The sequence below is a fragment of the Psychrobacter sp. bablab_jr014 genome (genome assembly GCF_016464015.1).
GTDB lineage: Bacteria > Pseudomonadota > Gammaproteobacteria > Pseudomonadales > Moraxellaceae > Psychrobacter.
Map to the genome: position 1 here is coordinate 57,672 of NZ_JACDXT010000049.1, position 57,671 is coordinate 115,342.

The following is a 57,671-nucleotide window of genomic DNA, read 5'->3' on the forward strand; positions in this document are numbered from 1 at the left end:
TCGATATGGCGCGACCAATCCAGCGGAGTTTTTTGCGGTGCTGAGCGAGGTGTTTTTTGAAACCCCGCACAAGCTTATTGATGCGTATCCTGATATTTATGACATTATGGTTAAGTTTTTTCGCCAGACGCCGCTATAGATTAGGCAAGGTTAGGTCGTCCAGCGGTCGTTAACGATAGCGACCAGATAGCGCTGTCCTTGATAGGTCTTAAATACCAAAAACACATCATACCAGTCGAGTCCGCCATATTTTTCGCTGCCAGCGGTGTAAAACTGCACGATATCCGCATCAGGATAGGTGTCTTTAATATTAATCAGCGTATTGCCATGCGAGGTAATGGTGTTGATGCTTGGCGTTGCTTTAGAAAAATTACCAGCCGCCACCCAATTTTGTAAATAATTCGGTAACGAGACGACATACGGATTGCCCGAACCATCAAGCGCACCCCAAGCAAAGCGAATGTTCGGCTCATCGCGGACATACTGTACAAACTGCGCGCGTGAAAAGATTTTGTCGGTTGGCTGCACATGCGCGTACATCGAAAAGCGCAATCCCAACACTGGATGAATGTCATCAGCGATGGCTAAAAAGTCTGAGCGCTCAAGTGCAGTCATAATCTGTGTGGCTTGTTGATTGATATTTTGTGGGGCTGGCGTCTCGGTTGTCGGCTTGTTATTCAAAGGTGCAGCTTGGCAACCCGTCAGCGCGGCGCTCATTGCGAGCATTATGCCGTAGAGATATGTTTTCATGGTTATCATCCTTATTTGAGCATGGCTTTAGCATAGCAAGATTGGTGCGCGCTGCGAATGATTTTATGATTGGGTTTTTGAATAAGTTGCAGTGAGATTTTTTGTGCCAAGTTAATTAATTGGCAGCATAAATCTGTTAATAATAAGCGCTATAAACGATGGCATGCTTCCCTTTAAAGCCATTGGTATGTTTTCGCATAATGTATATTATGTTAAATAAGGTCTGTTTAAGGGTAACGTTTATAGCATCAGATATTCTTCTGCGCATCCACGTCATATCTCATGGATGCGCAGAAACTTTTATACGCTTACGCTAAGTTGAGCTGCTCTATGTTTTCTACTCTAGCGTTACGTATCTATTAGACCCAGCCATCTTCCAAAAGATGCGCTGTATTACTGATTTTGAAATCATAATAGAGATCATAAAATTCACCGGGATCTTCTACGGTATCAAGCAACTCTCGTTTGCTAGGCGCCACAAACATAGCGAGCGCATACGCAGCACTATGAATCGATTTTTTGGGATTGAACGTAAGATCCGTAAAGGCTTGGTATTGCATCACCTGTTCGTGCAGCGCTTCATTTTGTTTGAGCGCAGTGATATATAGCCAGTCATAAAACGCGGTCAGTGGCTCTACGCTCCACTCCATACCAAAATAATCATAACCAAACAGCGCGCCAGACTGGCTGAGTCGCTCATCTTTCTTCGCCTGTCGTGGTGCTGAGGTCAGCAAATCTGTATAAGGGCCGCCGTGCTTAAACACTTTACTGGCATAAAAGGCATTTTCGACGCTGTATGTCTGGTTGCCATCATCACTAGCCAGCTGTAAGCTCGATGGATTCAGCAAAAAGCTCAACTTCTCGCCCGATTTACTAGACAGTTCCAACACATGCTTAAAGCCGTACTTTTTACGAATGACCTGATGCATATCGTTGATGGATTTTTTCTTTTGTCTGGTTGCAAAGCCCACATGACGCTCGAATCGAACCATGTCTGTTTTTACCAGATTGTCGCTGTTGACTCTAGGCATAAAAACAGGCTTATGCTCTACCCCATTTTGTCTGTGCGCCATAGGGTGCTTTTTTTGTTCCATGATAGGATGCCTTATATCAATCGTCTTTTATAAATTTCGGTTGTCGCTACTTGGTCGATAGACGCTCCGAGCAGCGCCCGCGAGGCAGTGTATCTTATTATTTATGATTTATTTGCCTTATTTTCTGTTGCTACCTATGTCATAAGTAGATTCTACTCTATAGCCATACTTGCCAGCCCATTTTCGGGACAATGACATTCAATCCATCTTCTTAAAAATATGATTTTATCTATTTAATAATGACCGCTTAACATCAGTGTTGCCTTTTTTAGAACATAAAAGGTGGTTTGTTGTCATTCTTCTTCATGGTTTATTGGTCATAATAAAACGGACTGACAATACAAGACTAATGGAATAGTTATGACTCAAAAAACCGTAGGTATCGTCGGATTGGGCCGTATGGGTAATGGCATGGCGCAGTCTTTGCTTCGTGAAGGTTTTAAGGTGTTTGGCACGGACGTCGGCGTTACCCAGTGCCAAGCCGCTACAGAAATCGGCGTCCATGTAGTCCCTGACATCAAAACGCTGTGTGCTGAATCTGGCGTCATCCTCCTATCCCTGCCCATGGCAAAACACGTGCAAGCCGTCATCGAAGGCAAAGATGGTCTTATCGACCATGCACAGCCGAACACCCTCATCATTGACACCTCTACCTCAGAACCTGACGTCACGCGTGCGCTGTCTGCAGCACTAACCCCACTCGGTCATGGGCTGCTCGACTGCCCTGTCAGCGGCGGCCCAGCGGGCGCTAAGGCGGGTACGATGGTCATGCTCGTAGGCGGTGAACCCAATGCTTTAGAGCGCGCTCAGGTGTATCTAGACGCTTTAAGCGCGAAAGTGGTCTATATGGGCGCGTCTGGCAATGGTCATGCTGCCAAGCTGATTAACAATCTACTGTGCGCCGCGCATCTAGTCACCACTGCCGAAGCCATCGCACTGGGCACCAAGGCAGGACTGAATCCTGAAAGCCTGATTGCCGGTTTGAATGCAGGCTCAGGTCGTAGCGCTGTCAGCGAAGTCAATTTTCCGCGCTGGATTTTAAGCGATAGCTTTGATTCAGGATTTACCATGGGGCTGATGCGTAAAGACGTGTGTTTGGCTAAGGATATGATACGTGATATGGGATTGGCGCTGCCTATAGCTGAGAAAATTGCTGATATTTGGGCGCAAAGTGCGACCACTATCGCTGATGACAAGGACTTTAACTGCATGGTTAAAAATGCAGGCTTGGGAGAGTAAATCATGAGTTTTATCGTAGAAAACGATGGGGAACAGCAAGTTGCCGCCTTATTGCAGGAGCTGTTGGGTACTGCTGACTTTGGCAGCTTTGTGAATGGCGAGGTAGTAACAGGTCAAGGCGACGAGATTAATCTGATTAACCCAGCAACGGGGCAAGCCTTTCTCACCTATCGCGATGCGGGTAAAGCTATTGTGGCAGATGCTGCTGATGCCGCCATAAGTGCGCAAAAAGTATGGTGGGCAATGACGACCAGCGCACGCGGTCAGCTCATGTGGCAGTGCGGCGTAAACATACGTGCGGCGGCAGAGTCTTTGGCGCGCCTAGAATGTATCTCTGCGGGCAAGCCGATTCGTGATTGCCGCGTTGAGGTCGCAAAAGTCGCCGATATGTTTGATTACTATGCGGGCTGGTGTGACAAGATTATGGGGCAAGTGATTCCCGTGCCGACCAGCCATTTAAACTACACGCGCCATGAGCCTTATGGCGTCGTTACGCAAATCACCCCTTGGAACGCGCCGATATTCACGGGTGGCTGGCAAATCGCGCCAGCCATCTGCGCGGGCAATGCCGTGCTGCTCAAGCCATCGGAACTCACACCACTCAGCACAACCGTACTCGCGAAAATCCTTGAGCAAGCAGGTATTCCGCGTGGCTTAGTTAATGTCATCAATGGTTTGGGACAAACAACAGGTTCTGCAGCGATTAATAGTCCCGCCACCAAAAAAGTCGTCTTTGTCGGCTCGCCCAAAACAGGCGCACAGATTGCCTCAGCGGCGGCGGCGCGCGTCATTCCTTGCGTATTGGAGCTGGGCGGCAAATCGGCCAATATCGTCTTTCCAGATGCCGATTTAGATCGTGCCGTTGTGGGCGCACAAGCCGCCGTATTCTCCGCCGCTGGACAAAGCTGCGTATCGGGGTCGCGATTATTGGTGCACCAAAGCGTTTATGACGAAGTTGTTGAGCGCGTGGCCTCAGCCACCCGCAAATTGGCAGTCGGCTTGCCATGGCATGAGGATACGATGGTCGGGCCCATCAACAATCATAAGCAGTTCAACCACATCCACTCATTAGTATCGGACGGTGTCGCTGACGGCGCAACCGTTGCCGCAGGTGGCAAGGCAGGCGCTATTACTGGCGGTGAAAACGGTTATTTTTATCAGCCAACCGTACTCGCGAATGTGAAGAACGACATGCGTGTTGCGCAAGAAGAAATCTTTGGGCCTGTGGTATCGGTCATTTCATTTAATGACGAAGAAGAAGCCATCGCCTTAGCAAACGACAGTCGTTTTGGTTTGGCGGGTGCGGTATGGACGGCCGATATCGGTCGCGGACATCGTATGGCGGCTGAGGTCAATGCAGGCACGTTCTGGGTCAATGGCTACAAGTCGATTAACGTCATGTCGCCGTTTGGCGGCTTTGGTGAAAGCGGCTATGGTCGCTCAAGCGGCTATGAAGGCTTGCTTGAATACACACAAACCAAAAGCGTTTGGGTCGAGACCGCAAAAGATGCCGCCATCCAATTTGGTTATTCTATTCAATAAGCGATAAGGAAAAATAAAATGCAAATCAACGACACCTTACTCGATGACGTCAAACAATGGCGCCAGCACATACACAGCCAGCCTGAACTTGGCTTTAAAGAGTTTAAAACGGCGGCATTTATTGTCGATAAACTACAGTCGTTTGGCATTGACGTGCATCAAGGATTGGGCGGCACTGGCATTGTCGGTACGCTCAAAAATGGCGAAGGCCCGACCATCGGGATACGCGCAGATATTGATGCGCTGCCCATCAAAGAACAAAACGACATTGCGCACAAATCAACGCATGACAACTGTATGCACGCCTGCGGTCATGACGGTCACACCTCTGTACTGCTGGGGGCGGCAAAATATTTAAGCGCGCATAAAAACTTTAACGGCACCATTCATTTTATCTTTCAGCCTGCCGAAGAGGTTTTGGGCGGCGCAAAAGCCATGATTGACGATGGCTTGTTTGATATTTTTCCTATGGACGCCGTCTACGGTCTGCATAATTGGCCAGGTTTGCCTGTGGGTGAGATTGCGGTCAATGATGGGCCGATGATGGCTTCTTTTGATACTTTTGAGATTACCTTAACGGGTAAAGGTACGCATGCTGCCATGCCACATTTGGGCGCTGACCCCATAGCAGCGGGCGCGGCATTGATTACCAATATTCAATCTATTGTCTCTCGGCGCATATCGCCATTGCAGTCAGGCGTCATCAGCGTCACGCAAATGAACAGTGGCGATACGACCAATGTCATCCCCGACTGTGCCATTTTAAAAGGTACAGTACGCAGTTTTAATATGGACGTGCGTCAGTCTATGCAGGATATGCTCACAGACATGGTTAAGACCTTGCCGCCTTTATATGGCGTTACTGGCGAGATGGATTATCACATTCGCTATCCTGTCACCACCAACGACAGCGCTGCTTATTTTAATATCAAAACAGCGGCGACTGACGCGCTGGGTGCGGATAAGGTGAATACCGACGTTGAGCCGTCTATGGCGTCCGAGGATTTTTCGTTTATGAGTCAAGTTGTCAAAGGTGCTTATTTTTGGTTGGGCGTTGATGGCAGCAGCCCTTCTAAACCGCTGCACAATGCGGCTTACGACTTTAATGACGATGCCATCGAGACAGGGATTAAGGTGTGGGTGTCGTTGGTGGAATCACAACTGCCCGTAAAGGAGGAAGCGGCCTCATAACAACCCATAAAAAGCGAAAAACAAGCGATCGTCATGACATCAAACCCTAACCATACATAATAGGCAATAGGCAAAAGGAGTTGCTATGAACCCTACCAACGTCAACGTACTGCCCAGTACCATGACAAAGCACTTGTTTGATTGGAAGCTGCACTTACTGGTGATTTTGGCCTCACTGCTGGCAGAGTGGATAGGCATTATCAAGATACCTATCGGTATTGGCACATTGGTGTTATTGCCGTTACTCTACGCGTTTATCTTTACCATACTGCTTAACCCCAACGTCATTCCTTCGATGGCAGCGGTCATTTCTAAGGATAAGACAAAATTTGCCAGCTACGCAGTACTGCTGAGCATCATGCCGTTTATTGCCAAGTTTGGTGTGGGTGTTGGACCAAAAGTCGAAGAAATCATCGCCGCAGGCCCCGCCCTGTTGCTACAAGAGTTGGGCAACATCACCACAGCGTTGATTGCTTTGCCTGTGGCGGTGTTGGTCTTTGGTATGGGCAGAGAGGCCGTCGGCGCGACGCACTCCATTGCGCGCGAGCCGAATATCGCGCTGATTGCAGATAAGTACGGCTTGCAAAGCCCTGAGGGCATCGGCGTCATGGGTGTGTATGTGATGGGTACCTTGTTTGGCGCGATTTATTTTTCGTTAATGGCAGGTATTATTGCCTCGATGAATATTATGGACATTCGCGCCTTGGCGATGGCCTGCGGTATTGGTAGCGGCAGCATGATGGGCGCATGTTCTGCGGCGCTCGCAGAAACCGTACCCGCGCAAGAAGAAACCATCACCGCTTTTGCCGCGACTTCCAACCTGCTGACGTATGCGACAGGCTTGTTCGTAAGCTTGTTCATTGCGCTGCCGTTCACTGAGTTTTTGTATAAAGTCACCAGCAAGTTTAAGAAGAAAAACAGCAACGCTGCTACCGCACTTTCTGACCCTGATTTAAAAGTACCTGAGCAATCGGTATTATCGGTAAAGCAGTCTTTGTCGCTATTGGCCGTTATCTGTGTGGTGCTATTGCTAAGCAACTGGGTAGGACAAGGCGTTGATCCTATATCGGCCTTACCTGCCATGCTGATTTTATTTGCGTGTTGTATCATTGGCATCTTAATAAAAGAAATCATTCCGCTAAAGATACCCGCCATTGCTTGGATATCGGTTGTGGCGATTGTGATATCGCTGCCGCAGTTCCCGATGAGCGCGTATGTGCTGGCAGAAACGGACAAACTTGGCGTCTTGCAGCTTATTACGCCTGTACTTGCTTATGCAGGTTTTGCCATCTCTCAGATGGAAGTCAATTTGTTCAAAAAGTCTGGGTTTAAAATTGCCGTAGTCGCCCTACTCACCTTTACGGGTACGTTTTTGGGTTCTGCCATCGTGGCACAGGCGTTGTTGTAATTGATAAAAGGTAAGTGATAAGACGCAGGCTCAATTGAACACTATTTTTCGTAGCATCGAAAGACGAAGTCACAGCAAGCAAGAAAAATACAGTTTAATCTTGCTGTACCATTTTTGAATGAACTTAACGATAGACTAAACCCGCCAGCAAACGTGTGTTGCTGGCGGGTTTTCTTATAAGGTTTTCATCCACACTTTCATATAATGCAATAGTTCGTTGGCGCCTTGTGAGAGTTGCCGCCCAAGCCGTGTAATCAGATGCGCTTCGCCACTTGCCAGCAGCGGGTTGTCTATCGGTATCGCGATCAGCTGCCCGTCTTTGACTTCTTGGGACACCACAAAATAAGGCAAGAAGGTAAAGCCCATGTTTGAGAGCGCAAAATTTTTGAGGACATTAAAGGAGTCGGTAGTGAGGACGGGGTTAAAGCGGATTTTTTGTTGAAATTCCGCCATAGCGAGTAGTTGGCGCACCCCAAAACGACTCTCAGCAAGCCCAACAGGATACTCTAAAAGCGCCTCTAGCTGCATGGGTTTGGTCTGATGCGCTAAGGGATGCTTTGGTGAGACAATAATATACATCGGCTGACAACTCACCACCTGCGAGCGAATGCGCGGATGGCTGCTGGTATGAAAGACCAGCCCAATATGCGCCTCATCTTCCTCAACCTGACGAATAACCTCATTAGAGCCGCCTGTACTGATGGACAAAGTTAGCGTCGGATAAAGACGGGAAAACTCAGACAAGGCACCTGACATCAATCCGCCAATAAAGCCATCGCCGACCGCCAGCTTGATATGACCGCGCTGCAGGCCATTTAACGCCTGCAATTCGGACAGACACGCCTCTTCGGCAGAAAGCGATTCTCGATAAAACTGCAATAATACGCTGCCCGCTTCTGTCGGCGTGATGCCTTTGCGGTGGCGTTCAATCAGCGTACAGGTCAACTCTTCTTCTAACAAAGATATCTGCCGACTGATGGCTGATGGCGCGATATTCAGCTTGTCTGCGGCAGCGCGAATCGTGCCCATCGTCACCGCTTCATAAAGATAAGCCAGCCGCTTTGTATTGATCTCTGTCACTCCGTTCTCCAACCCATCCTTGTTTTGATGAGACAGTGTGCTTATGTTTTGATGGCTTGGCAATAGATTGCAGGATGAGGTATGCTCTAGGCGCTAAAAAACACTCCTAAGAGCGCCTTTAATCAACTATTAAGTACGTTTTTAAGACAAAAATCGCTATTGCACCTTTTGGCACGCTAAAGCCATCACCATGCCAATGGAACACGGTAAAGGGTTCGCTTGGTAAGCCGCTTAACAACGGATGATTGGCACCTGCTGGCGTAAGCGCAATCGGTAGCCAGCCGATTTCTTTCACCCCTGATGGCGCGAACTGCCCGCCTAAGACATGCGCGATAAGCTGTGAGCCAAGACAAATACCGATAATGGTTTTGCCCGCGTCAATGCTCTGCTGAATGAAGGGCTTTTCTTGTACAAGCCATGGGTAGTCGCTCTTATCATGAATGCTCATTGGCCCGCCCATGACAATCAGCCAATCGAAGTCCGCGTGCGCTGGCAAGCTATCGCCCTGATAAAAACGCGTGTAACTGATGGCATGCCCTCGCGCGTCTGCCCAAATCTTCAAAATCGACGTGTAGTAATGCGTGAATACGTAATGTCATAACCTACCTGTCCTGAAGTGATAAAGCGCATGAGTGTAGATGCCCAGTGCGTTGTTGGCAAGTCTTATGATAAGGACATACGTGGTCACCGTATATCGTTAAGCTTTTGCCCTAATTTTTCTTTTTTGGCGCTTTTGGTTTTGTGTGCGGTGTGAGGAGTTACATGCTGTTCAATGTGCTTGTTAAACTTGGCAGTGAGACAGTGAAATCAATGCGTCAGTGTGTGGCGGCAGAGATCACCACCAGCTTTGCTAGCAGCTATACGCATGAAGTGATATTAGAAGAAGTGCTACATCTAGAGTTCATCAAAGCTTGTGGCAAGCAAGCGACGGGGGAAAAGTATTGAATCACGCCTCAGAGCTAACCATCAGTTAAGACACTCTTTGAAAATAAAAAAGCAGATGTCAATGATGTCTGCTTTTTTTGTGTTCATGATGAGTTCTGAAACAGTAAAAAAACATCAATTACTTATATTCGCGTTTCAAATGTCTTTCAACATATTCTATCGTCTGAAATTTATCATATTCACTGCTAGGATTCCAATTATCAAATATATTTTCCTCCGTAAATATTTCTATGTCGTCAAACTCTTTTGACAATAATGTTCTTTTATCACCTAAGATAACCGAATTAAACCCTTCAAATTGGTCACAGGTCAAATCATAAACAAGACCGTTCACTAATGTCCAGTAGTGATATTCATTTTTAGAGTAACAGTACCCTTCAATAATTTGTACGTCAGCCTCTGAATATAACTTTTTCACTATATATCCGAATACTCTAGATGCTCCTTCACAACTGTTTTTTGGGAATTGAAAAGAACCCATAAAAAGAGAGAATTTATCTTCTCTAGCTCTTTCATAAATGACTCTGATCTGTTTTGCTAACTCTATAATGTCATAGCTCATGTGTTTGACTCACTTTAACCTAATTAAGCACAAGTAAAAAATCATTACTTTATTAATCGCTTGATATTGTGAATTTGAAGTGAAACCCATTGAACTCATGCTCTGACCAGTACTCTACAATTAAGGCAATTGTTTTATTATCTACTTTCTCAGAATATGGCTGACATCCTAAAATAGCATTTTTCATTTCTTCAGATAAATGTAAACTTAAGCTAGATATACTTAAAGCTTCTGCCACTTCCTCTAACTTCCCACATGCTTTATGAGTTCTGACAGCATCATTCACATTGACTTTTAGCTTTAGTACCTTTACTACCTCTTCAGAGCCTTCAACATAATAAGTAATATTGTCGGGAAAAATGCCATCGCTAAATTCTTGCATCCTAGATACAGCAAACCATTCATGTTCGAATACATTGTTGTTATAAAAACCAGTATTTAGACCTTTATGGGAAAGAAATTCCTTTGCTCGATAGGGATTCCATCCTAAGTTAACTGGTACATTTAAAGGGTTTCTTTCAAATCTTCTCATTTTAAATATATGCTGGAATGACTCTATTAGATCAGCGTGTGATTTAATATTTACATTTACAACATAGTATGACCATTGGTCAAGTAAACTCATTCGTATATTAAATAAGACGAGTGCATATATTTTTGCTAAATTTCTATATAGCTTGCTTTTAATCGAAAATTGTAATCGAACAAAAACCAACTCATATGTTGAATATAATATCATAAAGAAAACAAATGGTAAGTATAGAAGAGTTAATAATGGCGGAATGAAGAAGTCATACGCAGTGTTTGTACTTCCAAAATCACTAAAATTAGTCGTCAACATGTATAATGTATAAGTAATCAAAATGATACCAAATACAAATATGAAAAAGTTGAGTAGCGTTTTAACCTTATTATGTCTTTCACTTTTTTCAGCAATAGCTAACATAGCACCCATCAACACCAAAACAGGAATTAATAAAATCTCAATCCAAACTGAAAAAGTGTATACGCCAATTATAAATTGAAGAATCGCTAATAATTTAAAACTGTCTATCACTGAGTTTTTAAAGAAGTTTTTATCTTCTTTGATAGATTCAATTTTAAAAAGAGACGTAAAGCTAAAAGACACACACCAAAATACAGTATTCTTTATCTGACCAGTATTCCATAAGCCCACCTTATATAGGAAAAAGATGATAAATGATATATAGACAATCATCCATAAGAGCACTGACATAATTTGTTTTACGAAAAATGCGGATAGCAAGTGTTTAAGTGAGGTTCTGACATCGGTCATCTTAGGAGATAAAAAGATATAGAATAAAGTCACTGATAGCCAAAACCCTACTGCAATCTCTCGATTGTTAAAAATATCCACAAATCTCCTTAGTCATTCAATGTTTTGGTATGCATTATTTTACTCCATTTATAGCGTTCAAAGTATTAACAATAAAGCATTTGTCCAAAATACCCACAAAAAAAATCCATTCTTAAATAACTGATTATAGCTAGTTTTAAATAAACCTTTGCTCAAGCATCTATTTTTTGCACAGAACTCTACCTATACCCTAATTAATCAATTCTATGTACGTACGCGAGCATGATTTTTATAAAAATATCTCTTAATTGATATAGATTATTATACTACCTTTATCACCACTTAACCTATCATGTCTACCCGCAATTTTTATAGGCCTTATCAAGAAAACCTCGCCATAACGCTCCCAAAAGCCATCAATTTATCTTACAATTTTATTATTGCCCTAATAACTGTTTGTATGACACCCATTTTTTTACTTACTCGTATCCCGATACAACGTCGTCTGTGATTCTTCGCGGAAGTCTTCATAGCTGATGGCGCTATTTTCCGCAGGCGAGCTGACAGTCTCTACCATATTATCTTCTGTGGCAGCGGCCGTGTTGGTAGCATTATTGGCTGTTGCCGCGTTTTGCGCAACCGCTGCGGTGGCTGGTTTGGCAGATGCTGGTGCATTTGCGGTCTCAATGGTTGGCTCGGCATCATTACCCATGACCATCTGTATCGCGTCAGGATTCAGTGCCAAAATTGCAAGCGCGCTGATAATGACACCGCTCACAATACCAATAGCGAGCAGCATCAATCCGCGCAGCAGATGCTTTGATGTTTTGGTGACTGGTTTTTTTGGTTGTAGGATGTGTGGATTGGGCGCAGGTGGCTCAACTGTCATGAGCGGACATGCTTGTGCGGCATTGTCATCTTCAAAGCCGCCCGCTTCTACTCTATGAAATGTGGGCGGTGGCTGATTTTCTGCAGCGACCTCTTCAGGGTGTTCGGCATCATAGCGCGCCGACATTTCGGCGGTTTGCTCATCAAAATCAGCAAACATTTGTAATTCTTCTTCGCTTAACAGCTCGTATGCTGTATCGTCCGCTTCAGTTTTATCATCGGCATTATGTGTCGAACCGCTGTCAATACGCTGCATTTGTTCCAAAAAGCGCGCATAAATGTCACTTTGCCGACCATTTGTGTCAGTATTCGCTGGGTCGACCGTCACTTTATCGTTGTCGGTATGATTATTTGTCATGATGTACCCCCATGTACAAATGCTGATGATGCATGTGTGGTCGGTGTGAATAAGAAAATACCAAACCAGCGATAGCCTTCATTTAAAAAATTATGGCAAAAGCGCCAATACTGATAAAGTGCCTTACTTATACTTGATATCTTTATAATGTAGCCTAGCTTTGTCAGCTGCTCAATAATACGCTGCACAAAATGCGCCAAAAAATAACAAACTTATGATGGTTAAAGTTATAAAAAACAGAGGCAAATATTATGGACATTAAACAGCTGCAAGCCTTTGTTGCTATCGCTGAATTACAAAGCTTTAGTGCCGCTGCCCAAAAGATAGGCTTGTCTCAACCGAGCCTTAGCCGCTTGCTCAAGCAGCTAGAAGCCGATATGGGGGTGCTGCTCGTCGCGCGCCAACACAGGCCGCTACAGTTGACTGAGGCGGGCGCGTTTTTTTATAAAAAGATAGCTACGCTACTCATTGAGATGCAAACCATTACCAGCATGACTCAGCGCCTTGCCAGCCCAAGCCCTGAGCTGCGGATTGGCTTTGTGCCCTCAGTGCTTTATGGCTTATTGCCTGAAGTCATCGCCACGCTTAAGCAGCAGCATACCGACATTGAGGTGCGTTTGTGTGATATCAGCTCGTATCAGCAAATGCAAGCATTGAAGTCGGGCGAGATTGATGTGGGCTTTGGGCGCTTTTTTTATCAAGATGCATGGACGCAGCAGATTTTACTGCGCCATGAGCGTTATGTGGTGGCGCTACCAAAGGCACATCCTGCCGCACAGATACCGTATCAGCGTTTAAGTGAGTTGGCACAGCAGCATTTAATTTTGTATCACAAGACACATTTGCCAATCCGTCAAGCCTTGAGCAAATCTGCATCCAATCACGCCGAACCGCCCATTACCGAGCCGCTACTATATATTTTTGCACAGCATGGGGTGACACCGCTTATGACGACGGAGGTCAGTGATTTGCAAGTGGCACTTGGTTTGGTTGCCGCAGGTGAAGGTGTGACACTCGTGCCTGCCAGCTTACAAACGGTGCGTACTGAGCAGATTGCTTATCAGCCGCTATGGCATGAAAATGTGACCTCCCCTGTGTACCTGCATACGCTAAAAGACCGTCCGCATCCGCGCGTTGCTGATTTACTTGCTGCTGTATATGCGGTCTATGAACAGCACGGCATTACCTATCGTCGCCAGTCGTTTGGTGAGTAAAGGCAAGGTTTCTTGAGGGTTATTAGAGCGTGTTTTATCCCCAAAATTGCGCCGTAAACTGCGTGTCCATTGCCTTTTGCTCACTTTTTACCCACTTTATGCTACAGTCGTCTTTTCTTTCGCCAAAGATAATGGACGCCACGCCTACAGTGACTTGCGCTTTCGCTAATGTAACGATCTGATTGGGTCGCCTTTATGTTGACTGTCAGGGTGAGTCCCTAATGCCTAGCAAATACACAGACAGCACGTTTATTATCTTTGGTATGGCGATATATGACCCAATACAGCGGGTTCAGTGAGGTTCTATGAGTACATCTTATTCCAACACAACACAGGACAATAGCGCCCAGCCACAAGGCTTTAGCTGGCGTATCTTTGGCCCTGGTATTTTGATGGCGACGGCGGCAATCGGCGGCTCGCATCTGATTTCATCGACGCAGGCAGGCGCGTTATACGGCTGGCAGCTGGCGATTATGATTGTCCTTGCCAATTTGTTTAAGTATCCATTTTTTCGCTTTGGCACCGATTATGTCTATGACGCCAATGAAAGCCTGATTGCAGGCTACGCCAAACGCTCACCCGCTTATTTGTGGGTATATTTTGTGTTGTCCATCCTCTCTGCGGTTATCAGCACAGGGGCGGTGTCCTTGATTGCGGCGGTGATTTTGGGCTTTATGCTGCCTGAGTCGTTGGGCTTATCGACCATGACGCTCGCCTTTATCGTGACGGCGGTCTCTTGGGTGTTTTTGATTGGTGGGCACTTTCGCTTGCTCGATAAAGTCACTAAATGGATTATGATGTCGCTGACTGCCGCGACCGTGATTGCGGTGCTGATTGCGGCGGGCAAGCCTGCGGTAATGACGCCTGATTTTGTGGCGGCGTCACCTTGGAACTTGGCGACGCTTGGCTTTATCGTGGCGCTGATGGGCTGGATGCCCGCGCCGCTGGAGTTTGCCGCGATTACCTCAATGTGGACATCAGCCAAGGTCAAGACCGACCACACCAACCACCGCCAAGGTTTGCTTGATTTCAATGTGGGCTATTTGATTTCGGCCATTTTGGCGCTGTTTTTCTTATCGTTGGGTGTGTTTGTGCAGTACGGTTCGGGGCAGCCCATTGAGACCGCTGGCGGGGCGTACATCGCGCAGCTTATCGGCATGTATACCAATACCATCGGCGATTGGTCGCGTCTGCTCGTCGCCTTTATCGCCTTTATGTGCATGTTCGGCACGACCATCACTTGTGCTGACGGCTACGGTCGCGCCAATGCCGAATGCTGGCGTTTGATACGCGGACAAGAGGAGATTAATAAAAAACAAATCGCCTTTTGGACGACCTATGCTATCGGTGGCGGCTTAGTGATTATTACTTTCTTTACAGGTCAGCTTGGTTCCATGCTTAAATTCGCTATGATTTCGGCATTCGTTTCTGCGCCGATTTTTGGTTGGTTAAACTACTCCTTGGTCAAAAACCGCCAAAAGCTGTCCTTTGGTATGAACGTACTGTCTATCGCTGGTCTTATCTTCTTGGCAGGTTTTGCATTGTTGTTCTTAGCCAACTTGACAGGATTGCTTGCGTAAGCGCATTGCGACAACAACTTATCCTAAAATAAGAACCCGCCAGCGCCCTGCTAGCGGGTTTTTTAATGCCAAAAATCACGCTAATCGGCAAATGCCCTACCCTTATTGACTGTCTATCTTTAAGCCACACCCAAGAACAATGTAAAAAAGTGTAAATGATACGCGGTAAGTTTTTACTATGAATTTTTAAATATAAATAATAAGTAGAAAAATACTTGGCTTACGCATAAGTATATTTAAAAAATGAATAATAAGTAAAAAATTAAACAAATTGTTTAATCTATCTGTATTTACCTGCTTTGAACTTGGTGTGTTTTCGGCGTATGCTCATGGACATACCGTGTTTGACAGCACATTTATTGAGCGTTATCAGCGCTATCGTCTAGCCTATTTGCTACGTATAAGGAATCCTCATGACTGCATCCGCAGGCGCGCGTTTTCGTCACGCCCTCAGCCAAAAAAATGACAACAACGAACCCCTACAAATCGTCGGCGCGATTAATGCCTACAGCGCGATGATGGCGAGCCAAGTCGGGCATCAGGCGATATATCTGTCAGGTGGCGGCGTGGCAAATGCGTCCTTTGGCTTGCCTGATTTGGGCATGACCAGCCTTGATAATGTGTTAGAGGACGCCCGCCGTATTACCGATGCGGTAGACACGCCGCTACTGGTGGACATTGATACAGGCTTTGGCGGTGCGTTTAACATCGCACAAACCATCAAAAAAATGGAAAAAGCAGGCGTGGCAGCGGTACATATCGAAGACCAAGTGGCACAAAAGCGCTGCGGACACCGCCCCAATAAGTCGATTGTCAGCATCGCGGAGATGACCGACCGCTTAAAGGCGGCGCTGGATGCGCGCACGGACGCCGACTTTGTGGTGATGGCGCGTACCGATGCGCTCGCGGTTGAAGGTTTGGACGCGGCGGTCGAGCGTGCGGTTGCCTTTGCTGAGGCAGGCGCAGATATGATATTTGCCGAAGCGCTGACCGATATCGAGATGTATCGCAAGTTTACCGAGGTTTTGGACATTCCCGTGCTTGCCAACATGACCGAGTTTGGGCAGACCGAGCTATACAGCACCGAGGCGCTGTATGAGGTCGGTGTCGAGATGGTGCTGTATCCGCTCTCGGCGTTCCGTGCGATGAGCCAAGCAGCGCTCAATGTCTATCAGCATATTTTAGCCGACGGCTCACAAGCGGCGGTAGTCGATACGATGCAGACGCGGATGGCGCTGTATGACTTTTTGGGTTATCACGACTACGAAGCCAAGCTCGATACTTTGTTTAAAGACAAGCCGAGCCAAGACCAATAATTTTTTAAAATCCTTTCATAGCTTTTTTTACCATTCCCTTTTTGCATTGAACAAGGACGTGATGCATGACAACGACAAAACAACTCTCAGGCGCAGGACTGCGCGGGCAAGTAGCAGGCAAGACCGCCTTATCCACCGTGGGCAAATCAGGCTCAGGGCTGACCTATCGCGGCTATGACATTAGCGAGCTTGCGGAAAAGTGTATTTTTGAAGAAGTCGCTTATCTGCTGCTATACGGCGATTTGCCCACCCAAAGCGAGCTTGCCACCTATCAAGAAAAGCTGCGCGGACTGCGCGCCCTGCCCGACGCCTTAAAAACCGTGCTGGAAAACGTGCCAGCGGACGCGCACCCCATGGACGTACTGCGCACAGGCTGCTCGATGCTGGGCAACCTTGAAACCGAGACTGACTTTAGCCAGCAGCAAGACAAGACCGACCGTATGCTGGCGCTGTTTCCCGCCATTATTACCTATTGGTATCGCTACAGCACAGACGGTGTGCGTATCGACACACAGACCGATGAGGCGACCATCGGCGGGCATTTCTTACATTTATTACATGGCAAAGCGCCCAGCACCCTACACGAAAAAGTGATGAACGTCTCGCTCATCCTCTATGCCGAGCATGAGTTTAACGCCTCGACCTTTAATGCGCGGGTATGCGCCTCGACCTTATCGGACATTCATTCGTGCATCACAGGCGCTATCGGCACCTTGCGCGGGCACTTGCACGGCGGCGCAAATGAGGCGGCAATGGCGATGCTTGAGCGCTTTGACAGTCCTGAGCATGCCGAAGACTCACTGCTGACCATGCTGGATAATAAAGAAAAAATCATGGGATTCGGGCACGCCATCTACCGCGACAGCGACCCGCGCAATGTGGTCATTAAACAATGGGCAGAAAAGCTGGCAGCAGAGGTGAATGATAACCGTCTGTATCCCATCTCGGTACGCGTTGAAGAGGTCATGTGGCGCGAGAAAAAAATGTTCGCCAATGCCGACTTTTTTCATGCCTCCGCCTATCACTTTATGGGCATTCCTACCCAACTGTTTACGCCAATTTTTGTATGTTCGCGGGTGACAGGTTGGGCGGCGCATGTGTTCGAGCAGCGTGCGGACAATCGCATCATTCGCCCAAGCGCGGACTATATTGGCGAGGACGCCCGCAGCGTGCCTGAGATTGGGGAGCGTTGATTTTATTCACATAAAAATGTGTAGGGTATCAGTCCTTTGATGCTCTACCGTCATTTTTTAAACAAGTTAAAACACAATGATTTTCGATAATACTCTTGATATTCAGTCGGCATTAAAAAAGGCTAGCAACGCAACAACCTGCTAAATACCAACAAAAACACCCCACATACCAACCCGCCAACCGCTACAGGTGACTCATGGACAAGACCCCAGTACAACCGATGAACCATCAATACAAAACCCAGCTGCCAGACACCGACCTATACTACTTTGACACCCGTGCGGCGGTAGACGCTATCGAGGCGGGCGCGTATGCCAAGCTGCCCTTTTGCTCCAAGGTGTTTTGTGAAAATCTCGTGCGCCGCTGCCCGCCTGAGGACTTGAGCGCTGCCCTATCCCAGCACATCAACCGTCAGCAGGATATGGACTGGCCGTGGTATCCTGCGCGCGTGGTCTGCCATGATATTTTGGGGCAGACGGCGTTTGTCGATTTGGCGGGATTGCGCGAAGCGATTGCCGAAAAAGGCGGCGACCCTGCCAAGGTCAATCCCATTGTGCCTACTCAACTGATAGTTGACCATTCCTTAGCGGTCGAGCACGCAGGCTTTGAGGACAATGCCTTAGAAAAAAACCGCGCCATCGAAGCGCGGCGCAACCAAGACCGTTTTGACTTTATTAATTGGTGCCAAGACGCCTTTGATAATGTCAATGTCGTGCCGCCTGGTAACGGCATCATGCACCAGATTAACCTTGAAAAAATGTCACCTGTGGTGCAGCAAGCAAGCGATAGTGCGGGCGATGTCGTTGCCTTTCCTGATACCTTGGTCGGCACGGACAGCCACACGCCGATGGTCGATGCGCTCGGCGTGATTTCGCTCGGTGTGGGCGGGCTAGAAGCCGAAAGCGTGATGCTGGGCAATCCCTCCTATATGCGTGTGCCTGACATTATCGGCGTCGAGCTGACAGGCAATTTGCAAAAAGGCGTGACGGGTACGGATTTGGTCTTATCTTTAACTGCCTTTTTACGCGAGCAAGGCGTGGTCGGCAGCTATTTAGAATTTTTTGGTGCAGGGGTGCGCAGCCTGAGCGTTGGCGACCGTGCTTCGGTGTCGAACATGACGCCCGAATATGGCGCGAGCGCGGCGATGTTTTATATTGACGAGCAGACGCTCGATTATCTGCGCCTGACAGGACGCAGCAGCGAGCAAGTGCAGCTGGTCGAGCAGTATGCAAAGATGGCAGGACTGTGGGCGGATGCCATGACCGAGGCGGTTTACACGCGCACATTAGAGTTTGACCTATCTCAAGTGGTGCGCAGCATTGCTGGACCCTCGCGCCCGCACGCCCGCGTCTCGACCACCGATTTGGTGAGTACGGGCATCGCGCACAGCGTCACCGAAGGGCACAGAGACGACACTCATCCTGCCAGCATGCCAGACGGCGCGGTCATTATCGCTGCCATTACCAGCTGTACCAATACTTCCAACCCGCGCAATATGATTGCCGCAGGCTTGGTGGCGCGTAATGCCAACCAAAAAGGCTTACTGCGTCAGCCGTGGGTCAAAACCTCGCTCGCCCCTGGCTCAAAAACTGTCAAAATGTACTTAGAAGATGCCAATCTATTGCCTGAGTTACAAAAGCTTGGCTTTGATGTGGTCGGCTTTGCGTGTACCACCTGCAATGGCATGAGTGGCGCGCTTGACCCTGATATCGAGCAGCAAATCATCCGCCGCGACTTATTTACCACCGCTGTACTCTCAGGCAACCGTAACTTTGATGGGCGCATCCACCCCTTTGCTAAGCAAGCCTTTTTGGCGTCACCGCCCTTAGTGATCGCTTACGCCATTGCGGGCACTATCCGCTTTGATATTGAAAAAGATGCGCTTGGCTATGACGACACAGGCACGCCGATTTATCTGAAAGACATTTGGTTCGATGATGCCGAAGTCGATGCCATCGTGAATGAGGCGGTCAAGCCTGAGCAGTTTAACGCCGTGTATATCCCGATGTTTGATGCCGAAAAAGACAGCCATGATAAGAGCGTCAGCCCGCTGTATCCGTGGCGCAGTCAAAGCACCTATATTCGCCGTCCGCCTTATTGGGAAGGCAAAATGGCGCGGCAAAACCGCCTGACAGGTATGCGCCCGTTAGCTATCTTGGGCGATAACATCACCACCGATCACCTATCGCCATCCAACGCCATCATGCCTGACTCTGCCGCTGGCGAGTATCTGCGCAGCATGGGACTGCCCGAAGAGGATTACAACTCATACGCTACCCATCGCGGCGACCACCTGACCGCCATCCGTGCGACCTTTGCCAATCCCAAGCTGATTAATGAGATGGCATGCGACCCACGCGGCACAGTTATCCAAGGCGCATATACCCGCGTCGAACCCGAAGGGCAAATCATGCGCATGTGGGAAGCGATAGAAACCTACATGCAGCGCGGACAGCCGCTGATTATCATCGCGGGCGATGGCTACGGGCAAGGCTCAAGCCGTGATTGGGCAGCCAAAGGCGTGCGGCTGGCGGGTGTGGAATGCGTGGTCGCCGAAGACTTTGAGCGCATTCACCGCCAAAACCTTGTGGGTATGGGCGCACTGCCCTTGCAGTTTGTCAAAGGCGTCAACCGTCATACCTTAGCGCTTGATGGTAGCGAAGTGTTTGATGTTAAAGGGGATGTCTCAGCAGGTGGCGAGATGACGCTCATTATTCATCGTCTTGATGGCAGTGTCGATAAAACGCCTGTCATCTGCCGCTTAGATACCGCCGATGAGCTAAAGATGTACCAAGCGGGCGGCATGCTCCAGCGCTTTGCTAAGGAGTTTATTGAAGCGGCGGATGCGGCGTAACCCAAAACCCCTTGCCGTTCTTATCAAAAGAATCTAACATGTACCATATATTGTACATGTTAGAAAAAAGGGGATTGTCATGCAAGTTATTAGCTTTTCAGACGCCAGAAAACAGCTCAAAGACGTACTCGACCAAGTGACCAACGATGCCGACGCCACCATCATCACCCGCCGCGATGCCGAAGATGCTGTGGTGATGTCGCTTGATTATTACAACAGCTTATTAGAGACCGTGCATTTGCTCAAGTCGCCTGCCAACGCCGCGCACCTTGCCGACTCTATTGCCCAATACCGCGCTGGCAAGACTGTGACCCGTGATATCGTGGATGCTGATGCTGTGATAACGGACAGCAGTCAAGACAGCGATGCGGACACCGCGCACGTGTAACAGGGCAATAACGGAAGGGATATGATGAACAGACAGCTGGCGTGGACGGATGCGGCATGGGCGGACTATGTCTATTGGCAAACGCAGGATAAGAAAACGCTCAAACGGATTAATAAGCTCATTACCGAGTGCAAGCGCAGTCCATTTATAGGAATTGGTAAGCCTGAGCCTTTAAAGGAAAATTTGGCAGGGTTTTGGTCGCGGCGTATTGATGACACGCACCGCTTGGTATACGCCGTCGATGATGCGTATTTGACGATTATCGCGTGTCGGTATCATTATTGACTGTGAAAAAGGGATTGGTTGGGAGTGGTTATATTCTAATTTATAGCAGTTTAACGTAAATCCATAGTTAAGGTATAAGCATGAAATACCTATTATTAGTGATGCTCATGTTTTGTAGCTCATGCTTTGCCAAAGAAATGGACAAGCAAAGCGACTATTTTGCGTTCTCTGAAAACGTACTCAATAGTTTAGGCAGCTCAGTAGCAACTTGTGATTCTTACGCGCTTCAAGACCCCACAACAGAATGGCTATGTGGTCGTTATCAAGAGGATCAGACGCGCTTTATCGTTGCTTGGGAGTCTGCTGTAAAACCTTTTGAAAATCAGCTCATTCCCTACTCCGATTGGTTTGTTTTCCGCGATGACGACGGTGCGATAGATTTTTATGGTAAAGCTTATAACTTTGACCAAATAAAAATGCTGGTTGCGTTTGATCCATCAGAAGCGGGCAGAGAAATTTTTATAGGGGTAAGTCCTGACGTTTTTTTGGTGGCGGATAGCGCTGAAGCCTACCTGAATACAACAAAAAGCAAGACTTTAGCAGTGCCTTTATCTGGCAGTTATAGCTGTAAAGATTTTAATAACCAAGCTGAGGCAATGCAGTTTTTCAAGGAGAATGGGTTTAATGCAAGCTATGACCCATATAATTTAGATGCTGATAATGATGGTATCCCTTGCGAAGCGCTTCAAAATCAATACAGTTATACAAGCCAATGCGCTGCCAATCAATCTTGGGTAAACGGCTATGTAAGAAAAAACGGTACGAAAGTGCGCGGTCATTGTAGAAAGAAACGCTAATCGCTCGATTGTCTTATCATAAAAATAATTAAAAGGAATTTACCATGCCCCAAACCATGCCAGCCCCACAACTATCCATCCCCGCCATTTATATGCGCGGCGGCACGTCAAAGGGCACGTTTTTTAACCTGGCTGACTTGCCCAGGCGTTGCCAAGTCGCTGGCGAGGCACGGGACAATTTTCTTTTACGTGTGGTCGGCAGTCCTGACCCGTATGGCAAGCAAATCGACGGTCTCGGCAATGGCAGCTCCAGCACCTCAAAGGCGGTCATCCTATCCCCCGCCCCTGACAGCGCACACGATGTCAATTATCTGTTTGGGCAGGTCAATATCACCAAGCCCATGATTGATTGGAGTGGTAATTGTGGCAATCTAAGCGCGGCGGTCGGTGCGTGCGCCATTCATATGGGGTTGGTCGCGCCCGAGCGTATCCCAACGGACGGCATCTGTACGGTGCGTATTTGGCAAGAAAACATCGGCAAAACCTTGATTGCGCACGTGCCCATTGTGGCAGGACAAGTGCAAGAGACGGGTGATTTTATCTTAGATGGTGCGCCCTTTCCCGCCGCCCGAATCCAAGTGGACTTTATCAGCCCCGCGCCTGAAGGCAGCAATATGTTCCCGACGGGCAATCTTACCGATACCTTGAGCGTACCTGAGATTGGCAGCTTTCCCGTCACCTTTATTAATGCAGGCATTCCGACCGTGTTTTTGCGCGCCGAGGATTTGGGCTTGACCGCCACCGAGCTACAGGCGGACGTGAACAGCGACAGCGCATTATTGGCACGCCTTGAGCGTATCCGCGCCCATGCGGGGGTGGCGATGGGCTTGTTTAGTGACCCAAGTGACGCCGAGACGCGCCAGCATACGCCAAAGCTGGCGTGGGTCGCCGCGCCAAAGGCGTACAACGCGTCGAGTGGCAAGCAGGTCACGACCAATGACATCGACCTATTGGTACGCGCGATGAGTATGGGGCAGCTGCACCACGCCATGATGGGCACGGCAGCGGTCGCCATCGCAGCGGCGGCGACCACCACAGGCACGCTGGTCAACGAGGCGGCTGGCGGCGGTAGCTTGTCTGAGGTGCGCTTTGGTCATCCTTCGGGTACGCTCTTGGTCGGCGGTCAGACCGAGCAGGTCGATGGGCGCTGGCAAGTCGCCAAAGTCAGCATGAGCCGCAGCGCACGGCGTATTATGGTGGGGCACGTGTTTGTGCCTACGGATAGTTTTTAAGATACGCGCCAGCAACCAACGCCGCCACTAAAACGCGCTATCATAACGGCTCATGCCTGTTACTACTGAACGCTTATGCCCATATCTGACCCCGTTATCCTAAAAAAAGAAAACCAACAAGACAATAAAAACAATCGCCCCAAAAAACCGCCTGTCCCAAAAAAAGAGCGGCGGGCGCTTTTATGGGACATTCTAAAAAAGCTCGCCATCTTTGCCGCGCCGTATAAAGGACTGATTGTCTTAACCTTAATACTGACGGTGCTTGGCTCATTCACCGCGCAGGTCAATGCCTTTGTACTGCGCTATGCCGTCGATACCTTAACCGAGATTGCTACCCTTGCTGAGCCGTGGCAGGCAGGCGTGCGCATGCTCGGTATTATCAGTGCGATTTTGCTGGTGAAAGAAGTGCTGGCGATTTTTGTGTCATTTGGGCAGCGGTACTTTGGTGAGCGTATCCGCATTAATCTGTCCCGCGATTTATCACAGCGCGTGGTCGAGCGTATTTTGACCTACCGCATGGCGTTTTATACCAGCAGTGAAAATGACAGTGGTAAGTTGCAAACGCGCATTGATTTGGGCGTCAGCAGTCTGACCAGCTTGGTACAAAACTTCTTTATTGATATGCTGCCACTGTTTGCCAGTGCCATCGTGTCGCTTATTATCATGTTTAGCGCCAACTTTTGGGTGGGCATGGTTGGGCTGATTATCGTACCGATTTACTTTTTTATCAGCCAAAAACAAGCCAACCGCTTACAAGGCTACCGCAGACAGATGCGCGGCTTTCGCGAGACCAAAAGTGGGCTGGTGATTTCTTTAATCAACGCCATTACCGTGGTCAAATCCTTTGTGCGCGAGCCGATTGAGGCGCAAAGGCACTTTGATATTCAAAAGGAGATGACTGACAATCAGCTACGCATCCGCAGCCTTGCTTTTATTTACGACGCGGTAAAAACCTTTATTGAACAAATTGGTGTGGTGGCGATTATCCTACTTACCGCCTATTTTGTGCTGCAAGGCGAGATGACCATTGGCATGATTTTGTTTCATGTCATGCTGTTTCAAAACGTCGCCGCCCCCATTCGCCAGATGCACCGCATTTATGACCAAATCAACAATGCCTTAACCTACGCCGAAGGGTTTTTTGATATTTTAGAAGATGACGCGCAGATTGAGCGCACCGACGGTATCAAAAGCGACCATTTACACGGCGATATTGAGCTCAAAAACGTCAACTTTACCTATCCAAACGGCACCAAGGCGCTTAATGACGTCAGCTTTAGCATTAAGCCGAACCGCATTACCGCGCTTGTCGGTCTAAGCGGCGCGGGCAAAAGTACCATTATTAATCTGCTGGTTAAGTTTTATGAGCCAGATTCGGGCGCGATTTATTTAGACGGCCGCGCACTTGAGGATTACGACACCCAAGCCCTGCGACAAAAAATCGGGCTGGTGCTGCAAAGCAATCATATCTTTTCAGGCACGATTAACGACAACATCCGCTACGGCAATATGGACGCGGATACCGATGCCGTCATCAGCGCCGCCAAAAAAGCCTCGATACATGACCAAATCATCGCCCTGCCCGACGGCTACGACAGCGATGCCAAGTCGCTATCGGGCGGACAGCAACAGCGGATTGCGCTGGCACGTATGTTTTTAAAAGACCCGCCCATCGTGTTTTTAGATGAGCCGACCGCGAGTCTTGACGCCATCGCCAGCCAGCAAGTCAAAAAGAGCCTTGATTTGATTAAAAAAGACCGCACTGTCATCATTGTCTCGCACAATATCGCGCAGATTATTGACGCCGATGACTTGGTGGTGATTGAAAACGGGCGTGTGGTCGAGACAGGCACGCACGAGACGCTGTATTCCAAGCGCGGCAAGTATTTCGAGATATTCTCCGCCATGTCGGACAGCCTAAACTTGGATAAAATCAGCCGCACGCTACAAGGATAAATCACAATAAACACGTTATAATGCGCGGCAATATTGGCGTAGCTATGCTTTCTGTGCTGTCCGTGCTACGCCTACCGTAATAAAGACGATGAGTGACGTATGACCACCTATTCTATCAAGACCTTTGACGACCTCACAGGCGTCGACGTATACCACATCCTAAAGGCGCGCTCGCAAGTGTTCGTGGTCGAGCAGCAATGCCCGTATCAAGACATGGACGAGCTGGACTTTGACTGTCTGCATCTGGTCGCGCACGAAAACGACGCGCTGGTCGGCTATTGCCGCATCATTCCGCCCAAGGTCAATACCTTATACACCCAAGACGACATTGCCAAAGCCGCCATCGGGCGCGTGCTGGTGCTGCCTGAGTATCGCGGCAAGGCGATTGCCCAGCAGATTATGAATACCGCCATCAAGCACTGCCGCAAAAAATACGGCAAAAAGCCGATTGTCATCGCCGCGCAGACGTATTTGATAGATTTTTATAGCTCATTGGGCTTTGAACCCGTTGGCGAGCGCTTTTTGGAAGACAATATCGAGCACATCTTAATGGTATTGCACCTCAAAAAACCCAAACCGCCGAAAGTCAAAGGCGAAACCACCAAAAGTACCGTTATCTTACAGATATTGCTGCTGGTCATGAGCGTGTTGTTTGTGGCGGGTGTGGTGTATTTGATGGTGTAGATGTGTTTACTAGCCGAGCGCCGAGCGCTAAACGCTGACGGTCATTGATACTACTATACATTGAGTCATGTTTGCTATTGTCTAAAAGGAGTGTTATTCATTGCTATAAAATAATGCTCTTTTTAAAACATAGGGACAGAAAATGATTAAGGAAATCAAAACCTTTGTGGCGGTCTGCGAGCTTGACAGCTTTACCGCCGTAGCGCGCAAAGCCAATTTGACGCAATCAGCCATCAGCTCGCAGATTAAAACCTTAGAGAAGTCTTTAGGGTTTCCTGTCTTTGATCGCTACGCCAGAACCATCAGCCTAAACGCACAGGGCAAGCGTATACTACCGATTGCTAAAGAAATTCTACAGCTGTATAGCTCAATGCAACTGCCGTCAGAGACCGATATCGCCAACTATCATGGTCAGCTGAAAATGGGCGCTATTGGTTCTGTACAGGTCGGTATCCTGCCTAAGATTTTAAAATCCATTCAGGTTTTAGCGCCTTCCATGCAAACAGAAGTCATCCCTGGACGCTCTATAGAGCTGATTGCCCAGCTAGAGGCAGAGGAGGTTGATGCCGCCATAATAGTACGCCCAGCGTTCGAGCTGCCAAAAACGATCTGCATCGACCTCGTTATGAGTGAGCCGTACGTGCTCATCAGTCCTAAAAAATGGGCGTCTTATAACTTTCACAAAATGCTCGAAAGCTACCCGTTTATACAATACAGCCTCAAGTCCTCAGCAGGTATGCAAATCAATAAATTTCTTAAGCAGCAAGGGATGCATGTCAACACGCTCATGGAATTAGATGATCTTGATGCGATTGCCACGATGGTCGAATCCAACCTCGGCATCGCCATCATTCCTTACGCTGGATTCTGGATTAAACATGAAGCTTTAGTCACCGTGCAGCACCTAAACAGCGAGGATATAAGAAGGGATATCGTACTTGCTTATCGTTACAGTGATCGCGAGCAGCCAAAGATAGCTGCCTTAAAAGAAGTACTCGCCTTATAGCTATAAAAACGATTAATCAAAACTACCGTAGCGTGACACCTACTTGCCAGACCATAAATAATTAGGGCTGAGAGTAGATTTATTGCGTTTTTCTTGTGCATGGTCTTTCGCTATCATAATTTCACTGATTCTAAAAAATTAAGAGGATATTATGGGTTTATCACCTTTTCACCTCGCTATACCCGTCTATGATATTGATGCGGCACGCTCGTTTTATCGGGATGTGCTCAACTTAGAAGAGGGTCGCGCCAGCACACAATGGGTCGATTTTGACTTTTATGGTCATCAGGTCGTCATACACGAGCACCCTAAAACGCCGTCTCAAGAGCGCGCGCATACCAATGTCGTTGATGGACACGACGTGCCTGCCCCGCATTTTGGTGTGGTGTTGCCTTGGGCACAATGGGAAGAACTGGCAAACAGATTAAAAGACAACGACATAGATTTTGTTATCGAGCCGTATGTTAGATTTAAAGGCGAGGTTGGCGAACAAGCGACAATGTTCTTTTTAGATCCTTGTGGCAATGCCTTAGAATTTAAAGCCTTTAAAGATATGAGCCAACTGTTCGCTAAATAGCATTTTTAAAGTTATTGATAATGTAAGTAAAGCCCCGCCAACAGAATAATAAAAAATGCGCTATTGTTTAAAAAAAATGTTTATAGGCTGTGCCTTTTAATAAAAAGGCCTATAATACGTTTTATATTTAGACTTAAGTTTATTATTTAAAAAGCGTTAAGGGGCGTTTATGAATGGTTTTTATAAGATTGGCGCGGGTGTGTTATTCATCGCGCACATGGTGAGCGCGCAGGCAAGTATCGATTTAAGCGCTTATCTACAGCCAATGATGTCGGGGTGCGCTGGGTACGTGTCTTTTGATGATGAAAATGCGTTTACAGACATAGGCGACGCCCTTCTGCGTAAAGAAGTGGTGTTTATGCACCCTTACACAGACAGCGAAGGTAATTCAACAACCACGACGTATTATTTTAAAGACGCGACCGCTTTCGGCTACCCGATTGTCAAGATAGAAGACTTTCAGGGGTATGAATGGGGACATCAAAAGGTATTTTTTAAGGACAATACATTTTTAAAGCTGCGCCCACAATTTAAGCTGCCCGCTACGGATAAAAAAGGCTATACCGCTGATGGCGTCTTACTAGAGGTACTAAACAACAACTTTAAAGGCTACTTAACACAAGATATTGGCTATACAGAACTGATTTTTGACAGACAAGAGCACAGTATCTTGTGTGGTAGCGGCATTTAATGACAGCAATAGCTTAATTTTTCCCTTTTTCATGTGTTACCCATCACCACGCAATTTTCTCCCCTGCCCAATCGGCAAAGCTGCCACTGTCCGCCGCCTGCATGGTGGCGAGTACGCTTAGCAGCTGCTCAGCGCTATAGTCTGGCGAAAACAGCTTATCCTCCGCGACATTACCTTGAAACGGCTCGGACAGCGTGGTGTCCACCGTACCTGGCTGCATCACCACCACGCAGGTATTGGGCAACGAGCGCGCCCATTCAATACTGACGTTTTTCATGCCCATATTCAGCGCTGCCTTACTCATACGGTAGCTGTACCAGCCGCCCAACTGATTGTCACTGATGCTGCCGACACGCGCTGATAACACCGCAAAAATAGCGGGCGTGTCTTCGGTGCGCGTTGCCTTTTGCAGTAGCGGTCTGATATGTTTGGCGAGCAGTAGGCTGGCGAGCGCGTTGACCTGCATATTTTGCACAAAAAAGTCAGGTGACAGCTGGCGCAATGACTTTTCAGGCTGCTGCTCGCCGTCGTGTAGCAGTCCAATACAGTTAACCACCCAGTCAATGTGCGTGGTTTTGGTTTTTATCGTCTCTACCGCGTTTTTAATACTGTCTTCATCGGTCAAATCCATTTTCACCCACATCACCTGCGGCATGTCAGGTGGCGGGCGCTTGTGATAGGTGGCGATAAGTGTGGCGCTATTTGTGCTTCGCTCATTGGTCTTCTTCTCATTGCCATGCTGATGCCTTGCCAGTTGGCGCAGCATTGCTTGCCCGATACCGCCTGTCCCGCCGATGATGAGATACGTCTTATTTGTCTGTTGCTCCATGCTTTGCGCCCTTATAGTGTTGTTTGCTTTTATTTTTATTGCTTAACTTGTTATTAGTCGTGATGGAATTAGCATAAAAGCTTGTGCCGATGGCATACAGAGGTTTATTGTTACCCGCCTTGTGCCGCCCGAGTGCCACGCCGATTTGGCTACAATAGTGCGTTATGCTTTTGCCGTATTTTTCTGTATCCTTAAATTTTCTCTTACTGTTATGGACACACACGCCGCATGCTCTCAGCTCAGGACCAACTGACCGAACTGGTACGCCGCCTCGAGGCCAAAAATCATCTGTTTGCCACCGACCCGCTGTTGGTCACCGAGCAGATGCAAGACGAGACGGGTACGCCCCTGCATAAGTTGCAACGCCGTGCGGCGCGCATCGACAGTGATGGCGCGCTGATGCGGATACTGACCAAGATTGATACGCGCATCAAGGGCGTGATGCTAGTGATGAGTGCGCTGTGGTGCGTGTCTGGATTTTTGGGATTGTTTGCGCTGCTGCAAAGCAATGTGGTCAATTTTTTCTATGTGCTCGTGTGTTTGCTCGGGTTTCATACTTTAATGCTGGTGGGCTGGCTGGTGTTGACGCTGATGAAGCGCCGCGATGCCAAGTCGGTCGGCATTACTGCACTGATTAACCCAAGCTATCTCTTGCGCGGGCGCGATGATGTGACGCTGGCGGCGACCGAGCTGTACGAGCGCCAGTTGGAGCATCAGGGCATGCGCTGGTATATCGGACGCTTTAGCCATCAGCTGTGGCTGGCGACCTTGACGGGGATGCTGTTTGCCATCATCTTTTTGCTGATTGTGCGTCAGTATAGCTTTAGCTGGGAGTCGACGCTCCTCTCCGATAACGCGCTGACTGTGTTGACGCAGTGGCTTGGCGCGCTCCCAAGCCTTGTGGGCTTTAATGTGCCTGATGCCGAGACGATTCGCCAAAGCCGCCTTGTCACTGAGCTGCCGTTATCTGCCGCCCGCGAGTGGGCAAGCCTATTGATTGGCAGCTTGCTTATGTATGGTATCGTGCCGCGCGCGATAGCGTGGGCATTTTGTGCGCTGATGTTTCGCCGCAGACAGATGCGCGTGGATATCAATCAGCCCTATTATCAAAAAATCCTCAAGTTTTGGCAGCGCCGCGTCGTGGACGCCGATGATTTTACCGAAGCGCCCGCCCCTGTCGCGCCTGTGGCACAGCCAAGCCAAGGGCAAAAGCTCGCGGTATTGTTTGAATATCATACCGAAGACACATGGTGGCTGGCAGGTCTGGATGCGATGAATGACAGCGATGCCGATATCCAAAACTTTGGGCAAGTCAATGACCGCGACGATATGGCGCGCCTGTATCACTACCTAGAGGCGCACCCTGTGCAAGTGCTGCTCGGCATCTATAGCCAAGCGCTGCCCGACCGTGGCACATTGCGCAAGCTCGATAACATCGCAGCGGCGGCAAAGCATGGGCTGGTCGTGCAATTGCTCGGTGATGTTGAGATGACGCCGAGTCATACCGAGCGCCTTAGCCAATGGCAAGCGGCATTGGCAGAGCGCGGTATTGGGCTGGTGCAATCGGTGAGCTAAGCGGCTAATTAACTGCTAAAAAGACCTTTTAAATTAAAAATACACCCTTTAATACTACAAAGACAAAAGACAGACGCTATGACTGAAAATAATAACGACACTCATAATAAGCCAAGCCGCAGCCTATTTGCAGAAAAGGCATTTGCGAGCGATACGCCGACACAAAACGCTAATGCCGTACCTACATCGCAAACGGACGTGACGGCGACCGCGCCCAATTTAGAAAAACCAAACAGTCAGTATGATGACAGTCAAGCAGCCAGCCAACCGCGTAAAACCACCGCCCAAGACGAGCCATTAAAGCTCGCGGTCGTTGGGCATACCAATACGGGCAAGACCTCCATTTTGCGTACCTTGTTGCGTGATGTGTATTTTGGTGAGGTCAAAAACGCCGCCGCCACCACACGCCACGTTGAGCGCGCAAAGCTAACCGACAGCCAAAGTGGTGAGACGCTCGTGACTCTATACGACACTCCAGGTTTAGAAGATGCCTCGGGCGTGATGGATTGGCTCGAGGCGCACACCGCCAGCCGCCGCGATGGTATCGAGCGTTTGCAGCATTTTTTGCAGTCTGCCGCCGCCGATGCCAATAGCGGCAGTGATGAGGACTTTAGCCAAGAAGCCAAAGTCATTCGCCAACTGCTCGCCAGCGACATGGCGGTGTACGTGGTCGATGCGCGTGAGCCGATTTTGGGCAAATATAAAGACGAGCTGACCATCTTGTCATGGTCGGCAATTCCCGTGATGCCTGTGTTTAACTTTATTGACAGTCAAGACAGCAATATTGGCGAATGGCAGACCATGCTGGCACGTCGCGGTTTGCACATCTCCACCCGCTTTGACTCGGTGGCGTTTGAGTTTAACGATGAGATGCGCCTCTGGCAGAATCTTGCCACCATGCTCACGCACAGCGATATGCTGACGCGCCTGACCCAGCAGCGCCGCCAAGAGTGGCTACAGATGTATGACGAAGCCAACATCATCATTGCCGACTTTTTATTGGACGTTGCCGCATTTGAGCGTGAGATACACGAGGATGACGACCCGCTGCCCGTACTCACGCAAATGCAAGATGCCGTGCGCCAAAGTGAGCGCGGCATGCAGCACGAGTTATTAAATTTATACCGCTTTTATGACAATGACGTTGCCGATACGCCGCTTGAGCTGACCGCCTATCAGCAAGACCCCTTTGACCCCGAATTGCTTAAAAGCTACGGTATCCGCACCACCTCAGGGGCGGCGGCTGGCGCGTTATTGGGATTGGGTATTGATGCAGCGGCGCTCGGTACAACGTTAGGCTTGGGCGCGGCTATCGGTGGTATCGCGGGCGGATTGCTATCGAATACCAGCAGCATTAGCGACCGCATATCGGGCGTTAAGCGCTTGTATATCGACCCCGCCACTTTGACCTTGCTGGCGACACGGGCGGTTGATTTGTTATACGCGCTGCGCCATCGCGGGCATGCGGCAGCGGACAGCACGCAAATGCTGTACCAAAATAAGGTAGACGCTGATGACGTTGCTACCAGCGCACCGTGGTCAGCACAAAAGCTGCCAAGCGAGCTAAAAAAAGCGCGTAGCAAACCGCAATGGTCGTCGTTTAACAGTGGTAAATCCGAGCAAGCCAAGCAACTGCGCCTTGATGCCGCATGGTCACTGTCGCGCCGCCTTGAGCGCAAAAGTGATGACGATGCGGTCTATATGCAGGAATAATGCGAGTTAAATCAGTAAACATTTACGCTAATAACAACTACGTCAATAATGCCCCAAGTGCCTCTGTCCCACGCACATCGCTTTGCTGTAGATAAATAGGATAGACAGGATATTGAATAAAGCTGCTTTCTATCTCTGCTAATAGTTTGCCTTGCCGTTTTGCGCGCTCTTGCCAAAAGCTATCTTGCTGCTGGTCACGTATCAGCTGATTGACGACGATTGCGGTCGGGGTCAGTTTGTTGTTCTCAAGCTGCTTGACAGCGCGCTTGGTTTCAGCAAGTGGCAGTACATCGGCGGTCATGACCAGCACGATGGCGGTTTGCTGATTATCGTGCAGCAGCGTCCCCGCCTGACGAAACAGCCGTTTTCTTTTTTCTAATACTTCTACTGCCTGTGCCCAGCGGTCGGGTTTGTTCGCGGTGAAAGGGTTCTCCAGCGCATTTTTACCGAAGTTTTCTGCCGCCTTATTGCTACTGGTCTGCAAATGATTACTGACCGAGCGCAATTTGGCTTGGCGGCGCTGCTGCGCGAGCAGTCCATCCGTCCACGCGCCCATCATCTCAGGCAGTACCAGCAGCCGCAGCGTGTGTCCCGTCGGCGCGGTGTCAAAAATGATATGCGCGTAGCCTTCATCGGTGGCACTCACTAAGTGCTGACACATGGATTCGAGCATCGCTGCTTCTTGCGCCCCTGGTGCGGATTTGGACAAGCGCAAATGCTCACGGATTTTGGGCAGCATGTCAGGATTGGCGTAAGCGGTGATGGTGCGCTCCACTTGCGCAAAATGCTGCTCGACAATTATATCGGGATTGAGCTCAATCGCGTCCAAATGTGGCGTGATGGCCGTTTTTTCATTACTTAACTGCGTTTCCAAAACATCACCTAAGCTGTGTGCGGGGTCGGTGGAGATAATTAGCGTTTTTTGCTCCGCTGCTGCAAATTGGCTGGCGAGTGCGGCGGCGGTTGTGGTCTTGCCCACCCCGCCCTTACCACCAACAAAGATAATGGGTTTATGGTTGACGGTTTTCTTAAGGTTACTTAAAGGCTGAATTGCCATAAGGTTTGTCTCTGCTTATATGTCGTTTTTATGATTATTGGGTTGTTATTGGCTTCACTCAGGTAGAGCCCATTTAGTAACAGCTAGCAGCAGCCCACATGGTCAAAGGGGCATTTTTCCATACCCATACGCGTGTGCCAATCGTGAAAGTTTTCTAAAAACAGCGGCTGCAACTCAAGGGTATAAAAGCTTGCGGGATTATCGATGCCTAGGCTTTCAGCAAACATCATCAGCATAAAAAAATCTTCTTCATCACGTGCCGCGCGTGCCATCGTCTGACGATATGGTGCGTGATAAAATTCATTCAGTCCCGCCAAAAATCGCCGCCACAATGGCGGTATATTGGTGTCCGTCTCAATTGGCTCGTTCATCGTGGTATTCCTTTTTAATCATTTAATTTTTTCTTAGCTTAACATTATAGAGCTATCAAACCATCATAACGCAGACCAAAAAAAACGCCAGCAGGTGCCAGCGTTTTTGTGTGTTGCCGCTATTAGGTGTTATACATCATCCGTGGCTTTACCTTTGTGCTCTGACCACTCGCGGCGCAGTACCGACAAGCTCTCAAAGGTCACCAATACAGTGGCAATCATAATAATGATATCCATGATGATGAGTAGCCAGTTGCCATCGGTGTAAAAAGTCTTGAGCTGTAACAGTAGCGCAAAGACAGTCATCACCAGCAAAAACGACAGCGGCGCTAAGGTATACCATACGGGTTTGCCTTTACGCAGCAAAATGACCGTCACAATCATTAAGGTCAGTGCCGCCATCAGCTGGTTGGTCGTACCAAAGAGTGGCCAGATGATCATACCGCCTGCGCCATCAATACCACCTGCACCGAATGCGAGTAACAAACACGTACCTACCGCCAGCAAAGTCGCCACCACGCCTTTTTTCAGAATAGGCAGATTATAAAACTCACCGAATTCTTGGAAAATATAACGCTGCAAACGCACGCCTGTATCCATCGTCGTACCCGCAAACAGCGCCGCCATAACCGTCAGCATGGTTTGTGACAGCACCATCTCAATGCCCACACCTTGGTTTAAGATGGTGGCACCACCGTCGATAAACGCGCCGATAGAGCCGTCACCGAATTTTTGATACACCGCTTGCCAGTCGCCTAGGCTTGCAAAACCTGCGGTCGCTGCCAAGATAGCACCGAGTGCCAACAGACCTTCGCCCAGTGCGCCGAAATAACCCACAAAACGTGTGTCTTCTTCTTTATCAATCTGCTTTGAGGTTGTACCTGTCGCTACCAAGCCATGGAAGCCTGAAATCGCACCACAGGCAATGGTCACGAACAGTAATGGCAAAATGGACGGCGTATCTGCTGGCAAGTTGGTATTGACAGTTGGCGCGACGATGTCGGGCGTGGCAATAAAGATTGCCGCATACAACAAAATCAAGCCCACGAACAGCTGTAAGCCATTTATATAATCGCGCGGCTGGAGCAGCATCCATACAGGCAGTAGTGACGCAATCGCCGCATACACAAATAGGATAATAATCCATACTGCCGTGTCAGGCAGACCCATCACCGTCTCAGGCAACACGATTGGGAACATAGGCCCCAAATAAATGAGCGTGTATAGCGCCACCACGCCTACGATAGACACGATAGGCAGACTCATTTTGTAGCGGTAGATACACTGACCGATAATAAAGGCAACAACCAGCGCGCCCCACACAGGCAGCACGGCCGATGGCGTCTTAATCATCATATTGGCAATCGCCACACCGAATACCGCGTTGACCATGAGCAGCAGCAAGAATATCACCACCATCATCAGACTGCGCACGCGCGATCCCATGACAGTACCTGCGATAGAGCCAATCGACTGTCCACGGTTACGCATACTCGCCCACACAGCAGACATATCATGCACGCCTGCCATGAAAATCGTCCCAAATACTACCCAAAGCACGGCAGGTACCCAGCCCCAAATCACCGCAATCGCAGGGCCGATAATAGGCGCTGCGCCTGCAACCGAAGTAAAATGATGTCCCCACAAGACATATTTATTGGTCGGTACATAATCAACGCCGTCCTTCATAGTATGGGCTGGCGTGGGACGGCTGTTGTCTAGCGCCAAAATCTTGGTCGCGATAAATTTGGAATAAAAAATATAGCCACAAAGCATTGCAGCGACGCCAAATAATAATACAATGGCACTGTTCATCTTATCTCTCCTTAGATAAGCCGAGCATATACACCCGTCTTGTCTTACTTGTTTTTATACAGATGCTGGCAAGGTAGGTAGGTTCAATATCAGGCTTGGTTTTGATGTTGCCTTGTTATTATTGTGCGTCCATGTGCCTAAAGTGACAGCACCTGTGTTATTTAAAACCTTACACAGGTCATGATGAAATGATTGTCGTGTGTCATGACTGATTACTGCGTTATTATTTTTGATAAAAATTAGGGCATGTCTTCATTTAGGCATAGATTTTTGAATTGAAGACACACCATAGAATAAACAGCAAAAAAAGCAGTCAAAAAAACAGTAGCCAACCTGCAGCTACTGATAGAGAAATCGGCAAAAATGAATCCCTGCCTCAGTGTATCTGATTTATTGAACAATGTAACGCTAACCATAGACAAAATTTGCCCACTGACGGGTATACTTTCAGTATTTCTACTAATTATATGCTGATGAATATTAAGAGAAACGGTATAGTGATTCAGACAGACGACAGGTAAAATATACGAACAACGCCAGCAAATGCATCATTCAAGGATGAGGTGTGATTGCAGCACGCTATTATTTATAAAAATAGCGTTAAAAACATAACAAAACTTATTTAAAAAAGGCAGGACAATGGCGCATTATTTTGGATTCATTCCTTCTCAAAAACTCTCCAACATGATTGATGAAGCCGAGCATATTATCTATACCAAAGCAGACGTGGATTATTACCCCTACCGCAATGCACTGGTGCAGCAAATTGCGCGCGAGCTGAATGACAACTTTTTGGTGCGCTTGGTACAGACCACGCCCAATCCTGAGCGCAAAGCCGCAATGGACAAAATTGCCACCACCATCGAGCGCTCAACCGAATCCATGCTCAAGGTGCTGCTTGGCAAAGACAGTAACGAAGACATTCTGCCCAGCTTCTATTTTTTAGAAAATGAAACCATGTTTATTGATAATGACGGCAAGCGCCGCGTGGGTTTTCAGCTGACTGACGCGCAAGTACAAACGATTCACAAAGGGTTTGATGCTGTCAGCGATGACCATGTAGACTTGGCAGATTTTAAGCAAGCACTGATTACCATGAGCGATGCGGCCATGTATCACTTCATGACCCGTTTTACCCAAACGCTCAAGCTTGGCATGATTAAACGCCGCGCTATTCCTGTGACCAAAGCAGCGATTGATAAAGGTGTGGGCATCGCGCTCAATCGATTGTTGCCCCAGCTGCCTAATGACGGAGTCAATCGTTTGGCGCAGTTTTATCGCCCCTACTTTATTGAAATACCAGACAATGCTGAATAACACAAAGTATCCATTGGGCTGTACGGCTTGTACATATTGACTTGCACGTCTAATAATTGATAAGAAAAGTCTACTGCACTGTTGGGCAAATACACAAAAACTTGCTAAAATACGCAGCACTTTTTATAAAAGGCGCATCCTATGACCCAAATCAGCAACCAAGAAATCGAAAAAACGCTCCGCAACTCAGAATGCCTTATCAGCAGCATCGAAGTTGCCGCCGCTTATGAGCGTTTGGCCGCTCAGCTAAACTTGTCTTATGCGGGGCTAAACCCGATTGTCATGGTCGTTATGAATGGTGGATTGATTCCAGCAGGTCAATTGCTTACACAACTGACGTTCTACCATCGCATGCACTACATCCACGCCTCTCGTTACCGCGACAACCAAGGCACGAACGAGCTAAACTGGAAGTTCAAGCCTGATGTCAACATCGAAGGCGAGCACGTGCTTTTGATTGATGATATTTTTGATGAAGGCATTACCCTAAAAGCCGTTGTTGAAGAGTTGGGTAAAGAAAAGCCACTCTCTATCAACTCATGCGTACTACTAAACAAAATCCACGACCGCAAAGTTCCTGATTTTGATGTTGATTTTGTGGGTATCGAAGTTGCTGACCGTTACGTTTATGGCTGCGGCATGGACTTCCATGGTTACTTACGCCACTTACCAGGCATCTACGCGATTAAAGAAGACAAAGTATAATTGTTTTAGATAAATTAGCTGAAACGTTATCAAAAAAAGCATCCCCACGCGAGGATGCTTTTTTTATGTCACTGTTTTTATATGCTTAATAAAGAACACGACCAAATATAGAAAAATCTATGCCTCAGTATCCGCGCTTGCAAATTGCAAAGACAGCCCTGTCTGGCGAATGGTTGGTGTACCCAGCGCATATTCAAATGCCGATAGCGTACTAAATATCGAGACCTGCTTTTTGGCGCGCGTCACAGCGGTATAGATCAGCTCTTGGCTGAGTAAGCGCGTGTGCTGATCATCAAAGGCAATCGCCACATGCGTAAATTCTGAACCTTGTGACTTATGGATGGTCATGGCATAGGCCGTTGTGACCATATCATCGCTCATCATATTTACGGCAATACCCTGCCCCTTACCCTCAAAAAACACCTGCAAGCGTCCGCGCTCTGTCTCCAAGCACACACCAATATCACCGTTAAATAATCCCAGCTCATAATTGTTTTGCAGCACCATCACAGGTCTGCCGTGATACCACTCAGACTTTGATAGTGGCAGCTGTAGCGCCTCTTTATGCTGCTGGGTTAGATATTGATTGATATGATGATCGCCGCAACTGCCATGATGTCCTGCAGTAAGTATCTTATATTCACCCAATACAGCCATTAGCTGGCTTGCAAAAACAAGCGCCTCTGAATTTGGTATGGATTTCGCTTTTAATTTATCTAGTCTAATATTATTAGTTTTTTTAAAATAATTTGAATATTTAGATGAAATTAATTTTAGAAATTTAATTTTACTTAGGCTATTTATATCAGAAATACCTTGATATAAAGGATAGAATTCAAGACTGTCTTGGGTATTAATGATATTCCAAACGCCTTGCGGGGCTTTGTTTTCAGTATTAATAAAGCGCGCAAGCCGCCCAATGCCTGATTCGTCATCAAAACGGCGACTGATACTAAGCGCCTGATGGACGTCTTGCAATGCAGGAACGCGGCACAAGTCAGCGAGCACCGCGCCTGCATCGACAGCGGCAAGTTGATTGGCATCACCAAGCAGTATCAAACGCGCACCCGCTTTTACGGCACGTACCAAGTCTTTTGCAAGCTCCACCCCAAGCATCGAGGCTTCATCGACGATGATAATATCTTCGCCCAGTGGGTTGTCTTGATGATAGCGCGCGCGTCCACCCTGCCCGATGCCTAGCAAGCGGTGAATGGTCTTGGCTTCGGGCAGCTGCATATCAATGCCTGCTTGCTCAATCGCTGCCTGTAGTGACTCTTGCATCCGCTGCGCCGCCTTCCCTGTGGGTGCTGCCAAAGCCAAATTGGGCGCGTCGCCTAACCTGTTCTCTGCCTCCTGCCCGCTTTGTAATGCCATCACCAGCTGCGCGACGGTAAAGGTCTTCCCCGTCCCTGGTCCACCTGTGATGATGCTCAGCGCCGAGTGGTTTGCCATATCAATAGCGCTTTGCTGCTCGGTATTTAGTAGCGGGTTGGGATCAATATCAAGAGGCTGTACGCGCTGCGCTTTAATACGCATGACATGTGCGACAAGGTCATGCTCTGCTTGCCATGCACGTTGTAGCCAAAGGGTAAGCGTTTGGCTATCTTTTTGCCAATGATAAATAATGGGCGTGTTGTTGGTATTTTTCTTATTATTTTCCTGTATAAATGGGTTAGTTTTTATTAGATTTTTTAATTTACTTAGGCTATTTTCATTAGTGTCTGTTTGGTTTATTTTTTGGAAGACATTATACAGCTCAGCGCTACTGTAATAACGAGCGGTAAGGCTGTCTTTTTGATAAGCAGGCAAGGACAGCTGCCACAATGCTGCTTTCCAGTGCGTATCATCGGTCAAAAACGTTGCCAGTGTTAATGGCGTATCGTCGGCGTCAGACGCAGGTGGCAAACAGTCTAGCAGCGGACGCACCATGGCTTCTAGGAGCTGCTGTTGCCATGCATGGTCTGCCGTCAGCGTCAAGACCGTGTGTCCCTCCTCCAGCCGCTGAATCAGTAGCACGAACAGCGCCGTAAACAGATCCGCTGTCCCCTGCTCGGCTTTACTCTGTGTATCATCAATCGGCGCATGGGTACGCTGACGCTGATAGGCGGTATGGGTCTTTAGGCGGCGCTGAATGAGATACTCGCTCACCGTCATCGCCCAGCGGCTGTCATCGCTAGGCTCAGCGCCAGCACTTGGGCGTAATGTCATGTCAAAGGGCGACGTACTCATAATCTATCCTTAATCAATAAAACCAAAAACGGCGGCGTGTTTTTTTATCCCTACCGATTGGGCAAGCCAAAAAACGCATCCAATGCGAGCACCAAAGCAACAGGAATGTCCCACGTGATGCGCCCATATCCCGCCTGCGCGCCTTGACCGATACCGCGCAAAAACAGATACTCCACCGCGCCAAGATACTGCGCTTCATTGCCTTGATAATCGCTAATTCGCAGCTTTAATAAGCGGTGCAGCGCGACTTGATAAATGGCTGCCTGTAGCCAATAGCCTGCATGACTCATGGCAATTTTAAGCTGCTCTGGCTCGTAGCTTGCATCATTCGCGCCCAGATAGTTACTCTTATAATCCACGACATAATACTTGCCTGCATGAGCGTAGACCAAATCTATCTCGCCGCGTAAATAGCGGTAGATGTGCGCTATCGGGGCTGCGCTTAGATTGATATGCTTGTCAGGGTCATTGGGCAAGTGCGCTGCAAAAATCTCATTAAGCTGCTCGGTGTTAAAGCTGGCTGCCAAACCCATGTTAAACCCAAGCTCCGCCATGCGCTGATGCGGGGCGATAGCGTGTAGCGGTTGCCCTGAGGCCAACAGCGGTGCGTCTAAAATGCTTGCCAGCCAGTCCTTTAAGGAGATATGTTGCGGCGATAGTGGCGCATCGTCAGTGGCGGACGTACCCTCATTTGACTGTCGCGGCGTAGTTTGCGGGGTAGACAGGTACTGGTTGGGCAGCTGATATTGGCGAATGCCTTGGTCAATCACTGCCGACCACGTTTGCGGCTGGTCAAAGTCGATTTTTTCGAGCACTTGGTGCAAAAATGTCCCCGCATTTGCCCCTTTAACAAAGCTAAAGCGGATGTCCTCCGCCGCACCTGCCTGCTTAGATTCATTGACACGCATGGGGCTGCTGACCAAATCGTCTTCAATCGCATCATCAAAGACCGCAAGGTCATGACTTTGCTCGGTCAACTGACGTGCTAGGGCGGTAAAGCTGGTCTTGGTCCACCCCTGAAAATAGTGCTGTTGGCGTTGGGCTTCGGCGGCGCGATAGTCGATATACTGCGCCTCTTGGGCAGGGTTTGGCTCACTATCGGACGCTGGCATGAGCGCTTGGCTGCTTTGTAATACCGTGTCTATCGCGTCTTTTAGCACATCGTGTGACAGCCAGCCAATATATGGCGTTAAACGCTCAGGCAAAGTGTGCTCAGGCGTATCAAGGCAGTCGAGCCAGGTGCGTAAGGGCTTGTCATCCAGTCCGTGTTTGGTCTTCGCATCGGTAATCACTACAAACAGCTGCTCACTGGCACGGGTCATCGCCACATAGGTCAGGCGGCGCATTTCATCCATTGCCTCTTTTGCTTCAACGTCCGAAAAGTAGTTTTCTTGCCCCATTGCGCCTGTGATGGCTTGGTATTTGTGCTTACTTGCCGACAGGCGGCGTTCGGTGTGCGGCTGGTCTTGATAGTCCGTCTGATTGACGCTAATGTCATGGTCGTACAAATACAGCGCATGCGTATTTTTTTTAGTATTGCGATAGATGCTCTTATCGAGTCCGAGCGCATACACCACAGGAAACTCTAGCCCCTTAGACTTATGCATGGTCATCAGCTGTACGCCTGATGCGGTCGGTAGTGGCTGCTGCTTTGCCCAATCAGGCACGCCGCCTTGGCTCATCTGTTTTTTATACCACTGTAATAGCTCGTATTCACCCAAGTGCATTGCATATTGCGCCAAAATATCCATGATATGGCGCAAGTCCATGAGATGACGCGTGCCCTCGGTCGTCCCCGCCAGCGCCGTCCATAGGCTCTTGGCTTGGGTTTCGGGTGCTTGCAGTGCCATTAAGGCATTGCGCCCCAAGATATAATGCAGCGCCGACAACACGCCGCTGTGCTGCCAATAGATGGCGGCACGCTTTAAATCACTTTGCAGCTTTTGATAATACGCCTTTAAATCGCTGTCGCCATCGGTCGTGGCGGTCTCGTCACCGCTGTCAATCAGGGCTTGCGCTTGTTTTAGGCTCAGCTGATAAAAATGACTGGTCAATAAGCGATTGATAATGTCGCGGCGCTGCGGGCGCAAGAGGGCTTCGAGCAGCACCAAAATATCCTCGGCAATCACGGTGCTAAAGACGCTGTCCTCAGTCGTCACCAGCGCATCAACGCCCAAATCGTGCAGCACCTTTTCGACCGCTTGCAAGTCTTTTTTGGCGCGTCCCAATACAGCAATGTCGCTTGGACGTAAGGCGCGCCCTTTGAGCTGCGGATTGCTTGCTAATAAGGCGGCGATATGATGTGCAGTTAGGCTGGCGTAATCGTGGCTGTCGTTGTCTTCGTCGTTGTGCGGTACGTGCAAAATGGTCACCGCCTCTGTTGAGGTCATACCGCGCAGTGACTCAGACACGACCGCATCGGGCTGGTGCCAAGAGGCGTTGCTCTCAGGGTTGGCAGCGGTGATGTATTGGTATTCGATGTTGTGTCCCAATGCGGCAAGCGTATTGGGCGCAGTCGTCGGCTCTGCGCTCGGCTGTCCGAACCAATGGTTTAATGACTCAATCATCTGCGCGTTTGAGCGGCGGTTGATATCGAGGCTCATGCGGTGCGCGGGTGCAAATTTGGTTTTGATTTGGTTATAGTTGGCGACATCGCCACCACGAAAGCCATAAATCGCCTGCTTTGGGTCACCGACGAGTAGTAAAAAATTGCGTCTGCCTTGCACATCCAAATGCTCAGGCAGCGCACTGTCAGGCATATAGATGCGCTCAATCATCTTTGCCTGCTCGGTATTGATATCCTGCGACTCATCAATCAGCGCCACAGGGTAATGATGGCGAATATAACGCGCCAGCCGTGCACCCTCGATACCCGCCAAGGCTTGGTTCAGGCGCAGCATTTGTAACCCAAAGGTGGTCTCGCCTGCTGCCTCTAGCAGCATTGGCAAACGCTCACGCACGCGTAGGGCAATATTGCGATTGAGCGTATCGAGCAGCAGTCTTAAATATTGGTCAATCTGCGCGGTATAAACGTGCAGTTTGTTTAAAAGTTTAATAGCATCGATGTTAATAAATGCCAAGCGCTCGGTGTCTTTGTTGTTATTAAAACCTTTGCCACCCTCTTCTTTACTCAAAAACGCAAATGGCACAGCTTCAAAAAACTTTTGCGCATCGCCCTCTAGCAGGGTAAAAAAGGTCGTATTGCCCTTGTCTACCGCCGATTGAATCTCGTAAATGGTATCTACCTTAGTGCCAAGGGTTGCCCGCGCATTAAAGCCTTGCGTCTTACGGTAGTCCTTATCAAAATACGGCTCGACGTCTGTTAAATCACAAGTTTTAAATGCCTGTAGCGTCTTTTGATACCCATTAAAATCAACCTCAGGCAAGTCCATCACAGGCGTGATGGGCAAGGTTAAATGCTGTAGCGCTTTTTTGGCGACATTCAGATGGTCAGCGACGGTGGTCAACTGGCGGGTATGTTGTAATAAGTCGTACACGGGGCGATTGTCGTGATACAGCTGGCTTTGAAAGGCGCGTATCTCATCGTGAATAATGCTCTCAATTACCGCATCTTCGCGCTCACTAATCGCCATGCCGACCTGATGCCCCGTCTCGGCGCTATATTCAGACAGCCATTTTTGTGCAAGGCTATCAAGCGTATTCACAAACAATTTGTCCAATGTGGTCAATACGAGCGCGCAGCGGCGAATGGCTTCGGTCAGTGGATAGCTCGCCGTTCTGTCGAGTAAGTAGCTGAGCAAATAGTCATTAATGGGGTCTTTAATCAAGTCCGCCACACCCAGTCCATCTGCTTGCTGGTGTAGCCAGTCGCGGCGCTGCTGACGCATGGCATCGGTCAGTGCGGTATCAGGGCGGCTTTTCTTATTATCACTATTGTCTTTGTCGGCTTTTGTCTGCTCAGACGCAGCATCAAAAGCATACTGCGGATAAATCTGCATACGCTGCTCAGGCTGGGCAGCAAGCTTTTGCACCCATTGCAGCAGCTGATAAAAATCCACCAGCCGCGCATGAATACGCTCGCGCATCTCGGCAGCCGCAGCGCGGGTAAAGGTAGTAGCAATGATATGCTCAGGCGCGCGCTTGGCTTCGATAAGCAGGCGCAGCACGATACCCGTCAGCGTCCATGTTTTGCCCGTCCCTGCCGATGCCTCAATCAGATAGCGCCCATGCAATGGCACACGCAGCGCAGGCGGCAGCTGCTCATCAGGCGTCTTTGGGGTAACAACAGTATCGGGCATAAGGTATCGCTTTTTTAATAAAAATAAGAACAAACACAACAGCAAACAGTGCGTATAAAACTTTAAAAGTTAGGGCGTGTCTTCGTTTCAAAAATGGTGATAAAAATGAGATAAATTGCGGTCAAACAAGGAAAATAGCGCCGTTAATATCGAGATATTGATAAGCTATTTGACGATGTTTGGCAAAATTTAGCCATTTTTAGCCCATTTAGTGATTAACATTTGAATGAAAGACATGCCCTAAGACAAGGGCGTTAAACGACGGTACATGGGGGCAAAAAGCGGCTCTGCCAATGTTAACAGTGCGTCTTTTAATGCCGCAAATGGCGAGGTGTCTTGGAGTACATATTGCCATAAAGGATGCCATGCGCAGTCGTCATATTCGGCAGGATTGCTGTCACTGCCCCAACTGTCCGTGCCCAGCCATTTTTTAAAGTCGGCGGATTTGGGCTGATAATCGCCCATTATCTCATCCGCGCTCTTGTCAATATAGGTCAGCGCATCACGCGGCATCAGGACAATCGGCAGCTGCGCGGTCATTTGCGCAAAGTGTAGCCATTTTAACAACTCGGCGCGTGCTTCCTCCGACTCAATCGGCGGCAACACAAAATTGGTCGCCTTTTTAAATTTAGTAAATGCTTCTGTGCCTTTATGAAAGCACCAAATACTTTTACCATCTTCTACCGCTACTTGCGCGGCGCTGGTTTGTCTTGCGACTTGCCAATACAGATGCATCAGCCAAAGCCACAGCAGATGCGGCGCGCGAGCGGTATTGGGTAGGACTTTTAGCCATAATTTGGGAGGATTATGAATAGTGTCATCGGTGCTGCCTGATGGAATATCGCCTTTTAGCGCGATGCGTGTATTGTTGTCGTTTAAGACAATAATTTGCTCTGAGCAGGGCGTGAGCCATGTGGGTGCTTTTGTTTGTATTTCTAATTTGCTTAGGCTATTCTGTTGTGTGGGTATGTGGATACCTGCCTCAAGCAGCGCTTGGTAAAAATTTTGACATTGGCGTTTGATACGCTGCTGCTGATAGTCAAGGCTAGAATAGCGCGCCACGCCCGCAGGCATGATGGCATCGTACAATAGCGGCTGAATGCTGGAGACATCCTGAGCACTGCTGGCTTCGGATAAGAGCAGCTGCTGATTGATCTGATAGGCGTGCAGCGGTGATAGCGACAAATGCTCTTGGGTCGCGCCCTCGGCGACAGACTCGACGATATGGATATTTTGCGCTTTTAAGAAGTGCTTCATCGGGTGGCGCACTTGGCGATACAGGTGCGCCATATCGGTAGGCGCTGGGCTGTGTGGCAGTGTTTGTGCCATTGGCGCGGCGCTAGATAATGCCTGCGCAAGCGTTTGATAGTCGCTTGGGGTCAGTAGGCTGATGTTTTGCCAGCCACCCTTTGCGCTATGGTGCAGACGGTCAAACACCTCACGCCATACAGGCGCAGGGGCAACGCTGCGCTGCTGTGCGCGCTTTTCTTTACGCATGGCCTCGTGCAGCATCGGCACAATCGTGTCATCTTGCGGCGTTTCTGTCCCAGATTCCGTAGCATCATCAATAAAGATACGTGCATCAAAGGGCAACGCGGGGTGCTCAGTGACCAGCCAAGACTCAATCAATTTGGGCATTTGCCGTTGCAATTTAACTTGTAAAGCCGTGTCGTTATTGTCTTTTGCTTCGGCAAGCGGCTGCCATTGCCACTGCACCTCCCCTTGCAAAAACTGTAGCAGCTCGCTGACAGGGTTGGCGGGCAGGTGCTCATGATTGTCGGTTAGGCGCTGACCGTTGTAAAAAATCCAGCACGCACTACGCGCACACAAAAGCGCGTCCAAAAATGCGCCATTGTCATCGTCTTCGCTAAAGCGGTCGCCGCGCTCGGCAAGACCTGCTTTCATCAAGTCATAGCGGTTGTCACGGTCGCGGTTCGGAAATTCGGACAGGTCCATATTGAGCATCACCACCAGCCCAAAGGGGACGTTTCTGAGCGCACCAAAGCGCCCAAAGGTAATCACCCCTGTCGGCTCGGCACTGACCTGCTGGCTCTCGAGCGCCGACTCAATGCTATCCAGCATAAAGCTGAGCTTTAGCGGCAAGCTGCTCACCTGTGATAGGCGCGCCTCCACTTCGCTGGCATTGCTGTCCTGCTGCGGCGCGTGACCGTGATAGCGCTGGTAATGGCGGTTGGCGCGCAAGCTGCTCTTAAAGCTATTCATCGCATTAAAAATCGCCCGCATGGCGCGCGTCTGATCCAGCTCGCCAAAATACGGATGAATGATGTCATTTTCAATATTGTTAAGCCACTCTTCGGCGCGGTGTCTTACCTCATGGCTGTAGCGGCATTTTTCCAAACCCTGATGCACGCGGCACAGCGCTTCGATAATGGGCGCATCACTAAGGCTAATCGCAGGCGCAGGTACAGTCTTTTCGGGCAGTACACCCGCTTGCCAATCATTTGGGTATAAGCAATCACTCATCGGTGCATCAGGCATAATCAGCCCAAGCGTGAGCTTATCGAGCGTATAGCTAAAGCTAAAACGGTAGTCATAATCTTGCGGGCTAAGGCTTGCCTGCAAATGCGCCTCATCAAAACCGCGCACAAAACCTGACGCCAATAAAAGCTCACAACCACGGCTCATCTGCTCGTGTGTCAGTCCGAGGCTCTCATATAGCGGCGGCAGCATCAGCCAATCAAGCACCGTCGCCGCCTCAAAACGCGCCGCATTGCCATCCAGCAGCTTATAAAAGCCGCTGATGGCTTCCCACAGCTGACGAATCGACTTATCGACCACACCCGTAATTTTGGCGGGTAGATGCAAACCGTCTTGCCCTACGCCCGCGACAAACACCGAATTAATCAAATCGTGATGGCGCTCGACATCAGGCAACAACACCACAATGTCGGATAAGTGACGCGTGCTGCCATCAGGATTGGTGTCGTTTAGCCAATGTCCAATCATCCCGCGCAGTACCTCAAGCTGACGCTGTAAATTGTGGCAAGAATGAATGCTTAGGCTATTATCATAATGCGCCAGCCGCCACGGACGCGCCTGCTGATAATGCTTGTTGCTGAGGTCGCTATACCACGCATCGTCCTGTACATTTGTGCCTGCTGTGTCCAAATCCAGCGCCATCTGCTCACCGAGTGCCGCACTCAGGCGCCCGCGCGTGGTCTGCTGCGTGGACGCCTCATCGAGCATCAAGATGTCTTGTTGCAAATGCGCCAATAAAGTTTGCGGCTCATCAAACGCGTCTTGAAGTGCCTGCGCATCATTTTCACTCTCGCCCTCTAGCGCCTCAAAGCGGTCTTGCCATTCAAGTTGAAACGCCTCTTGATAAGCATTGCCCGACAAACTTGCCAGCATGGCAAAGGTCTCGCGTGACTGCTTGCCCAGTCGCGACAGCAAGGTATGCCCATAATCGCGTAAAAACACACTGTTTGGATTAATCACCTGCTGGCGCTGTAGCCACTGCTTATCGACGATATCTGCCCAAAACAGCTGGCTCGGATTGTAGTGCAATAAAGTGATGTCCATATACAACGAGAGCCGCTGCAAAAAGTCCAGTTCTGCTTGCGGCAGCTGCTGAATGGTAAAAATATGCAGCTTGTCAGGTAAGGCATTTGCTAAGGAAAGCCCAGCACTATCGTCTTGCCAATGCTGCTCAAGCACCGACCAAAAACGCGTCTCAATCGCTGCCCGATGCTCGTAGACCGCCGCAAACAGCAGCCGCCACAAATGCCGCTGCGCCAGCTCCAAGCTGGTATAATGCGCAACCAACCATTCAGGCGTGTCGCCCGCCTCGGGGTCAAACTTTTTGCTAAAGGCGTCTTTTTCGGCAATCATAGCCGCAACATCGACCGCCTCATCATCGCCCCAACGGGCGAGCCAACCTTGTCTATGGGTCAAATAGCGCGAAAACACGCGCGCAAAATCGGTCGCCAATGACCACAGGCGCGCGTCTTGTTGACTGCGGTCGGTATTATTACCAATCAGCCCTGACAATAGCGCATATAGCGGGTGCTTATCATCGGCCAAAATCTGCTGCTGATAATAAGAAAAATAACCAAACAAGCGCCACTGCATCACCGCCCCTGTCAATACAGGCACTTCGGGGACGGCCATCATCTCAGACTCACGCCCTGACGCCGCAAGCCACGTATTGTAACGCCCGAGCACCTGCTGCATCAGTGACCATTGATACTGTCCCCAAAACTGCGTGGTCAATAAGGTGCTGATGCCCGCCTGACTGGCAATCGACTTATCGAGCCAGTCGCCGAGCACCATCGAGGGCACAATCACCACAAATTTATCAAAAATAGATTGCGTTTTAGACTGATACGCGGCGAGTAGCTGCGCTACCAGACGCTCCGTGCGATGCGACTGCACAATAGTAAACATAAATTCTCTTTTCTTGATATCAATTCGGGTGCGTTTTTACTGATCACCACAAAAAACTTAATACTATCAATTCTAATTGATTGATAGCGTTCTAAATGTCAAATTAGCGGTATAACTTTAAATATTTCTTAGCAAACTTTTGCTTTTAAAAACTCCTACTGTTTAAGAGTCGAAAAGTATGTGGCGTCTAAGGAACCTTACTGTTGTACTTTCATTACACTTCATTCACATAACTCTCGGGTCATTTTTTAGAAGAGATAATACAACCTGATATAATACGTCATAAACGCAGATGACGGACGCAGTAAACGTCTAGTGTGCCACTGATTGAATATATTAACTACTTATGAAAACACGTATGCTGTTTTATACGACAGCTAGTGTCGTCAAGTATTTTTTGCGTAAAGTAGCGCATCACTCATTTTGTTGTTTTATCTGATTACGAAGGGAGTTGACGCAATGCCTTATCGACCTATTGATGCTGTCTTTGTTCATCCAGAACAGCGCTGCTATATTATTTATGATCGCGGGACACTGTGGCAATTACCTCGCATGAAAATAGACAATAGCTCATGGATTAGACGCAAGCCCTATACAGGAAAAACCACCGAACTTTATCTTAGTCGCAACCAACGCATCAAAGACCCCGTACTAGCCCATCGTCTTCGTACTCTAAATTTGCCCGCCTCGGTACGTGGCATTACTTTGTCACGTTTTGAATACTGGTGGGAGACACATGGCTTTGAGTGGAGCAAACAAGTTGTCATGGCAGGCGCATCGCCATTAGCAGTGCATGAAAGTCACGAGGCGCTTGCCAGCCTTACAAAAAACAACGCTGAACCCAAGCAAGATATGGCAACATCAGCAGATACACTCGGCCTTTCTGTAAACCAGACGAGTAAAGACATATTCGAAGACATGCTGGCTGACCTTAAAAAAGATTTATTCCATTAACACAAGTTTTTTGTCATTGATATGTCTTATTTACAATAAGTGTGATGGGTCATAATCGCCCAAAATATGGCTACTTTTTGGATAAGATGATAACTAACTATGATGAAAGACTACAAGATACTCATGATAGGTATTTTATTACTGATACTTATTGTTCTTATCCTACTGTGTGCTTGGTTATGGAGTCATAATCGCAAATATATCAATCCTGTACCAGTTATCGCTGATACCAGTAGTAATGAGCTGTCTGCTAAGGATAGCGAGGCGATATACAATGCTAGCGTACATATCCAGGCAGATAAAGCACTAGAGCGCATACTAAATGACTTGATTGTGCGCTTTGAATCGCGTTATCCAAGCATACAAGTCACCGTCGACTATATGACCAAGGCGGCGCTTTTTAGCGTGCAAACCAATGATGCAGATAGTAAAGACTATTTGGTTGATACTGATATTATCATGACAAATAATTCCTTAGCCGAAGTACAAATTGAGCATCTGCAAAACATCGTCAACCAAGCGCAGGACCAACGCAATCAATATACACAACATCAAAACCCTGACCTAACGACACCTGAAGCGGTAGAAGAAACAGACGCACCTACCGATACTGAAGTCAGCCAAGCGGAAAAACCACAGGCTGACAGTGCAGACACCAACACACAAGAGCAGACCACCACCACGGATAAGAACAACAGTGAGGCGCGCAAACTGTCCGCCTTTAGCTATGCGCTCAGAAAAAAGCAATCTGAGCAAATGCTTCAAGGTATCGTGCTGACCAATAATCCTGCGGCGGTCAGCTTCCGTAACTATGTGCTGTCCAGCGCGGGACAGGATATTTTGGGACGCTACGACTACGGACATATTGACGGCTATCAAAAAAATATTGATGAGCTGTTTAACCCAACGGTTGCAGAGAATAAAGAACCAACGGTTGATGTCGCGGATGCGTTAAAAGATGGGAATTAGTCATTCAAATATTTTGTCGTGATATCTAAAGACAGTTTAAGCCATTGTCATTTCAAGAGATTCACTTCATGCATACATTTCATTGTTAAATAAAGATTGTTAAATAAAAACCCCTATTGCCATCCTCAGCAATAGGGGTTATCTTTTTATTAAGGTGACCGTCTCACTTGTCCGAATGCTGCTTGCATTGTCTGGTCTGAGGGTGTCGCCTTTTTTATTTCGGCTGACTTTTACTGAATGTTAAACACTCCCTGCCCGTACGCCACACCTTGACCATGTTCAACCAAAACGTCACTGACGATGCCGTCATGTTCGCTGACCACAGGCAGCAGGCGGGTCAGCTCTTCGATGTAGCAGACCGTTTGTCCTTGCTCAATGGTGTCGCCAACTTTCACGAGATTTTCCGTCGCGCCGTCTTTACTCAAGTGGACGATACCGACATACGGCGCGCAGATTTGCTTGCCGCTGGTACTATTACTGTTGCTGTCGTCGTTGTCTTGCGACTTTACTGGACTGTCAGCTACGCACTCTGCTGGGCTGGTTGCTTTGCTTGTATTCACCACTTTAATCGACTGCGCGCCATCGACAATCGTGACCTCGTGCAGTTGACTGCGCTCGACCATGTCGACCACGCGCTTTACTTGTTCTGTATCCATCTTAGACTCCTGTTGTCTTTCTTTATCGCTTTTATTCCTCATTAAGCTTAGCTTAGACCTAAGTATTTAGCGATGGTCATAACGCTGAGCACACTCATGGCAATGGCGATTAACCAACCAAAGGCAGCAATCCATAGCGGGTGGCGATAGTTGCCAATAATGTTCTTACGATAAGCCGCAATCAAAACGATAATCATGGCAATCGGCAAGACCAAGCCGTTTAGCGTACCGACCAATACCAAAATCTGCGCAGGCTTACCAATGGTGGCAAAGACCAAGGTCGAGATGACGATAAAACCAATGATAAAGTAGCGTTTGTACTGCTCGATAAAGGGATGAAAGTTGGTCATAAAGGAAACGGAAGTATACGCCGCGCCGATGACTGAGGTCACAGAAGCCGCCCAAATCACGATACCAAAGATAATCTTACCGACATTACCAAGTACATGCTGAAAAGGCGACATCGCAGGGTTTGCAGGGTCAAGGGTCAAGCCTTGTGAGACCACGCCAAGCACAGCAAGGAATAAGAAGACACGAATCACGGAAGCAACCAAAATCCCTGTCACTGAGCTTCTAGTAACGTTGGCTAGGTTTTCTTCACCCGTCACACCCGCCTCTAGCAAACGGTGCGCGCCTGAGAAAGTAATATAGCCGCCGACCGTACCACCAACGAGGGTGACAATCGCCATCGCGTCAATCTTTTCAGGCGCAATGGTGCGTACCGCCGCTTCGGCAAGTGGCGGCTCGGACTGAAACACCACGTAAATAATCAAAACAATTAGGATAAAACCCATCAGCTGGGCAAACTTATCCATAATCGGTCCCGTCTCGCGACCCAAGAATATCGCCACGGCGATGACACCACTAATCAGCGCGCCCGTAATCGGTGAGATGTTAAATACCGACTGCATGCCAAGCCCTGCACCGCCAATATTACCGATGTTAAACGCAAGTCCCCCTGCGATAATCAAAAAGGCAAGCAAATAGCCGACACCAGGGAATACTTTATTGGCAATCTCTTGCGCGCGCATCTTGGAAACTGCCACGATGCGCCAGACATTAAGCTGGACGCCAATGTCCATGATGATAGAAATCAAGATGACAAAGCCAAAGCTCGCCAGCAGACTTTCGGTAAAGGTCGCGGTTTGCGTCAAAAACCCTGGCCCAACGGCAGAGGTCGCCATCAAAAATGCCGCGCCCAATATGGCGGTATTGTGTTTTTTTAAGGTACTCATAAACGTCCTTGTTTTATGCAGGTGAGTCCACTAGGCAGTCGCTTGCGCGGTGATATTGATGCCCTTGTCTTGAAGTTGTTTTTTGATTTCTTTGGCGAACGCAATGGCATGCGCGCCATCCCCATGTAGACAGATGCTGTCCGCTTCAACAGATACACTCTCTCCGCAAACGCTGGTCACTGTGCCTTCGGTAATCATTTGTAGGACGTGGCGCACGGCAGCGTCGGTATCGGTAATGAGCGCATTGTCTTTGCTGCGTGACACTAAAGAGCCGTCTTTTTCGTAGTTTCTGTCAGCAAAGACTTCGGAGATGGCGTCCATACCGTGGCGCTTGGCTGCCGCGACCAGCTGTCCGCCTGAGAGCCCCATAACCTTTAAACTTGGATCAAAGCGCTTGATTTCGCTGACGATAATGTCGGAGAGCGTCGCATCTGCCGCTGCTTGATTGTACAGCGCGCCATGTGGCTTGACGTAGTCCAAAGACACGCCGACCAAGTCACACAACGCCTTGGTTGCGCCCAGCTGATAAGCCATCAGCGCGCGGTATCCCGCCTCACTCAGCGTTTGCTGGGTGCGTCCAAAGTTGTCCCTATCAAAAAAGCTCGGATGCGCGCCGACGCGGACGCCGTTGGCTTTGGCAAGCTGCAAGGTCGCCAGCATTTCGGCGTACGAGCCTGCGTGTAACCCACAGCAGACATTGGCTGAGCTGACGATCCGCATCAGGGCGTCGTCTTGACCGCAGCCTTCGGCGACATCGGCATTTAAATCAATGTTCATTGGCATACTCCTGTATCTCGTGGATATATCGTTGTCGTTGTTGCTGGGCAAGAAACGCCTGCTCAGCGTCTACTAATTCAAAGCGGCACGCCTTGCCATACTGCATCTGTGCCATTCGCCCAATATCGGCGCTGATAATCGCGGCAATCTTGGGATAGCCACCTGTGGTCTGCCCATCTGCCATCAGCACAATCGGCTGACCTTGCGGCGGGACTTGAATCATCCCCATATCGACGCCGTGCGAGGGCATTTGCAGTGGCTCGGACAGCTCAAGCGCTGCGTCACCTTTTAAGCGCGAGCCCATGCGATTGCTGCTGGTCTGTAGCTGCCATGGCGTCTCGAGCAGTGCCGTTTGCGCTGCCTTTGTAAAGCAAGCGTACTCACTGCTTTTGATAATGCGAATGCGCTCAGTCTTTGGCAGCCGCGCCACGCCAATAATCGGTAGCTTGGCAGTATTATTGGTTGGTAACACATCGTCTGCTTGCAGAGCGCGACCTTTTGCACCACCAAAGCCTGCCGCTAAATTGGTACTGACGGATGCCAATATCGGCGCAATATCAAAGCCGCCGTGCACGCACAGATAGCTGTACATCCCCTCAAGCGGACGCTGCAACGTGAGCACTTGCCCTTTTTTTGCATGAATGCGCCAATAGCCTGCGATGCGCGTATCATCGAGATAGGCTTCGTATAGCGCGCCTGTGATACAAAAGCTGGTGTCTTGGGTAAATTCTAGCGTCATGCCGCCCATAGCAATCTCTAGTGCGGGCGTGTCTAAGGGGTTTTTGACCAGTGCATTGCCCGCCTGTAGCGACCATATATCCATTGCGCCGTTTTTACCAACGCCCATACTGCGATAGCCTAATCGCCCCAAGTCTTGAATACTGCTCAGTGCATTTACGGTTAACACTTTCATAACTGCTGCCTTTTTATGCTTATCTTTTACGTTGCACTTGGTTTATTGTGTTCAATGGCGCGGTGCGCTGATTTGTTTAGTCATAAATATCGAGCGCACGAAAGCACAAGGTATCGCCAGCGGTTAACAATGTCGGTGAGGCGTTTGCCAAGTCAAATAAGGCGGTGTCGGTCTGACCGAGCAGCTGCCAGCCGCCTGGGGAAGCAAACGGATAAATGCCTGTCTGCTCGCCGCCAATACCGACTGAGCCTGCGGGCACTTGGGTTCGGGGCGTGGCGTGACGCGGAAAATATAAGTCCTTGGACAAGCCGCCCAAATACGGAAAACCAGGCTGAAAGCCAATAAAATATACGGTATAAGTCGCGCTGGTATGGCGCTGCACCAAAGATTCGACACTGATACCAAGCGCTTGCGCCATCGGGGCAAGGTCGGGGCCATACTTGCCGCCATAGTTGACAGGAATCTCGATATGCTTGCCGTTAATGCTCTTCTCAGGTATGTCATCCAGCAAGGTACTTAGGCGCGTTTGCAAGTTTTCAAACGCGCGCCATGTCTTTGCGCTACTAAAGACGCTTAGGCTATTCATGCCAATGACGACTTCGCTCACATCGTCCATCGGCTCGATCATGTCCGCGAGCGCCCAGCATTTTTTTTGTTTATCCAAAGTCATGGGCGGCGGGAAATATAAAATAAGCGTGTTTTGATTGCCGATTTGCCATTCTAAAGCGGGTAAGCTCATGGGGTGTCTCTCTTTTTTTACGGCGATTTGTGGCGGTTGCGATAAGGGATAAGAAGATATTTTAGATATTGTCCTGTATCCACTGAGACAGATAATGAATGCTCATCTGTCCATCACAAAAGCCATTATCGCTAAACAAACGCTGATGCAGACCAATATTGGTATCAATGCCTGTGATGCTGGCTTCTGCCAATGCGCCTTGCATCTTTTGAATAGCGGCGGCGCGTGACTGGTCGTGTACGCATATCTTGGCAATCAAGCTGTCGTAGGCGGGCGGCACCAGATAGCCTGACTCAATGTGGCTGTCCACACGTACGCCACAACCTGCGGGCAGGTGACAATAGTCAATACGCCCTGCATTGGGCAAAAATGTCTGCGCGTTTTCGGCATTGATGCGACATTCAAAGGCATGCCCTTGTAGCTGAATGTCCGCCTGAGCATGCGCAAGTGGCAAGCCTGCCGCCACGCGTATCTGCTCGCGCACAATATCTACGCCTGTAATCATCTCGGTGATGGTGTGCTCGACCTGCACGCGGGTATTCATTTCAATAAAATAAAACTCGCCATCTTCGAATAAAAACTCAAACGTCCCCGCGCCGCGATAGTGCATCTGCTGACAGGCAGTCACACACGCCTGCCCAATCTCTTGGCGCTGCTGCTCGGTAATGCCTGGTGCGGGCGCTTCTTCAATGACTTTTTGATGGCGGCGCTGCATGGAACAATCACGCTCGCCCAGATAAATGGCATTGCCGTGCGTGTCGGACAAGACTTGTATCTCAATATGACGCGGGTGCTGGAGGTACTTTTCCATATACACCACGGCGCTACCGAAGTTTGCCTTTGCTTCGGTTTGCGTCAAGGCAATGGCAGCGAGCAAGTTGGCTTCTTTTTCGACCACGCGCATACCGCGCCCGCCGCCGCCGCTTGCTGCCTTGATAATCACGGGATAGCCCACCGCGCGCGCGGTCTGTAGTATCTGCTCACTGTCATCAGACAGCGCGCCGTCCGAGCCAGGGACGCAAGGCACGCCAGCCCGCATCATCTGCACCTTGGCGGCAACCTTGTCGCCCATCGTGCGGATATTGTCCGCCGTTGGTCCGATAAACGCGATGCCTGATTCGGTGACCAGCGCTGCAAAGTCTGCGTTTTCAGACAAAAAGCCATAGCCTGGATGGATGGCATCCGCTTGTGTTAATCGTGCGGCAGAGACGATAGCGCGCTGGTTTAGATAGCTTTTGGTGGCGTTGGCAGGACCGATGCACACTTTTTCATCAGCAAGATGCACAGGTAGGGAGTCTTTGTCCGCCTCAGAATAGACCATCACCGTTTGAATGCCCAACTGCTTGCAGGCGCGAATAATGCGTAAGGCGATTTCACCGCGATTGGCGATCAGTATTTTTGAGAACATATCCTTATTTCCTAAACAATCCGTGTTTGCTAAAGCCGTCAATGCCTAGCACTATTTGGCTGGCTGCTTGAGCGCCTTATTGGTTTGGCTCAAGCTTAAGTAGCGCCTGCCCGTATTCCACAATATCGCCATCATCGACCAAAATTTCAGTAACGACGCCTGTTGTTTCTGCCTTGACCTCGTGCATCATTTTCATAGCTTCGATAATGCATAGTGTCTGCCCCGCCTCGACCGCTGCACCTACTTCAACAAACGCCTCGGCATCAGGACTGGAGCGACGATAAAACGTGCCGAGCATGGGCGCAGTAATGTCCTTTGCCGTTTGGGTATTGCTAGCGTCTGGCGTGTCTGCGGTGGCATTGTCAGTATTGTCAGCATCATTACCAGTGTTGTCAGTGGCGCTGTTTTGCGATACATTTTGGCGGGTACGGGTGTGCGGCGCGGCGGGTATATGAGCGCTCGCCCCATCCGCCTGACAGACGATATGGATACGCGCGTCACCATCCACGACCTCTAAAGCGTGAATGTCTGCACGCTCGGCGATATCAATGAGGCGCTGCAAATTATCAAAATCAATATTCATATCAATCACTATTCCATTAGTTTTAAGGGTATCGTTTACTTATCTTGATTGCGCAAGTAGACATTGTCTATAAAATAGGCGCAAAAGTCCGTGTCGGTAAATGACCAACGGTTAATACTCATAGACTTTAGTTTTTAGATGACAAAAAAGGCAATACGAAATAATCGCTTATCTGTCGTTATGGATCAAAGCATCTAGAGGTTTGCTGTAAGAAGTGCAGAGATTGTCGGGAATAAAAATAGATGGGTAACATGGCTGCCTCCTTGCACTGTCTTCTTTAGCGTTGATAGACTGGCATCTATCGGTATTTATTATTTACCGTTTGCGCTTATCATCCATAATATAAGCAAGCGAAATACAGTAGCGGACGTCCCGCGTTCATTAATGCGTTAACCACTACTGACTATAAACACATTAAAACTAAGCTAACTTCTTTTCAAGCAACTATTGATTAATTCAGACAAGTATTTCTTGTCAAGAATAAAGCCCTACGAATGCAGGGCTAGACATGTTAGTGACCATAACAAAGAAATAGTTCATACGTATTATGCTTACAAGAACCCGATGGTTTTTACCATCTTATATGTCACGACCTCACCGTGCCCACGTACGTTATCTGTGATAGTAAAGCCTTGTTTTAAATAAAAGCTTTTAGCGGTCAAGATAGACTCTAGCGTGACGGTTGGTATGCCCTGCTCTTTATAGTTGTTCATAACGTGCGCGAGCAGCTGTCTGCCAATGCCTTGCTCGGCAGCGTGTAATTGAGCAATATCATGCCGCTATGCGCTGCCAATATCACAGCAACAATCTGCGTGTCTTGTGTATACACCAAGGCAAGATGATTATTTATCCACTCCTTAATATTGTCTGCGGTTTTATTCGCCAGCCACGCCTGAATATCTGCATTATTATTGTTATGGTCTTGCACGCATGCCTTGATCCTGGCGGTGATAACTGCTGCTATTTCGGGCGCGTCTGCGGTTGTTGCCTGTTTAATCATCATGCGGTAAT

The 57,671-nt window shown here is 48.7% G+C and carries 49 protein-coding genes (1 of these 49 only partly in view); 26 read left to right on the forward strand and 23 right to left on the reverse strand.

What is annotated here, in order from left to right; all coding sequences use genetic code 11:
• Nucleotides 1–139: the final stretch of a zinc-dependent peptidase gene (locus tag JIE71_RS11090; RefSeq protein WP_206767437.1), read on the forward strand. Its footprint begins 608 nt before the window's first position; 139 of the gene's 747 nt are visible here — the last part of the coding sequence; its start codon lies beyond the left edge, outside the window; the stop codon is at nucleotides 137–139.
• Nucleotides 140–150: 11 nt separating this feature from the next.
• Here the strand turns inward: JIE71_RS11090 and JIE71_RS11095 are convergent, their stop codons facing one another.
• Together JIE71_RS11095 and JIE71_RS11100 are read right to left on the reverse strand one after the other, a co-directional pair.
• Nucleotides 151–750 carry a hypothetical protein gene (locus JIE71_RS11095; RefSeq protein WP_199508779.1) on the reverse strand — a complete coding sequence of 200 codons (600 nt, stop codon included), beginning with the start codon at nucleotides 748–750 and terminating at the stop codon, nucleotides 151–153.
• Between the two features lie 359 nt (nucleotides 751–1,109).
• Nucleotides 1,110–1,844, reverse strand: a complete 735-nt coding sequence (locus JIE71_RS11100) for a DarT1-associated NADAR antitoxin family protein (protein WP_416232032.1) — start codon at nucleotides 1,842–1,844, stop codon at nucleotides 1,110–1,112.
• A gap of 360 nt (nucleotides 1,845–2,204) precedes the next feature.
• Here JIE71_RS11100 and JIE71_RS11105 point away from each other — a divergent pair, with 360 nt between their 5' ends.
• The 4 genes from JIE71_RS11105 to JIE71_RS11120 all read left to right on the forward strand — a co-directional run bounded on the left by JIE71_RS11105 (nucleotide 2,205) and on the right by JIE71_RS11120 (nucleotide 7,224).
• Nucleotides 2,205–3,083, forward strand: coding sequence for an NAD(P)-dependent oxidoreductase (locus tag JIE71_RS11105; protein WP_199508780.1), 879 nt, complete (start codon nucleotides 2,205–2,207; stop codon nucleotides 3,081–3,083).
• 3 nt (nucleotides 3,084–3,086) lie between these two features.
• Nucleotides 3,087–4,625 (forward strand): aldehyde dehydrogenase family protein, encoded by a 1,539-nt coding sequence (locus JIE71_RS11110; RefSeq protein WP_199508781.1) that lies wholly within the window; start codon nucleotides 3,087–3,089, stop codon nucleotides 4,623–4,625.
• A gap of 18 nt (nucleotides 4,626–4,643) precedes the next feature.
• Nucleotides 4,644–5,816, forward strand: a complete 1,173-nt coding sequence (locus JIE71_RS11115) for a M20 aminoacylase family protein (protein ID WP_199508782.1) — start codon at nucleotides 4,644–4,646, stop codon at nucleotides 5,814–5,816.
• 85 nt (nucleotides 5,817–5,901) lie between these two features.
• Nucleotides 5,902–7,224 carry a DUF3100 domain-containing protein gene (locus JIE71_RS11120; protein WP_228284658.1) on the forward strand — a complete coding sequence of 441 codons (1,323 nt, stop codon included), beginning with the start codon at nucleotides 5,902–5,904 and terminating at the stop codon, nucleotides 7,222–7,224.
• A 174-nt stretch (nucleotides 7,225–7,398) separates the two neighbouring features.
• On the opposite strand, the gene JIE71_RS11125 is transcribed toward JIE71_RS11120, so the two are convergent.
• Nucleotides 7,399–8,304 (reverse strand): LysR family transcriptional regulator, encoded by a 906-nt coding sequence (locus JIE71_RS11125; protein ID WP_199508783.1) that lies wholly within the window; start codon nucleotides 8,302–8,304, stop codon nucleotides 7,399–7,401.
• Nucleotides 8,305–8,422: 118 nt separating this feature from the next.
• The gene (locus tag JIE71_RS11130) at nucleotides 8,423–8,866 is read right to left on the reverse strand and encodes a type 1 glutamine amidotransferase (protein WP_228284660.1); all 444 of its coding nucleotides are present in this window, start codon (nucleotides 8,864–8,866) and stop codon (nucleotides 8,423–8,425) included.
• 200 nt (nucleotides 8,867–9,066) lie between these two features.
• Here JIE71_RS11130 and JIE71_RS11135 point away from each other — a divergent pair, with 200 nt between their 5' ends.
• The gene (locus tag JIE71_RS11135) at nucleotides 9,067–9,249 is read left to right on the forward strand and encodes a hypothetical protein (RefSeq protein WP_199508784.1); all 183 of its coding nucleotides are present in this window, start codon (nucleotides 9,067–9,069) and stop codon (nucleotides 9,247–9,249) included.
• A gap of 118 nt (nucleotides 9,250–9,367) precedes the next feature.
• Here JIE71_RS11135 and JIE71_RS11140 read toward each other — a convergent pair whose 3' ends face one another.
• The 3 genes from JIE71_RS11140 to JIE71_RS11150 form a co-directional block, all read right to left on the reverse strand.
• On the reverse strand, nucleotides 9,368–9,811 hold the full coding sequence (locus JIE71_RS11140) for a hypothetical protein (protein ID WP_199508785.1): 444 nt from the start codon (nucleotides 9,809–9,811) through the stop codon (nucleotides 9,368–9,370).
• Between the two features lie 52 nt (nucleotides 9,812–9,863).
• Complete coding sequence (locus tag JIE71_RS11145; protein WP_199508786.1) at nucleotides 9,864–11,189, reverse strand: hypothetical protein; 1,326 nt, start codon at nucleotides 11,187–11,189, stop codon at nucleotides 9,864–9,866.
• Nucleotides 11,190–11,604: 415 nt separating this feature from the next.
• On the reverse strand, nucleotides 11,605–12,375 hold the full coding sequence (locus tag JIE71_RS11150) for a hypothetical protein (protein ID WP_199508787.1): 771 nt from the start codon (nucleotides 12,373–12,375) through the stop codon (nucleotides 11,605–11,607).
• Between the two features lie 251 nt (nucleotides 12,376–12,626).
• Here JIE71_RS11150 and JIE71_RS11155 point away from each other — a divergent pair, with 251 nt between their 5' ends.
• The 14 genes from JIE71_RS11155 to JIE71_RS11220 all read left to right on the forward strand — a co-directional run bounded on the left by JIE71_RS11155 (nucleotide 12,627) and on the right by JIE71_RS11220 (nucleotide 28,149).
• Entirely contained in the window at nucleotides 12,627–13,589 is a 963-nt protein-coding gene (locus JIE71_RS11155) for a LysR family transcriptional regulator (protein WP_199508788.1), read from the forward strand.
• A 305-nt stretch (nucleotides 13,590–13,894) separates the two neighbouring features.
• Nucleotides 13,895–15,169 (forward strand): NRAMP family divalent metal transporter, encoded by a 1,275-nt coding sequence (locus tag JIE71_RS11160; protein WP_199508789.1) that lies wholly within the window; start codon nucleotides 13,895–13,897, stop codon nucleotides 15,167–15,169.
• 413 nt (nucleotides 15,170–15,582) lie between these two features.
• On the forward strand, nucleotides 15,583–16,485 hold the full coding sequence (prpB, locus tag JIE71_RS11165) for a methylisocitrate lyase (protein WP_199508790.1): 903 nt from the start codon (nucleotides 15,583–15,585) through the stop codon (nucleotides 16,483–16,485).
• Between the two features lie 65 nt (nucleotides 16,486–16,550).
• Entirely contained in the window at nucleotides 16,551–17,678 is a 1,128-nt protein-coding gene (gene prpC, locus JIE71_RS11170) for a 2-methylcitrate synthase (protein ID WP_199508791.1), read from the forward strand.
• A 221-nt stretch (nucleotides 17,679–17,899) separates the two neighbouring features.
• Entirely contained in the window at nucleotides 17,900–20,533 is a 2,634-nt protein-coding gene (acnD, locus tag JIE71_RS11175; RefSeq protein WP_199508881.1) for a Fe/S-dependent 2-methylisocitrate dehydratase AcnD, read from the forward strand.
• A 79-nt stretch (nucleotides 20,534–20,612) separates the two neighbouring features.
• Nucleotides 20,613–20,921 (forward strand): type II toxin-antitoxin system Phd/YefM family antitoxin, encoded by a 309-nt coding sequence (locus JIE71_RS11180; RefSeq protein ID WP_199508792.1) that lies wholly within the window; start codon nucleotides 20,613–20,615, stop codon nucleotides 20,919–20,921.
• 21 nt (nucleotides 20,922–20,942) lie between these two features.
• On the forward strand, nucleotides 20,943–21,206 hold the full coding sequence (locus JIE71_RS11185; RefSeq protein ID WP_199508793.1) for a Txe/YoeB family addiction module toxin: 264 nt from the start codon (nucleotides 20,943–20,945) through the stop codon (nucleotides 21,204–21,206).
• A gap of 80 nt (nucleotides 21,207–21,286) precedes the next feature.
• Nucleotides 21,287–22,003 (forward strand): excalibur calcium-binding domain-containing protein, encoded by a 717-nt coding sequence (locus JIE71_RS11190; RefSeq protein ID WP_199508794.1) that lies wholly within the window; start codon nucleotides 21,287–21,289, stop codon nucleotides 22,001–22,003.
• A 44-nt stretch (nucleotides 22,004–22,047) separates the two neighbouring features.
• Nucleotides 22,048–23,235: a 2-methylaconitate cis-trans isomerase PrpF gene (gene prpF / locus JIE71_RS11195; RefSeq protein ID WP_228284662.1), complete on the forward strand. Its 1,188-nt coding sequence runs from the start codon at nucleotides 22,048–22,050 to the stop codon at nucleotides 23,233–23,235.
• 75 nt (nucleotides 23,236–23,310) lie between these two features.
• The gene (locus tag JIE71_RS11200) at nucleotides 23,311–25,191 is read left to right on the forward strand and encodes an ABC transporter ATP-binding protein (RefSeq protein ID WP_199508795.1); all 1,881 of its coding nucleotides are present in this window, start codon (nucleotides 23,311–23,313) and stop codon (nucleotides 25,189–25,191) included.
• A 99-nt stretch (nucleotides 25,192–25,290) separates the two neighbouring features.
• Nucleotides 25,291–25,875 (forward strand): GNAT family N-acetyltransferase, encoded by a 585-nt coding sequence (locus JIE71_RS11205; protein WP_199508796.1) that lies wholly within the window; start codon nucleotides 25,291–25,293, stop codon nucleotides 25,873–25,875.
• A 142-nt stretch (nucleotides 25,876–26,017) separates the two neighbouring features.
• Complete coding sequence (locus tag JIE71_RS11210; protein WP_199508797.1) at nucleotides 26,018–26,881, forward strand: LysR family transcriptional regulator; 864 nt, start codon at nucleotides 26,018–26,020, stop codon at nucleotides 26,879–26,881.
• 151 nt (nucleotides 26,882–27,032) lie between these two features.
• Entirely contained in the window at nucleotides 27,033–27,458 is a 426-nt protein-coding gene (locus JIE71_RS11215; RefSeq protein WP_199508798.1) for a VOC family protein, read from the forward strand.
• A gap of 169 nt (nucleotides 27,459–27,627) precedes the next feature.
• A complete protein-coding gene (locus tag JIE71_RS11220; protein WP_199508799.1) occupies nucleotides 27,628–28,149 on the forward strand; it encodes a hypothetical protein in 522 nt (173 codons plus the stop codon).
• 43 nt (nucleotides 28,150–28,192) lie between these two features.
• Here the strand turns inward: JIE71_RS11220 and JIE71_RS11225 are convergent, their stop codons facing one another.
• Nucleotides 28,193–28,978, reverse strand: coding sequence for an SDR family oxidoreductase (locus JIE71_RS11225; protein WP_199508800.1), 786 nt, complete (start codon nucleotides 28,976–28,978; stop codon nucleotides 28,193–28,195).
• A 228-nt stretch (nucleotides 28,979–29,206) separates the two neighbouring features.
• On the opposite strand from JIE71_RS11225, the gene JIE71_RS11230 reads away from it, so the two are divergent.
• The gene (locus tag JIE71_RS11230) at nucleotides 29,207–30,553 is read left to right on the forward strand and encodes a DUF2868 domain-containing protein (protein WP_199508801.1); all 1,347 of its coding nucleotides are present in this window, start codon (nucleotides 29,207–29,209) and stop codon (nucleotides 30,551–30,553) included.
• A 78-nt stretch (nucleotides 30,554–30,631) separates the two neighbouring features.
• Nucleotides 30,632–32,266 carry a DUF3482 domain-containing protein gene (locus JIE71_RS11235; RefSeq protein WP_199508802.1) on the forward strand — a complete coding sequence of 545 codons (1,635 nt, stop codon included), beginning with the start codon at nucleotides 30,632–30,634 and terminating at the stop codon, nucleotides 32,264–32,266.
• 37 nt (nucleotides 32,267–32,303) lie between these two features.
• Here JIE71_RS11235 and JIE71_RS11240 read toward each other — a convergent pair whose 3' ends face one another.
• The 3 genes from JIE71_RS11240 to JIE71_RS11250 all read right to left on the reverse strand — a co-directional run bounded on the left by JIE71_RS11240 (nucleotide 32,304) and on the right by JIE71_RS11250 (nucleotide 35,509).
• Nucleotides 32,304–33,323 (reverse strand): ArsA family ATPase, encoded by a 1,020-nt coding sequence (locus JIE71_RS11240; protein WP_199508803.1) that lies wholly within the window; start codon nucleotides 33,321–33,323, stop codon nucleotides 32,304–32,306.
• Nucleotides 33,324–33,406: 83 nt separating this feature from the next.
• The gene (locus tag JIE71_RS11245; protein WP_199508804.1) at nucleotides 33,407–33,694 is read right to left on the reverse strand and encodes a cory-CC-star protein; all 288 of its coding nucleotides are present in this window, start codon (nucleotides 33,692–33,694) and stop codon (nucleotides 33,407–33,409) included.
• 129 nt (nucleotides 33,695–33,823) lie between these two features.
• Nucleotides 33,824–35,509, reverse strand: a complete 1,686-nt coding sequence (locus JIE71_RS11250) for a carbon starvation protein A (protein ID WP_199508805.1) — start codon at nucleotides 35,507–35,509, stop codon at nucleotides 33,824–33,826.
• Between the two features lie 639 nt (nucleotides 35,510–36,148).
• On the opposite strand from JIE71_RS11250, the gene JIE71_RS11255 reads away from it, so the two are divergent.
• Both JIE71_RS11255 and JIE71_RS11260 read left to right on the forward strand, forming a co-directional pair.
• Complete coding sequence (locus tag JIE71_RS11255; RefSeq protein WP_199508806.1) at nucleotides 36,149–36,826, forward strand: hypothetical protein; 678 nt, start codon at nucleotides 36,149–36,151, stop codon at nucleotides 36,824–36,826.
• 141 nt (nucleotides 36,827–36,967) lie between these two features.
• Nucleotides 36,968–37,531: a hypoxanthine-guanine phosphoribosyltransferase gene (locus JIE71_RS11260; protein ID WP_199508807.1), complete on the forward strand. Its 564-nt coding sequence runs from the start codon at nucleotides 36,968–36,970 to the stop codon at nucleotides 37,529–37,531.
• A gap of 117 nt (nucleotides 37,532–37,648) precedes the next feature.
• Here the strand turns inward: JIE71_RS11260 and recD are convergent, their stop codons facing one another.
• The 3 genes from recD to JIE71_RS11275 form a co-directional block, all read right to left on the reverse strand.
• Nucleotides 37,649–39,760, reverse strand: coding sequence for an exodeoxyribonuclease V subunit alpha (gene recD / locus JIE71_RS11265; protein WP_228284664.1), 2,112 nt, complete (start codon nucleotides 39,758–39,760; stop codon nucleotides 37,649–37,651).
• A gap of 50 nt (nucleotides 39,761–39,810) precedes the next feature.
• A complete protein-coding gene (locus JIE71_RS11270) occupies nucleotides 39,811–44,019 on the reverse strand; it encodes a UvrD-helicase domain-containing protein (protein WP_199508808.1) in 4,209 nt (1,402 codons plus the stop codon).
• A 240-nt stretch (nucleotides 44,020–44,259) separates the two neighbouring features.
• Nucleotides 44,260–48,426, reverse strand: coding sequence for an exodeoxyribonuclease V subunit gamma (locus JIE71_RS11275; RefSeq protein ID WP_199508809.1), 4,167 nt, complete (start codon nucleotides 48,424–48,426; stop codon nucleotides 44,260–44,262).
• Nucleotides 48,427–48,885: 459 nt separating this feature from the next.
• On the opposite strand from JIE71_RS11275, the gene JIE71_RS11280 reads away from it, so the two are divergent.
• The gene (locus JIE71_RS11280; protein WP_199508810.1) at nucleotides 48,886–49,380 is read left to right on the forward strand and encodes a hypothetical protein; all 495 of its coding nucleotides are present in this window, start codon (nucleotides 48,886–48,888) and stop codon (nucleotides 49,378–49,380) included.
• 99 nt (nucleotides 49,381–49,479) lie between these two features.
• Complete coding sequence (locus JIE71_RS11285; RefSeq protein ID WP_199508811.1) at nucleotides 49,480–50,349, forward strand: hypothetical protein; 870 nt, start codon at nucleotides 49,480–49,482, stop codon at nucleotides 50,347–50,349.
• A gap of 230 nt (nucleotides 50,350–50,579) precedes the next feature.
• Here the strand turns inward: JIE71_RS11285 and JIE71_RS11290 are convergent, their stop codons facing one another.
• From JIE71_RS11290 to JIE71_RS11330, 9 genes are all read right to left on the reverse strand, one after another.
• The gene (locus tag JIE71_RS11290; RefSeq protein ID WP_199508812.1) at nucleotides 50,580–51,005 is read right to left on the reverse strand and encodes an acetyl-CoA carboxylase biotin carboxyl carrier protein; all 426 of its coding nucleotides are present in this window, start codon (nucleotides 51,003–51,005) and stop codon (nucleotides 50,580–50,582) included.
• Nucleotides 51,006–51,052: 47 nt separating this feature from the next.
• Nucleotides 51,053–52,240 carry an NRAMP family divalent metal transporter gene (locus tag JIE71_RS11295; RefSeq protein WP_199508813.1) on the reverse strand — a complete coding sequence of 396 codons (1,188 nt, stop codon included), beginning with the start codon at nucleotides 52,238–52,240 and terminating at the stop codon, nucleotides 51,053–51,055.
• A 30-nt stretch (nucleotides 52,241–52,270) separates the two neighbouring features.
• Nucleotides 52,271–53,017, reverse strand: a complete 747-nt coding sequence (gene pxpA / locus JIE71_RS11300) for a 5-oxoprolinase subunit PxpA (RefSeq protein ID WP_199508814.1) — start codon at nucleotides 53,015–53,017, stop codon at nucleotides 52,271–52,273.
• Nucleotides 53,007–53,930 carry a biotin-dependent carboxyltransferase family protein gene (locus tag JIE71_RS11305; RefSeq protein ID WP_199508815.1) on the reverse strand — a complete coding sequence of 308 codons (924 nt, stop codon included), beginning with the start codon at nucleotides 53,928–53,930 and terminating at the stop codon, nucleotides 53,007–53,009. Before JIE71_RS11305 ends, pxpA begins: the two co-directional genes overlap by 11 nt.
• 76 nt (nucleotides 53,931–54,006) lie before the next feature.
• Complete coding sequence (pxpB, locus tag JIE71_RS11310) at nucleotides 54,007–54,669, reverse strand: 5-oxoprolinase subunit PxpB (RefSeq protein WP_199508816.1); 663 nt, start codon at nucleotides 54,667–54,669, stop codon at nucleotides 54,007–54,009.
• Between the two features lie 61 nt (nucleotides 54,670–54,730).
• Nucleotides 54,731–56,077, reverse strand: coding sequence for an acetyl-CoA carboxylase biotin carboxylase subunit (accC, locus tag JIE71_RS11315; protein ID WP_199508817.1), 1,347 nt, complete (start codon nucleotides 56,075–56,077; stop codon nucleotides 54,731–54,733).
• Between the two features lie 76 nt (nucleotides 56,078–56,153).
• Nucleotides 56,154–56,660, reverse strand: a complete 507-nt coding sequence (accB, locus tag JIE71_RS11320; RefSeq protein WP_199508818.1) for an acetyl-CoA carboxylase biotin carboxyl carrier protein — start codon at nucleotides 56,658–56,660, stop codon at nucleotides 56,154–56,156.
• 551 nt (nucleotides 56,661–57,211) lie between these two features.
• On the reverse strand, nucleotides 57,212–57,373 hold the full coding sequence (locus JIE71_RS11325; protein ID WP_199508884.1) for a hypothetical protein: 162 nt from the start codon (nucleotides 57,371–57,373) through the stop codon (nucleotides 57,212–57,214).
• Nucleotides 57,370–57,663, reverse strand: coding sequence for a hypothetical protein (locus JIE71_RS11330; RefSeq protein WP_199508819.1), 294 nt, complete (start codon nucleotides 57,661–57,663; stop codon nucleotides 57,370–57,372). Before JIE71_RS11330 ends, JIE71_RS11325 begins: the two co-directional genes overlap by 4 nt.
• Between the last annotated feature and the right edge of the window lie 8 nt (nucleotides 57,664–57,671).

Bases quoted from the DNA above. Each gene is read 5' to 3' on its own strand.
- JIE71_RS11095 (WP_199508779.1), bottom strand. From the start codon at position 750: ATGAAAACATATCTCTACGGCATAATGCTCGCAATGAGCGCCGCGCTG.
- JIE71_RS11100 (WP_416232032.1), bottom strand. From the start codon at position 1,844: ATGGAACAAAAAAAGCACCCTATGGCGCACAGACAAAATGGGGTAGAG.
- JIE71_RS11105 (WP_199508780.1), top strand. From the start codon at position 2,205: ATGACTCAAAAAACCGTAGGTATCGTCGGATTGGGCCGTATGGGTAAT.
- JIE71_RS11110 (WP_199508781.1), top strand. From the start codon at position 3,087: ATGAGTTTTATCGTAGAAAACGATGGGGAACAGCAAGTTGCCGCCTTA.
- JIE71_RS11115 (WP_199508782.1), top strand. From the start codon at position 4,644: ATGCAAATCAACGACACCTTACTCGATGACGTCAAACAATGGCGCCAG.
- JIE71_RS11120 (WP_228284658.1), top strand. From the start codon at position 5,902: ATGAACCCTACCAACGTCAACGTACTGCCCAGTACCATGACAAAGCAC.
- JIE71_RS11135 (WP_199508784.1), top strand. From the start codon at position 9,067: ATGCTGTTCAATGTGCTTGTTAAACTTGGCAGTGAGACAGTGAAATCA.
- JIE71_RS11140 (WP_199508785.1), bottom strand. From the start codon at position 9,811: ATGAGCTATGACATTATAGAGTTAGCAAAACAGATCAGAGTCATTTAT.
- JIE71_RS11150 (WP_199508787.1), bottom strand. From the start codon at position 12,375: ATGACAAATAATCATACCGACAACGATAAAGTGACGGTCGACCCAGCG.
- JIE71_RS11155 (WP_199508788.1), top strand. From the start codon at position 12,627: ATGGACATTAAACAGCTGCAAGCCTTTGTTGCTATCGCTGAATTACAA.
- JIE71_RS11160 (WP_199508789.1), top strand. From the start codon at position 13,895: ATGAGTACATCTTATTCCAACACAACACAGGACAATAGCGCCCAGCCA.
- prpB (WP_199508790.1), top strand. From the start codon at position 15,583: ATGACTGCATCCGCAGGCGCGCGTTTTCGTCACGCCCTCAGCCAAAAA.
- prpC (WP_199508791.1), top strand. From the start codon at position 16,551: ATGACAACGACAAAACAACTCTCAGGCGCAGGACTGCGCGGGCAAGTA.
- acnD (WP_199508881.1), top strand. From the start codon at position 17,900: ATGAACCATCAATACAAAACCCAGCTGCCAGACACCGACCTATACTAC.
- JIE71_RS11180 (WP_199508792.1), top strand. From the start codon at position 20,613: ATGCAAGTTATTAGCTTTTCAGACGCCAGAAAACAGCTCAAAGACGTA.
- JIE71_RS11185 (WP_199508793.1), top strand. From the start codon at position 20,943: ATGATGAACAGACAGCTGGCGTGGACGGATGCGGCATGGGCGGACTAT.
- JIE71_RS11190 (WP_199508794.1), top strand. From the start codon at position 21,287: ATGAAATACCTATTATTAGTGATGCTCATGTTTTGTAGCTCATGCTTT.
- prpF (WP_228284662.1), top strand. From the start codon at position 22,048: ATGCCCCAAACCATGCCAGCCCCACAACTATCCATCCCCGCCATTTAT.
- JIE71_RS11200 (WP_199508795.1), top strand. From the start codon at position 23,311: ATGCCCATATCTGACCCCGTTATCCTAAAAAAAGAAAACCAACAAGAC.
- JIE71_RS11205 (WP_199508796.1), top strand. From the start codon at position 25,291: ATGACCACCTATTCTATCAAGACCTTTGACGACCTCACAGGCGTCGAC.
- JIE71_RS11210 (WP_199508797.1), top strand. From the start codon at position 26,018: ATGATTAAGGAAATCAAAACCTTTGTGGCGGTCTGCGAGCTTGACAGC.
- JIE71_RS11215 (WP_199508798.1), top strand. From the start codon at position 27,033: ATGGGTTTATCACCTTTTCACCTCGCTATACCCGTCTATGATATTGAT.
- JIE71_RS11220 (WP_199508799.1), top strand. From the start codon at position 27,628: ATGAATGGTTTTTATAAGATTGGCGCGGGTGTGTTATTCATCGCGCAC.
- JIE71_RS11225 (WP_199508800.1), bottom strand. From the start codon at position 28,978: ATGGAGCAACAGACAAATAAGACGTATCTCATCATCGGCGGGACAGGC.
- JIE71_RS11230 (WP_199508801.1), top strand. From the start codon at position 29,207: ATGCTCTCAGCTCAGGACCAACTGACCGAACTGGTACGCCGCCTCGAG.
- JIE71_RS11235 (WP_199508802.1), top strand. From the start codon at position 30,632: ATGACTGAAAATAATAACGACACTCATAATAAGCCAAGCCGCAGCCTA.
- JIE71_RS11240 (WP_199508803.1), bottom strand. From the start codon at position 33,323: ATGGCAATTCAGCCTTTAAGTAACCTTAAGAAAACCGTCAACCATAAA.
- JIE71_RS11245 (WP_199508804.1), bottom strand. From the start codon at position 33,694: ATGAACGAGCCAATTGAGACGGACACCAATATACCGCCATTGTGGCGG.
- JIE71_RS11250 (WP_199508805.1), bottom strand. From the start codon at position 35,509: ATGAACAGTGCCATTGTATTATTATTTGGCGTCGCTGCAATGCTTTGT.
- JIE71_RS11255 (WP_199508806.1), top strand. From the start codon at position 36,149: ATGGCGCATTATTTTGGATTCATTCCTTCTCAAAAACTCTCCAACATG.
- JIE71_RS11260 (WP_199508807.1), top strand. From the start codon at position 36,968: ATGACCCAAATCAGCAACCAAGAAATCGAAAAAACGCTCCGCAACTCA.
- recD (WP_228284664.1), bottom strand. From the start codon at position 39,760: ATGAGTACGTCGCCCTTTGACATGACATTACGCCCAAGTGCTGGCGCT.
- JIE71_RS11270 (WP_199508808.1), bottom strand. From the start codon at position 44,019: ATGCCCGATACTGTTGTTACCCCAAAGACGCCTGATGAGCAGCTGCCG.
- JIE71_RS11275 (WP_199508809.1), bottom strand. From the start codon at position 48,426: ATGTTTACTATTGTGCAGTCGCATCGCACGGAGCGTCTGGTAGCGCAG.
- JIE71_RS11280 (WP_199508810.1), top strand. From the start codon at position 48,886: ATGCCTTATCGACCTATTGATGCTGTCTTTGTTCATCCAGAACAGCGC.
- JIE71_RS11285 (WP_199508811.1), top strand. From the start codon at position 49,480: ATGATGAAAGACTACAAGATACTCATGATAGGTATTTTATTACTGATA.
- JIE71_RS11290 (WP_199508812.1), bottom strand. From the start codon at position 51,005: ATGGATACAGAACAAGTAAAGCGCGTGGTCGACATGGTCGAGCGCAGT.
- JIE71_RS11295 (WP_199508813.1), bottom strand. From the start codon at position 52,240: ATGAGTACCTTAAAAAAACACAATACCGCCATATTGGGCGCGGCATTT.
- pxpA (WP_199508814.1), bottom strand. From the start codon at position 53,017: ATGAACATTGATTTAAATGCCGATGTCGCCGAAGGCTGCGGTCAAGAC.
- JIE71_RS11305 (WP_199508815.1), bottom strand. From the start codon at position 53,930: ATGAAAGTGTTAACCGTAAATGCACTGAGCAGTATTCAAGACTTGGGG.
- pxpB (WP_199508816.1), bottom strand. From the start codon at position 54,669: ATGAGCTTACCCGCTTTAGAATGGCAAATCGGCAATCAAAACACGCTT.
- accC (WP_199508817.1), bottom strand. From the start codon at position 56,077: ATGTTCTCAAAAATACTGATCGCCAATCGCGGTGAAATCGCCTTACGC.
- accB (WP_199508818.1), bottom strand. From the start codon at position 56,660: ATGAATATTGATTTTGATAATTTGCAGCGCCTCATTGATATCGCCGAG.
- JIE71_RS11325 (WP_199508884.1), bottom strand. From the start codon at position 57,373: ATGAACAACTATAAAGAGCAGGGCATACCAACCGTCACGCTAGAGTCT.
- JIE71_RS11330 (WP_199508819.1), bottom strand. From the start codon at position 57,663: ATGATGATTAAACAGGCAACAACCGCAGACGCGCCCGAAATAGCAGCA.